Source organism: Longimicrobiales bacterium, from assembly GCA_029245345.1.
Taxonomy (GTDB): Bacteria; Gemmatimonadota; Gemmatimonadetes; order Longimicrobiales; family Gaopeijiaceae; genus CALFPJ01.
Window position 1 is genome coordinate 57672 of sequence record JAQWPM010000017.1, and the last position, 57213, is coordinate 114884.

The window sequence follows — 57213 nt, forward strand, 5'->3', positions numbered from 1 at the left end:
ATAAGGGAGTCTTGTATTGGGCGGTGACAACAGGCGGGGATGGAGAGAAATGATTGCGGAATCGCCTCAACGCGCTCGCATTCTCGTGGTCGACGACGAAGCGGACATTCGGCAGAGCCTTCAACGTCTCGTGACCCGCTTTGGCTATACCGCCAAGGGTGCGTCCTCGGCCGAGGAAGCAGATCGCTGGCTCACATCGGAGCGCTTTGACCTGCTTCTGTTGGACATCGAACTCCCTCGAATGAAGGGAGTGGAGTTCCTGTCCTGGGCGTTGTCGCGTGATCCTGAAATGGCTGTGATCATGCTCACCGGTCTCGACATCCCTGAAGTCGCGATCGAGTGCATGGATCAAGGAGCGAGGACCTACCTCGTGAAGCCCATTGAGGTCGATTTTCTGCGTCTTGCTCTTCGTGATGCGTTGGGCCTGCGAAGGGTGCTCGTGGAGCGAAATGACCTGGCAAGTAGGGCCTAGGAACGAACTGCACGAAGCCCCTGGCCGGTTTGTGCCAGGCACGTGATTCTGATGGTCCTTAGGCACCAAGCGCTCATTCGACTCTAGTCGTCGACCCGCAGGAGCAGGACCATGTTCGTGTTCTCCGATCGCCGTTTCTTCACGATTGCCACACTCACCGTCTTGGCGGCCGGCTGCGACTCCGGGCCCGCCGTCGAAGCGGCGGACCTTGTTTTGAGAGGCGGGAAGATCGTCACGGTGGACGATGAGACCCCCCAGGTGCAAGCTCTCGCTTCGCGAGATGGGCGCATCATCGCGATGGGCTCGGACGCTGAGATGTCCGGCTACATCGGGGACGGTACCCGAGTCGTCGAGCTCGACGGGCACACGGCGATCCCTGGCTTTATCGAGGGGCACGGTCACTACATGGGGGTGGGCCGCTCCACACTTCAGCTGAACCTCATGACGGTTGCCAACTGGGGTGAAGCTGTTGCGATGGTGGAGGCTGCGGTAGCAGACGCAGAGCCTGGGGAACTCATCACCGGCAGGGGCTGGCATCAGGAAAAGTGGGACGTTCGGCCCGAGCCGAATGTCGACGGACTCCCGTTCCACGCGTCGCTGAGTGCAGTATCTCCTGACAATCCCGTGATTCTGCGTCATGCGAGCGGGCACGCGACTTATGCGAATGCCAAGGCTATGGAGCTTTCAGGAATCGACGCGAGTACACCGGACCCCCGCGGCGGTGAGATCGTCAGGGACGCTTCGGGTAATCCGATCGGGGCCTTCCGCGAGACGGCGGGTGGCCTTCTGGGCCCAGCACAACGAGGTGCCGCATCTCCGGACCCGGCACGTGTCGCGCTCCTGGCTCAGGAAGAGTCGTTTTCCAAGGGTATTACGTCGTTCCAAGATGCGGGGTCGGGTTTTGGCTCCGTCGACCTCTGGAAAGACCTCGTGGACGACGGATCTCTCAAGATCCGTCTCTACGTGATGCTACGCGGGAGCAACGACAGCTTCCGCGAGAAGCTGGCCGACTACCGTATGATCGGGTACGGAGATCGACTGACTGTGCGGGCGATCAAACACTCGATTGACGGAGCGCTTGGCTCACATGGTGCGTGGCTGTTAGAGCCCTATGACGACCTGCCCACAAGCACCGGCCTCAACACGACGCCGGTCGAGGTGATCACCGAGACGGCCGCTCTCGCCATGGAGCATGGATACCAACTGAACGTCCACGCGATCGGGGATCGGGCGAATCGAGAGACACTCGACATCTTTGAAGCGGCATACGTTACCGCCGGTGGTGAGGACTACCGGTGGCGCGTTGAGCATGCGCAGCACCTGAACCCCGATGACATCGGGCGGTTTGGGGAGTTGGGTGTGATCGCCGCTATGCAGGGCGTACATGCGACGTCGGACGGTCCGTGGGTCGAACCGAAGTTGGGTGCGCAGCGGGCCGCGGAAGGCGCATACGTGTGGCAGAAGCTCATGGAGTCGGGGGCCGTGATCATGAACGGTACGGATGCTCCCGTCGAAGATGTCGATCCCATGGTCAGCTATTACTCGACGGTCTCCCGTGTCATGAACAACGGTGAGGTCTACTTCCCGAACCAACGGATGAGCCGGCTGGAAGCGCTCAAGTCTTACACGATCAACGCAGCGTACGGCGCCTTTGAGGACGACGTCAAAGGATCGTTGGTCGTTGGCAAGTTCGCGGACATTACGGTCTTATCGCAGGACATCATGACGATCGATGAGGCCGCGATTCCGGACACGGAAATCGTCTACACGATCGTGGGTGGCGAAGTCGTCTACGAGGGTGGTCGCTAACGTGGAGCCCGATACCAGAAGCTCCCAGGACGCTCCCTTCGGGAGCGCGCTCCTTGACATCTTGGCTGTGATCGAGAGCGCCAAGGCACGAGGGGGTATCGAGAGCCTGCGGCGCTTTGTGGCTAAGGCTCTCCCCGAGGCTGAGGAGTCCGAGGTTTTCGAAGTAGCGGACGTCGCTCTTGAGATCATCGAGTCGATACCGATCTTCTTGGCCCGAGCGCGCCAAGAAGCGGGTGAGCGCGGCCTGAACTCCGTGGTGTTCCCATTGCTGGAGCATGCAGAGAATTACTACCTGCAACCGTTGGACTTGATTCCCGAGATGACTCAGGGACTCCCTGGGTTGCTAGACGACTCCTATCTCATCATCCGCATCTTGGAGAACATGGAGAAGGGTCCTGACTCCTTCCTGGATTGGGACCTCGACCACCCTGCGCGCTTCTTGAAGCGTCTCGTTGGGCCCGCCATCGCGAAGCGACTCGACCTGATCGCCATTCAAGCGATGCAGGAAGTGTCCTCCCAACTGAACGATCTCTGGGCCAAGATGTCGCACTCGGCCTAGTCGGAGCCTCCACTCCACTCCGCTATCGTCGTCCGTTGCCGTCGCCTGTATCGGCCTTCTCTTCCGGCTCCGGTTTTGTCCAGAAGTCCTCTGTTCCGGCAGTCCCGCTGGCGAGCGCGCCGTGGTAGAATGCCGCGTTGAAGAGGATGCGGAACGTCCCGCGGGGTTGGCCTCTCCATTGGGGCTGGAAGCCGACCAGGATCACGTGCCCGTCTCCATACTTCACGTCTACAGCAGCCGCTTGGCCTTGAAGGTGCTCTTCACCCAGTAGGTAGCCGGACATAAGCGGTGAACCCGCGGGACCGTACGACGCGATCACGGACCCTTCAAAGCCTTCTTCGGTCGTGAACACGGGGCTCCGGTTGAAGAAGACCTTCGCGCGATCCGGCATACCGGCCATGACCGGGTGTCCCGTATCTGTGCGGACCTCGAGAATCGAACCGGAAGAGAAAAAGTCCCCCCGCCCGAGACCCCGAACCACGTTGCTGACCGGGAGGTGGAATTCGTCGATGCATAGGTCCGCCGAGGCACTCAGGCAGACCAGAGTACCACCGGCCTGAACGAAGTTGTCGAGCTCACGGATGCCTTCTGCTCCAATCCCTCCCACGTATTGGGGTGGAGCGGAGCCGTTTGCGAAGCCATTCATGAGGCTGCCGACACGCTCGGAAGGGAGCACGATGACATCGTAACGATCTGTGAGTTCGCCCGCGTGGATGTCGGCGTTCCGGACACTTGTGAACGAGAAGCCATGTTCTTCGAGGAGCCATCGGCTCCAGCCCTCGTCCATGCTGGGCGACCAGGGTCGGTACAGCCCAAGCCGTGCACGTGGCAGCGCTGTGCCGGACGAAGACCCACGGCTCGCCCTGAGGGCCAGTTCTGATACCAGGGTCTGCGCCGTGGAGTTGTTCAGGTCGGACACCACGTATTGGCCATTCGAGAATCCCACGTTGGCTCCCGCGTCCCAGGCTGCATTGAGTGCACGGAACGAGTTGTTCTGACCGGGATCCAAGAGTAGGGCACCACCCGAGCCGGTCACGCGCCCGGCTGCAGGCACGATCGCTGCGGCGACCGGGTTCGAATCGAATCCAACGCCAGGGACGGCATCGAAGCTGGCGGCATCGTCGACATCTGCATCCCACGCCGTGGCCTCCGCTTCCAGCGGAGCCATTGCCGCCCTGATCCCATCCGTCAGGGGCTGCGTGGCCTCGATGATCTGTACGTCCATCTGATAGCCGAGCGTCCACCCCGCGGCGTCATACGGCTGCTCAGGGGGGCCCTCCGGGTACTCACGGAGGTCAGGGTAACTCTGCACCTCCAAGACCTGGCGAGCGAGTTCGCCGAACTCCTGGTCGAGGGGCAATACCCACGTCCCAGCGGCGTGAGTCATCCCTTCGTGAGTGATCTCGGACTCGAGTTCGTACACCCTCAATCCATTGAAGGCGAGGCGTCGGAGAAGGTCCACCGGGGCAACGGGGTCCCGCTGTTCTTTTGGGATGAAGTACGCATAGGGGGGTGACGACTCATACTTCAGAATCTGATCACGCCCCGACTGGTACCGGTTGTAGAGGATGTCCTCTCGGTACTTCGCCGCGTAGTCGAGCACCGCGATGGATGCGACGCGCATGTAGTCGACGGCGTCGCCCAAACGCCACCAGCCGCCCTCCCACGGGGACGGATACAAAGATTCCGCCCGTAGGTCGCGACGGTCCGCAGGGAAGTCGTTCAGTGTGTAGAAGTGCGGTGTGGCATAACGCCACAGCGCCGTCTCGGTCCAAAATGCTGCCTGGTTCTGCATCATCGGCATGTAGTCGACGTAGCCGGGATACCATGCGTCGAAGCCAGTGCCCATATGGACCGATCCAGGCATGCCCCGTGACTCGAGCATCGAAGCGATCGTCATCCCAATCGTGTTCACCGTCCGCGCCATGATGGGGGGCGAGAACGTCGCGATGGGCTCAGCGAACGGAGGCAGCCAGATCCGCGTGGGGAAGGGGGAGCTCTGGTGATGCACGTAGATGATCTGTGGGTCCCACTCCTGCCATGTGCGGGCGAGTACCCGCGACTCGATCATGTTCAGCATGTAGGCATCGCGGTTGTTGTCGTGCCCGATGTACTTCTGGTAGAGCGTAGGAAGGCCGGACACCTCGTACTGGGTGCCGACGTTCGACATGTACCAGTCCGAGACCATCGTTTGCCCGTCCGGGTTCAGCGACGGCCACAGGACGGTGATGACGTTCTCGCGTATGTCACTGATGCGGGCCTCTTCACTGGACACCAACTCGTATGCCAACTGGATCGTGTGTTGGGCACCGGCGACTTCCGTCGCGTGCAGGCCACCATTCACGTCAACGATGGCCTTGCCTTCCAGGGCGAGTTCTCTCGCCATCGCGTCGGTCAGGTCGGCCGGGTGCGCGAGCGCGTCCGCGATGTCTCTGTAGTGCTCGACCTGGGCCAGATTGTCCGGCGACGAGATGAGAGCGATCCACCACTCTCTGCCTTCAGACGTGCGGCCTGTCGGCAGCATCATGATCCGATCTGAAGCCGCGTCCAATCGCTGGAAGTAGTCCACCGACTGCTCGTAGGTGGCGAGATGGAAGTCAGCGCCAGGTATGAAGCCCAAGACGGACTCGGGCGTCGGGATCTGAGCGGTGAGGGGGGCCGCTAAAACGGCGACTGCGACGAGGGTGAAGACGGTGCGCACGGCGAAAGACCTGTCTAAGTGGACGCGTTGCGGAAGGTGCCCGCATGTATGGGCTCCCGCCAGCCTCGTCGGTGCTTTTAGCTGCATCATGAAGCCCCCTTCATCTTAGCTTCACGGTGCGTTCACCCACGAGATCGCGTATTGATTAGGCGCGTCGTGCCCGGACCCAGCACGTACACATTATCCGTGGATACGAAAACCGGTGAGAATCCTCGTAGTCGAAGACGACAAGAAGGTGGCGAGCTTCCTCGAGAAGGGGCTGCGCGAAGAGGGCTATTCCGTCGACACGTCGAACGACGGGGACGACGGATTGCTTAAGGCCCGTGTGCACGAGTACGACCTCCTCTTGCTCGATGTGATGCTGCCTGGGAAGAGCGGCTTTGAAATAGTACGCGAGCTGAGGGCCGCTCAGTCTACCGTGCCCGTCTTGATGCTGACCGCGCGTGACGCCAAGGAGGACGTGGTACTGGGCCTCGACGCGGGCGCCGACGACTATCTGACGAAGCCGTTCGGGTTCGATGAACTCCTGGCGCGGGTCAGGGCGCTGCTTCGTCGCGGTGGGGCCTCGCGCCCGGATCGCCTCATCTACGACGACGTCGAACTCGATCGGGTGACCCATCGTGCGGATCGCCGGGGGGTAAAGCTCAACCTTACCCCCAAGGAGTTCCAGCTTCTGGAGTTCTTCATGCTCAGCCCTGAGCGTGTGGTCCGTCGCACCGAACTCTTGGAGAAGGTTTGGGACCTCCACTTCGACCCCATGAGCAATGTCGTCGACGTACATGTCGGTCATCTGCGGGGCAAGCTGAAGGAGGCCGGCGAGGGGCCCCTCGTGCATACGGTTCGAGGTGTGGGCTACGTGTTTCATCGCGACGAGCCTGAATGACACGTTCTTTCCGCTTTCAGCTTGCTGTACGCGCCTCGGTTGCGGCGGTCGTCGGGCTCGTCGCCTTGTCCGTCGTTTCGCTGATCACCCTGCGTGCGCTCCTGGATCAAGAACTCAATTCTTCGATCCTGAACGTCGCGTCCATCCAAGCTGCCTCCCTCGCGGATGGCCCCGACGGTGCGATGCACTTCCATGAATGGGACCTGACCGCGGACGAAGCGGCTTCGGTGAGGGATCTCATTCGGTACGCCCAGGTTTGGGACGCGGACGGACGCAGCTTGCTGCGAAGCCAGTATATGAATTCCGACCTGTCGCCGGATGCGGGAGCGCTGGCGGTGGCATCGGCAGGTGAATTGGTGTGGGCCGCGCAGGACTTCGAAGGCTCACCCGTACGTACGCTCTTCTACCCCCTCGAAAGACTCGGAGCCCAGCACGAAGCCCATGTGCTCCAGATAGCCGCACCGTTGTCCGGCCGCGACGATATGTTGGCGCGCGCGGGAGCGTTCCTTGCGGCCCTCACGGCGCTTTTGGGGGCGGCGACGTTCGCAGGGTCGTGGTGGCTGGCGAGTAGCGCGGTCCGGCCCATCCACGAAGTCATAGACCAGGCCGAAGAAATCGAGGCCCGCTCACTTGGTCGGGGCATCCAGGCGTACGCAGACACAGTCGAATACCGCCGTCTCGTCGAGGTGCTGAATACGATGCTCGCCAGGATCCAAGGGGCCTTCGAGACGCAAAGGCGGTTCGCTGCGGATGCGAGCCACGAGTTGAGGTCGCCACTCACCGCCATGCGCGGGGAACTCGAGCTCGCGTTGCGGCGCGATCGTGACTCCGAGGAATACGTGCGCGTGTTGGAAAGCACGCTCGAAGAGGTCCTCCGGCTCTCCACCATCACCGAGGACCTCCTCACGCTCGCTCGGTCGGACGCCGGTGCGATGCGACCTCGACTCGAGATCGCGGATGCTACGGAAGTAGTCTCGGGCGTCGTCGAGCGCCTGCGCGCCAAGGCTGACGAAAAAGAGATCGATCTCATCTTCACCGCCCAGCCTGGACTGACTGGGATGATCGACTCAGGGCTCCTTGGTCAGGCGGCGTGGAACTTCCTCGACAACGCACTGAAGTTCACACCACTGGGCGGGAACGTCGCCGTCGAGATGAGAGAGTCTGGCGCGTCTCTGATGCTCTCGGTCGAAGACAGCGGACCTGGTCTCGGCTCGGCGGACCCCAGCACCTTCTTCGAACGCTTCTACCGTGCGGATTCCGCGCGCACGCATGGTCCCGAGGGCGGTGGTACCGGTCTTGGCCTCGCGATCGTGAAGGCGGTAGCCGAAGCGCACGATGGCAGTGCGTCCGCTGAGAATCGCCTCCAAGGCGGTGCTCGTTTTGTTCTTTCCCTCCCTTCCACGCCGCCTGACCGGCGAGGAGATGACTCATGAAGACACGGCGGTGAGGATCGACGCAGCTCCTACGAGTGCGACGGCTCCGAACAGTCGAGTCAGGTGTCTTCGCATCATTTTTCCTCCTAGCAAGAACGCGCCGGACCGGAGTGGCCCGAAGCTTCGGTATTCATCAGTGGTCCATCGGTGACATGCGCACCAACAGTGCGGTAACGAGGAGCACGGCCTGAGCGACGAGCAGCTCGAAGGCCGCCGCTTTGCGCATCTGCTCGTTGCCCTGACGGGTCCCCAGTCGAGGTGTGAGCACCTTGTAGTTCAGCCCGCCCAACGCGAGCACGATCCCGACTAGCCCTAGCTTCAGCAGGAGTGTGCGTCCGTAGTTGGTCGAGAAGAGCGAGCCTATCGACGGCAGGTGGAGCCATGCCGCGAACGTTCCAGTCAGCGCGAGAGTGCCGACGCTGGCCATGGCCACGAGCGAAAAAACCGGCACGAGGGCTGGCAGTAGGGACGTCGCGTCCGGTGACTCTCGCCGCCACGTCCGATCCAGGTAGAAGACCACCGCCAATCCGCCCATCCAGCCGCCGGCTGCCCACACGTGCATCGCATCCGCGACTAGGGCGAGCGCCCTCAGATTCTCCTCCCCCGCCGCATGGCCCGTGAGGCCTGGGAACGCGCCCAGAGCGAACAGGATCGGAGTCGCCGCCCACCAACCTGCTTGTTTCCCGGCTCTCGCGGCGAAAAGTGCAATGACGGACAGGACCGAGCCTGCGGTCGCCCACATCCAAACACGTCCCCAAGCTGTGGCACCCAGCAGTAGCCGGGCGTCCTCGGTCCAGGGCGCAAAAGGATCTCTGAAGTCCTGAAGCTGCCGGACGAAGTAGAGGCCCATCGCGAGCGGGAGCAGAAGCGCGGCAGCAGACGCGAGCTGCGCCGTGTTGAGCCTGAGCCATTCGGGGGAGGGGTCCTCCCCCGAATGGACTCTGGGCAAAATGACCCAGCGCGCCAGAGTTGCTCCGGTCGTGAGGGCGAGCCCCGCGAACAGGACCCACCCCGTAAGCGCGCTGAAGGCTCCAGCCACTGTTTACTGGCCGGTCACCGTGAACGCGAAGGTCTCACGCACCACGTGCCCGTCGGCGCCCATGCCTCTCCATGCGACGGAGTAGCTCCCAGCCGGAAGGGCACCGTGCGTAGCGACGGAGAACACACGCTCGTCTTCGGCGTCCTGCTGGATGTCCATGGTGTGGATGGGCTCTTCGTCGGCATCGAGAAGCCTGATGGACGTCGTGCCTTCCGAGGGTGCTTCGGTGAACCACAGGCGGATCTCGGTGACGTTCTCTGCGCTCGCGTCGGCAACCGGCGCCGACTTGCTGAGCGCGAAGTGGATCTCGCTCTCGGAAACGGGACTCGTAGCGGCAGCGAGCCCGCCTACCAGGAGTGCTGTTGTCAGCAGGCCTTTGAATGTCTTCTTCATGTTGTCGATTCCTCGGATTGGTATGCCGGTGACCCGGCGGGCTAATAGATCAATCGTAGTCCTGCGCCTATTCGGAGGCCGTTCAACTCGATGCCTCCGGGCACGGGTGTCCTGAGGTCCTTCTCCCTGACCCAAGTGAGATCCACGTAGGGCGCGAATTTGCGGCGAATTTCGTAGCGAGTACGCAGGCCCAGTCCCAACGAAGCGATGCCGGCGGCCAGGTCCAATTCGTCGTCTGCAGTGAGCAACCAGTCGACCTCGCCTTCGAGTGTGAGCACGAGGCGCTGTGTCAGATAGAGATCGTTTTCAGCGTCCAGCCGGAGGCTCGGCTTGCCGCTGTCGCTCACGAACCCGAAGAGGCCGACCTCGAACCAGTAAGGAGCAAGGCCCATGAGCCCGACCGTCAGATACCCCTGGGATGTGGGCTTAAAATCGTGACGGTATCCTACGACGATGTCCCAAAAACGGCGGGCATAGTGGCCATAGAGGAGCATTGTCTCGAATTCGTCGAGTTCGCTCTCCGCGCCCTCGCCTGATGTGCTCCACCAGAGCCGGTCGAAGTCCGTCCCGATCCAGCCAGACGCATTCCACCGACCTACGGTTGATCCTGCGGAAGATGCGGCATCCACGTCCAGCATCGAGTGGTGGAAAATCGCGTTGCCCATTTCCTGCGCGGAGACGTGCTCCGGTGCGGTCAGGAATGATGCGACCATAAAGGCGCACAGAAACCCGGCCGCCACGCATCCACGCCTCATGACGGGTCCTCTGCGTTCTGGGCAGCGACTTCGACCCGGACGAACATTCCGGTCATCATGTGATAGAGCAGGTGGCAGTGAAAAGCCCACGCGCCCGGTTCGTCGAAGGTCAGGTGCGCCTCAACGGTTTCATTCGGCGGCACGCTGATGGTGTGCTTTCGAGGCGCGAAGGCTGCGGGGCTGCCGTTCTGAAGCTCCATAAACACACCATGAAGATGCATGGGGTGCTCCATCATCGTCTCGTTCGTCATGATGAGCCGGACGCGCTCCCCCACCGTCAAACGAATGGGGTCCGACTGAGACAGCTTCTTGTCGTTGAGCGTCCAGAAATATCGCTCCATGTCGCCTGTAAGTCTGAGCACGACGTCTCGCGTGGGCTCACGTACATCCCGGTTCGGTTCGAACGCGACCAGGTCCGAGTAAGCCAGCTTTTTGAGGTCCCCTTCCATGGTGTGACCCATGGCGGCGTGATCCATCTCAGACATGTCCCCGCTCATGTCCATGCCGGGCATATCCATGCCGGGCATGGACATCTCGGACATGTCCATGCCGGGCATCATCGCCATGGTGCGTAGCGGGCGCTCGTCCAAGGCGGGCACTTCTGCTTCGCCACCTTCAGCTTCGGCCAGGGTGCCGCGCGCAAAGCCTGAACGATCCATCGATTGGGCGAAGATCGTGTACGCAGTTCCTGTCTCAGGCCGGACGATGACGTCGTAGGTCTCGGCAACGGCAATGCGGAATTCATCCACTCGCACGGGCTCGACGTCCTGACCGTCCGCTTGCACTACGGTCATCTTGAGGCCGGGGATCTTCACGTCGAAGAACGACATCGCCGCTGCGTTGATGAAGCGGAGGCGGACCCGTTCACCGTCCTGAAATAGACCCGTCCAGTTGTCCGCCGGCACCTTGCCGTTGAGCAGGTAGCTATACGTGGCGCCGGTAACGTCAGCGATGTCCGTCGGATCCATACGCATGCCGCCCCAACTTGTCCGGTCGCGAACGGTCGCGCCGGCGTCGTCGAAGAGACCGCTCACGAAGCCCGGAAGCGTGCGCTTTCCGTAGTTGTAGTATGCGCCGTTGCCCTTGAGGTTGCGCAGGACGTCCATGGGGTCCTCGTCCGTCCAGTCCGAGAGGACGATGGTGTGCTCCCGGTCGTACCGAACGGGGTCGTCCTCTGCGGGGTCGATCACGAGGGGCGCGTACATTCCCTGCTGCTCCTGGCCACCGGAGTGGCTGTGGTACCAGTAGGTGCCCGCCTGTCGAACATCGAATCGATACGTGAACGTCTCGCCCGGCTTGATACCGTCGTAGCTGAATCCCGGCACACCATCCATGTCGGCTGGCACGAGGAGCCCATGCCAGTGGATCGACGTGTCTTCGTCGAGGTGGTTCGTGACGCGCAGGATCGCCTCCTGGCCTTCACGCAGCCGAAGCAGCGGGCCGGGGATCATCTCGTTGATCATGGGCGCCGTTCCGGTGCGGTCTCCGATCCGGACACCGCCCCGGTCGATCACCAGGTCGTATTCTACGGCGCGGGGAGCCGCTGCGTTTTTGGGCGCCACTGCTGCGAAAAGCGAACGTGGCGAGGCGCCGAGCGCGGTTGTCGCGGTGATTCCAGCGGCGATGCGGACGAAGTCGCGGCGCCCGAGAGGTAGCGATGAATCTGTCATCTCGGGGCACTTCGCCAGGCAGTGGACTGGGTCGCGCGCGCGACTGACTTCTGCGCGCGCCCGACATCGGCGGAACGTTGGACCAAGGGAGGATCTCCGGGCAGTAGAGCATTCTTGTTACGAAGAGAATCGTCACCGATACATGAAGGCTCTCTGAAGCCCGCATGAAGGCTTCTTCATGAAGGCTTCATCGCAGTTTCACCTCGCGGGTCGTAATCTCGGCGGACTCATACCACGAAACCGCTGCCCTTCTCATGAAGCCAACCTCCCAATTGCGCCCCTCGCGCACCCATCGTGCGCTCGGGATCGACACGATCCTCCTGCCCACGCCTGCAACTCGCGATTCTGACGATGGTCGTGACAGGTTGGATGATGGCGTTTCGAAATCGCACGAAGAAATTCGCCGAAGTGGAAGCGTAAGCTCCCTTCGCCAACTGTCCATTCTCAGGAGGTCCCAATGAAGTCCATCCTCGTCCGGCTCTTTGCAGTCGTCGCCATGCTCGCCGTCCCGGCCATCGGCCATGCCCAATCCGGTGAGGCTGGTGTCATTGCGGCCATCGACGCGTACCACTCGTCACTCGCTTCTGGGGACTCTGCGACGGCGCTATCCATGCTCGCGGAAGACGTCACGATCCTCGAGAGCGGCGGAGTCGAGAACAAAGAGCACTATCGCAGCGGCCACCTGTCTGGTGACATGCGTTTCGCTCAGGCTGTGCCCCGCGAGCGTGGGGACATCAACGTGACCATGATGGGTGACGTGGCGTGGGCGTGGTCAACGAGCATCACCGAAGGAACGATGGGCGAACGCGAAATCAACTCGCAGGGTGCGGAGTTGATGGTTCTCGCTCATGTCGACGGAGTGTGGAAGATCAAGGCGATCCACTGGTCGTCGCGCCAAAGGCGTTAGTCCCGTGTCCATGAAGATGACTTCATGGGCCGTTCATAATCACTGAATGCTCCCTCGTCGAACACTTTTACGCAGGGTTCAGCCGAAACGCCAAACAAGAACCTGTGCATGCGGCCGTAGTTGGAGTCCTTCTCGATGGTCTCGCAGATGGCTTCGAGGCCGCGACCCACGTCACGTCCTACGTTGATCGCGATCGGAGGAAAGTAGTTCCGAGCCGCGTGGTGCCAGAGCGTGAGCTTGCCGATGCGGCCGAGTCCGTTGATCCCGAGCGCTTCGCCATCGAGTACCGGTGCAATCTGATCTGTTCCTGCGGGAGGTTTCTAGCTCTTTCCAAGCATGAAACTGGATAGAATCGGCCCCGGTCGGAGCCTCGGGCGGAGCCGCCGCTCGGCGGCCCCGCCTTCGGTCAGCTGATGACTCTCGGCTTTGCGAAAATCCGCGGCGCGAAGTCGCGCAGATGTTGGTCCTTGTCCAAGAACGGCACACCGTCCGTCATCCATCCTGGAGCGGGCTCGCCCTTCAGGTGGTGGTTGTAGAACTGGCGGAGACGGTATTGGAAGTCGATCCGGTTCTGGAGCTTCCGGAGTCCATGCCCTTCCTCCGGATAGGAAAGCCAGATGATGGGCTTTTCTAGAAAGCGGAGCGCATTGTACCACTCGAGGCCCTGCTCCCAGTTTACCGTCGGGTCTTCTTCACCGTGCAAATAGAGGACTGGCGTATTCATGGTCTCCACACCGGAAATCGGAGACTCGGCCCAATAGGTATCAAAGTCCTCGTACGGGTTCGTCGCGTAGCGACCCTGCCCGTAGATGTCGTAGGAATGGTTGTTCTGCCCACTCCCAACGAAGAGCTGGTTGAACTCACTGATAAGGTTGATGGGCGCCGCGCCGTGTGCGACGGCGGAGAACATGTCCGAGCGGGTCGCGATGTATGCGCCGCCACCACCGCTGTAGGAATGTCCACTGAGACCCACGGACTCCGGGTCTGCGTAGCCCATCTCGATGACCTTCTGCACCGCTGCTTCCACTGACTCCAGCATGTCCGAGTGAGAGGACCCGATTCGGAAGTGCACGTCTGGCTGCATGACCAAGAAGCCGCTGCTCACGTAGCCGGCGAAGTTCGGTGAATGTCGGTACGTCGGGGTGGGGTAGAGGTGAAGGTCTTGGGAGTACTGCTCATAGAAGCGCACAATCATCGGCAGCTTCTGACCTTCCTCGTAGCCTTCGGGGATCGCGAGTGTGCCCTGGAGCGGGACACCATCGTCGTTCGTGTAGTCGAAGAGGATGCGTGAACCCCACAGGTATTCGTCCTGCTGCGGGTTCGCGGTCGTGACCCTGGTGCGGTCGGTGAAGTCGCCGTCACTGACCCACAGGTCCGGAAAGTCCTCGAACGTCTGCGCGGTGAAGATGTACCGGTCTGCGTCCGCGGCCTTTTGTGGGACGCTCAACCGTTGGGCCTCCCACGCGAGCGCCCCGAGATTGCCGTCGTCCAACTGGAAGTAGCCTTCGGACTTCGTCCATTCCCCATACCCGTCCAAAAGAACGGGCGCATTGAGGTCGATCGTTCGTGCGTCTGGATCGGTCGCTACGTAGCGCAGCCGAATCTCCTCGGCGTTGCCGTAACCGCCGGTCAGGTCCGTAGCGGCGCTCCCGTCGAGCGGCTGCAGCCAGACATCGTACTTGTGATAGAGCACGACCCCCTCGCCGTCCTCGGTCCATCCCGCCATGCCATAAGGGGGCTTCTCACCGAAGTAGTCGTACTCAGCGTTCGTGAAGTCGACCGGAGCACTTTCAGTGAGGTTCACATGCTCGTCGTCGGCTATGCGATAGTCCCAGACGTGCCCGTCCTTCCAGTACAGGTAGTGCTCGCTGTCAGGACTCAGCCCCAGTGCCCGCAGTTGGCCCTCAAGAGCCACCGTACGTTCACCTGTCTGGGTGTCGATTCGGTAGAAGTCCGCGACCTGAGGCTTCCAGTCGGACACGTAGTCACTGTCGTCACGTCCCATGCCCCACCGTCCGTTCCGCGTGACTTCGACGGTCCGCATGGTCTCGTCAGCTAACGGCACGATGTCACCGCCTCGCAGATGCGCTGCTGCGACGTAGGTCCGGTTCCGGTCGCGCGAAGCCGACTGCTGTTGCTCCGCCTGAATGCGATCGTCCTGCCAGTGCCAGATGTTGACGTCTGCCAACGGAAACTCGTCGTCCGCCCACTTTTTGAGCTTGTCGTCCTGCATCTTGGTGCCCACGAAGAGCGTCGTGGCGTCTGTATTCCACGCCAGGTTTCCGTCTTCGCTCAGGATCCAATCGTCCGCTAGACCGCTTCCGGATGTGAACGCGGTCAGTGTGACTTCCGCAGTTGAGACATCCGAGAACGCGAGAAGGGTGTTGTCCCGCTCGACCTTCCCCTCCGGTGTCTCACCCCGCAAGACGGCTAGGGCGTTTCCTTCTTCGGACCACGCCATTCGTGCGTATCGTTCCTTCGCGTTATCGAGGGCACGCCGGGCACCTGTGGCGAGGTCGACCATGTAGACGCCGTTTCCGTCCTTGTTGGCCGCATCTACGGTAAACGCGAGGTAGTTACCCGCGTCGTTGAAGGCCGCCTGGTCCACGCTCCCGATGAGTTCGTCGAAGCCCTCGTGGAGATTGCGTAGAATGAGGTCCGTCCCATCATGCTCGGCATCGTCGTCTGACTGCCGCTTTTTCACGAAGAAGTGGCTCGACGTCTCCGAGAAGCCGAAGTCCGATGCGTCGTCCCAGCTCCGCATCTCTCCCGTGGTGAGGTTCAGCAGGCCAGCCTGGTGCGTGACGTCCTCGTCGTCTCGCTCGAGTTTCTCGATTTCTGCGAATGGTTTACTGAGGTCGTATGCGATCCAGTTGCCATCCGATGAGAATTCAGCCCCGGAAGCGCGGGGCACAGTGTGGTCTCGACCGGAATCGAGTCCTTTGACGAAGAGTGTGTCGTCTCCGCGGACCCGCGTGTAGGTCCACGAAACCCACTGGCCGTCGTCGGAGATCTCCGCGCCCGAGATCGTGCGCCAGAGATGATAGTCCGAGATCTCCAGCGTGCGTTTCTCGTCGCCCGACTGCGCCTCGACAGGTGCGCCAGGGACGAGGATGGCTAGGACAAGAAGGGTTCGGACAGCCAGTGCCACCAACGGAGAGCAGTACATGCTTCGCCTCGAAGTATGGGAGTGATCCGAGGGGCAATCTCTGGGTGTTCACCCCCCTGGAGGAAAGCTGACCAACCCCGTGATGCCGGGCTAGTCCAAGCAAACGCCCCCTCCGCACCGCGGCTCGAGGCCACAGGCGGAGGGGGCGGTGTACTTCCTGGGGGGGCGGGCTCTTACACCCAGCCCTTCCGTCGGAAATCACGAAGGGCTTCGGCCCATCTGCCTTGCTCTTCCGGTAGCCCGAAGGAAATACGGTTCCATTCGACCATCGGAGGGAACTGTCGACCCACACGCACGCCGACCTCAGCCATGCGATTGATGTAGGTGCCGAGATCTCCGTTGATGCGGTGCATCATGAAGTTGGCTTGCGTGGGGAGATACTCGAGTCCGAGTTCGTCGCAGGTGTCCATGACGATCTTCTTCGAGGCATTGTTGACCTCGACGCTTCGGGCCATGAGCCCTTCGTCCGCGAGTGACGCCGTACCGGCTGCTGCAGCGAGCACGTTCGGGTTGTTCTGCATGACGAACTCGCGCATGCGTGCAGCGGTGTCCGGGTGGGCGATGCCGTACCCCAATCGCATACCTGCCATACCGAAGATCTTCGAGAAGGTGCGAACCACGATCACGTTCGGTTTGGTTTCGATCCACTTGAGCGCCGACCAGTACGACGGATCGTCGGCATACTCGAAGTACGCCTCGTCCATCAGGAACATGGTGGTCTCAGGGGCGTCGGCGATCCAGTTGTCGATCTCCCGTGAGTTCGTGATGGTCGCGGTCGGGTTGTTCGGATTGCAGAAGTAGACGACAGCCGGTCTTCGCGAACCCTCTGCGGCTTGGCGCATGCGCCCAATATCGTGAGCCAGGCCGGGCCCGGTCAGCGGAACCGTAACCAAGTTGTAGGCGAGCGGGCGCATGTAGCGGGGGACGTCCTCAAACGTCGGTTCCGCCGTGACCAGGGGAGTGTTCGGCCCTTGGTAGGCTTGGACGGCCATCTGGAGGATCTCGGTGGAGCCCGCACCCAGCACCAAATTCTCCTGCTTGACCCCAACAAAATCGGACAAAGCACTCATAAGAGGAGCGCGGAAGTCACTGGGATAACGATTGGCGTTCGGGATCGCTTCGATCACTGCCTGACGCGCCGCGGGTGACAGGCCCAGTGGGTTCTCGTTCGAGCTGAGCTTCACGGATCCGTCGGCCAGGGTCTTGCCGGGGCCCCATCCGGGCGTGTTCTCGAGCAGAGCTGCAATCGCACTGCCCGCGCTGGTGGCACCTACGAGTCCGGCTGCCATGCCGGTGGTCACAAAGCCTCGGCGATCCATCTGTCCTCCTGGGTTCGGATCTGCTGCACCCGGTAGCCAACCCGGCAACCGATGTGCGGGGTCAATGTGGGGTAGATACCGGGTGGATCGAAAGGGCAGAGGATCGGTAGCAGAGTCATCTCACACATTCGAAGAAAGCCAGACGATCATGCGACGTGCTACTGCTACGTGGTTTCTCATACTTTTTGTCGCGCTCACTCAGCCGCTCTCGGGGCAGGTGATCGAGGCTCCCGTGCGTTACGACACGGACTACCTGAGCGCCGAGTTTCACGCAGGCAGAAGAGCAGAGGTCATGGCCCGCCTTCCAGAGGGCTCGCTCGCGGTCCTCTTCGGAGCCCCCCTCCGCAATCGCACCGGTGACCAGACGTTCGAGTATAGGCAGTCGAGTGATTTTCTCTATCTCACAGGGAGCGAGGAGCCCGGTTCGGCGCTCATCCTTGCACCGGGTGGCATCGAGATCGATGGTGCCACGGTCCGTGAGGTTCTCGTGGTTCCGCCCCGCGACCCAAGTCGCGAAGTGTGGGACGGCCGACGATTCGGTACCGAACGTGCCATGTCCGAGCTCGGATTCGAGGAGGCGGTTGGGGCGGATCGGTTTGCCGATATCCTCACCCCGCTTCTTCAGAGCGGGCAGCATACCGTACATCACACGCCCTTCCCTGACGGGGTCCCGGCCGAGTCGGACCTTCGCACGCTCCTGACCGTCTTTGTGGAGAACGTCGACCGGCAGAATGTCAGTCAGGGTGGCAAGCGAGATGACGCGACACTGCGGGGGATCCTCGACGAGCTCCGTGCGGACAAGACCGAAGAAGAGATGGTCCTGCTTCAGCGGGCGATCGACATCACGGTGGAAGCGCACCGCGAAGCGATGCAGCAAGCGAAGGCGGGCTGGGCGGAGTACGAGATTGAGGCGTTGATCGAATACACATTCAAGAAGAACGGCTCGGAGCAGCCCGGCTTCAACAGCATTGTCGGAAGCGGTGAGAACTCGACGATTCTGCACTACATGACGAGTCGTCGCATCACCGAACCAGGTGACGTCATCGTGGTCGACATCGGCGCTGAGTACCACGGCTACTCCGCAGATGTGACGCGCACGATTCCCATCGACGGCACCTACTCGCCGGCGCAACGAGCGATCTATCAGCTGGTGTACGATGCCCAGGAAGCTGGGATCGCCGCGTCCAGGGATGGCGCCAGTTTCGGGGCGACCAACCAAGCTGCGGCACAAGTTCTAGCTGTGGGACTCGCTGAACTCGGCCTCATCGAGAGCGCCCAAGACACCCGCGGGCTGCGCCGCTTCTTCATGCACGGCACGAGCCACTACCTGGGGCTCGATGTCCACGACGTCGGCAGCTACGGAATTCTTTCTGCGGGTGAGGTAATCACCGTCGAGCCGGGAATTTACATCCCGGCCGCCGAGGACATCGACCCCAAGTGGTGGAACATCGGCGTCCGCATCGAAGATGACATTCTGATCACCCAAGGTGATCCGGTCATCTTGTCCGCAGGCGCACCGCGCCATCCCGACGCGGTGGAGGCCCTAATGCAGGGCCGACCGATTTCGTAACGGGTCTTAGTCCCGTGTGACCTTGAGTCCCGTGACGGTGGCTTCCGTGTTGTGGGCAAAGCGAATCCCGAACACACCATCGGTCGACGAGAGTCTGCCTGACGTCACGATATCCGACTTCGGATAGCTGCCAACCACTTCGCCGTTGATCGAGCAGTCGACGGTGGTCGCGGTTACCGAAACCGCGATTTCTTGCGTGACCGGCTCGTTCTTTCCAGCCGCCGTATCTACTGCGTCGTTCGCCTCACCTCGGCGGCCATTCACTTGGAATGCCTCCGGGCCGAAGCCCCGCACGATGAACGTGCCGCTGCCGTAGGCGGCGCAGTACAGATAGCTCTGCTGGTCCGTGCCCAGGTTGTTTCCGCCGATGACGATGCCGTAAGGGTGCGGATGGCTGTTCAGGTTCATGTACTGCGGTTCGTGGAATGTTGCTGAGACGGTGTACTCACCGCTCTCCATATTCGACGGGTTCCAGTACGTGACGGCGGGGCCGGTCGTCACATGTAATACACCGTCCATCTCTGATAGGCGGGAGTTTTCCAAAGCCTGTCCGGACTCGGCTTCACGGGCGTCGATCTTGCCCATCCAGCCGGCGACATTGATGCCGCCGTCTTCAACGGTGCGAGACACTTCGGACTGACTCATTGCGGGGCTGGCTATTAGAAATAGCGCGCCGGCGGCAGTGGCGAATGCTGCAAGATGTCTATGACGCATGATTCGATGTTCCGGTGCAGGAGGGTTCAAGAGGCTCACACCATACGTTCGCGCCGTCCCTACTGCTACAGTTTTCGGAGCGACAGGTCAGACGTTGAAGCGGATGTTCATGATGTCACCGTCCGCGACGAGGTAGTCCTTGCCCTCGACCTGGAGCTTGCCCGCGTCCCTAACAGCGACCTCGGAGCCGTGCTCCATGAAGACTGCGTAAGGGGTGACCTCCGCCCGGATGAAGCCGCGTTCTAAGTCCGAGTGAATCCGTCCCGCGGCCTTTCGGGCGTTGAAGCCACTTCGGATCGTCCAGGCTCGGACCTCGTCCGTCCCGACTGTGAAGTACGAGATCAGGTCGAGCAGCCCGTATGCCGTTCGGATGAACCGGGCCAACGCCGATTCGGTCAATCCGAGGTCGGATAGAAACTCGGCTTGATCTTCTGCCTCCATGCCGGAGATGTCGGATTCGATGCTGGCTGACAGCGTCAGACCCGCGGCTTGGAGTTCGTCGATTCGAGTGACCAGGGCTTCGGGCATAGGCTCGGCAGCCCGGTCCTCTCCGCGGTTTACGGCAACAAGTAGCGGGCGGTCCGAGAGAATGCCGAAGCCCTTAAGGTAGTCCCGGTCCAGGTCCGCCTCGGGGATGGTGCGTATGGCACGCTCTTCTTCGAGCACCGAATACATCAACTCGAATGCGGCGATCTCCTGCGCATCGCCTCGTTCTTTCTTCGCTCGCTCGAGTCTTTTCTCGACGATGTCGATGTCCGCGAAGATGCACTCCGTGTGAAATGCATCGAGGTCTCCAAGCGGATCCGGATCACCTTCGATGGCCGGGTTCTCAAAGTCTCGCAGCACGAGGCACAGGGCCTCCTGATCGCGGATCTGCTGGAGGCCACGTGGAGACAGGCCCTTCTTGTCTGAGCCGTGTTCGCCGGGCACGTCACAGAAGCTCATCTCTGCGTACGTCGTCTTCTTCGGCGAGAACATCTCCGAAAGCGTGTCGATGCGCTCGTCGGGCACCCGCACGGACCCAAGGCGGACTTCCCCGCCGAAGCCGACCGGCACATCCATTCCGGTCATGGCGTTGAATACCGTTGTTTTGCCCGAGCCGGCGAAGCCGACGAGTCCAATTTTCATATGGGTCAGATGAACGGGTTCTCTGCGCTAAAACAAGTCGGTGGGCCGGCTCGTGAGCTTCGCGAACAGTAGGCCAGTCACCAGAGCGAAGGCGATCAGGGCCCTGGGAGTGACTCCTTGTAACCTGACGAGCCAGGCACTCCCCACCGTGCCCAATATGGAGGTGGGTTGTGCCCACCCCGCCGAGCTGGTCCGCCACCATGGGCAGCGGGAGTACTCTGGGCATAAAAATCCCCGTCCTCTTGTTGAGGCCGGGGATCCGCTGGGAGGAGTGAAAACGAGGCCCCGGCGGAGTGATCCTCCGGGGCCTCGTTTTCACTCACAAGCCGCGCTCTGCAGCCGAGTCAAGCTACTGTCGCGCGGCTGGGTCAGGCTGGAAGAGCGACATCCTCTTTGAGCGACTCGCCCTCTGTGCGCGCGATAAAGGCCGAGCATGTGAGGTCGCCTGTCACGTTCACCGAGGTGCGGATCATGTCCAGGATTCGGTCAACACCAAGGATGAGCGCGATTCCCGCCTGGACGTGCTGCCCCATCCCTACCGAGTTGAGCACGATGATCAGGGTGATGATCCCTGCGGACGGCACGCCCGCCGCACCAACCGAAGCGAGGGTAGCGGTGAGCACAACGATGAGTTGGTCCGCCAAACTGAGGTCGATCCCGTAGATCTGGGCGATGAACATCACAGCCACCGCCTGATAGAGGGCCGTACCGTCCATGTTGATCGTCGCGCCCAGCGGCAGGACGAAACTCGCGACCTCATCCGAGACACCGAGCTCGTCCTTAGACGTCTCAATGGTGAGCGGGAGTGTCGCGTTCGACGAAGAGGTCGAGAATGCGAGAAGAGGTACGGCGGCGATCTTCTTGTAGAAACGCGATGGTCGGAGCTTCGCAAAGAACCTGAGAATGAGCCCGTACGTACCGAACGCATGCATCATGAGCCCGAGTACGACCACGAAGGTGTACACCAGAAGGCTCTGCAGCAGGTCGAACCCGAAGTTGGACACTACGGCCGCGATCAGAACGAAGACGGCGTATGGAGCCAGCTCCATAATCCAGTTGATCAGCGCCATCGAGGCGTCGTTGATGCCGTGGAAGAAGTTCAGCACGGCATCTCGACGCGCTGGCGCCACGACGGTGAGTGCTGCGCCGAAGGCCATCGTGAAGAAGATCAGCGAGAGCAGGTCCATTTCCGCGGCCGCCTGCACCGGGTTCCTGGGGATGATGCTCATGAGCGTCTCGACCCAGCCTGGGGCCTGATCCGCAAGATCCATCCGAGCCATGGCGTCCCCGCCATACCGTGCAGCGAGTTCGTCTCGCGTTGTTTCCGAGACACCTGCACCCGGCTTGATGATGTTCGCCAGTCCGAGACCAATGACCACTGCAACGGCGGTCGTGGTCATGTAGAAGGCGACGGTCTTTCCGCCGATGCGCCCCAGTTTGCGGAGGTCTCCCAGTGATGCAGTACCCACCAGAAGGCTTGCCACGACCAACGGAATGACGATCATCGTAATGAGGTTGATGAACGCCGTCCCGATGGGTTCGAGATTGCTGAACAAATTCTGGAGCCAGGTGATTTCACCGAGGTTTGCGATCGCGCCGGCACCCGCGCCGGCGAACAGCCCGATCAAGATCTTCGTGTAGAGCTGCATTCAGCTTCCTATGTCTTGGTCTTTGGTCATCAGGTAACCGGAATAGACGATTGGCTGGCTCGTCCGGCAACTATCGGTCCCATTACAGATCAGTTCTGGATACGAACTTCGGCTCGCGCAATGACGTCTCCCTCCACCACTTCGTCCACGACTTCGATGCCGTCGACGACGATGCCGTACACCGTATAGTCGTGGTCGAGGCGAACATTGTCCGTCAGGTTCACGAAAATCTGGCCGTCTCCCGTGTCGTGACCACGGGTCGAAAGGCCGACCGTGCCACGCCAATGCGGCAGCGAACCGACCTCGTCACGCGAAAACGCGGCGTCCCCTGAATACTCGTTGGCTCCGGGGCTTCCGCCCTGGATCACGAAGTTGGCTGCCCATCTGTGGAACGTCAGTCCGTCGAACCGTCCTTCACGGGCCAGCCGCACGAATCGATGCGCGTTCGTGAGCGCGAGGTAAGGCAGCGGCTGGACGTGGATCTGTCCGCCGCGTCGCATGTGCAGGACGACCACCGTGTTTTCCAGATCCTGCAACTCGCTCGACGTTGGTAGGGCCGCACGAGTCAGCGGTTGCGGGTCCGGCGTGTACGGCTGCCCGGTCCAACTCCGTAGCGTCCGAGCGACCTCTCCTGCGACTACCGCATCGTAGTCTTCAAGGTAGGGCTCGAGTCGCTCGATCAATGAGCGATCGCCCAACTCGGCGACACGAGTTAGGAGGGCCGATCTCGAATCTCTCCAGGTCTCCCTGTGCGCTCTGGAGATGCGTTCGAACGCCGAGAGGGAAGCGGAAGCTGCGACGATGCCGAGCCGTGAACCCGCCAGCATGCGCGAGGCCGTCATGAGGACCTGAGGGTCGTCGTCCGAGAGCTGAGCGATCAACATCTGATCTGACACGAGGTCCCGTGCTCCGAGCAACTGCAGCGCGATCGTACGGACGTTGGCGGAGGGATCAGTGGCCATCTCTCCGACTAGGTCGACATCTCCGAGCACGTCTGCCGCACGCACTCCGTAGCCGCGGACGAAAGGATTGTCATGGTTCACAAAGGCCGGGAGCACCCGCCGGGCCAACTCCGGCGACATGTGAGCCAGCGCGACCAGTGCGTGCGCCGGCACCTGCCAGTCATCCGCCGTTTCCGCTCCCAGTGTGGAGGCCGCACCCAACAGCGCCTGGACCTGCACGTCGGCGTTCCCGCACGGTTCCGCGAGGCCGTCCATCGCGAGCACTTGAGGGCCGCGGGCCATGTCTTGAGTCGCGACGGCGATCAGTCGGCTGCACGCGGTGGCGTCACGCTCGGATCGCACGAGTTGCCGCACGGCGTTGATGCGAACGCCCACGCTCGGATCCCCGAGCGCCCGGCGGATCAGTTCAGGCTGAGCCGTAACGGGCACCGTCCCTAGGTACCCAGAGGCAGCGATTCGCACGCGAGCTGAGGGATCCCGCAACGTCGGCTCGACCTGCCGAACCCCCATCGCTCCAGCACCTCCCAGGGCGGCCACTGCCATGGAGCGCACCCGTCCTGACTCCGGCTCCTGCCGGCCATCCAGGAGGTCGTATCCCAGCAGGTTCGTGAGCCGGCCCCGGGCCCGTTCCGTGAGGGGAGTCCCCGCACGAATCAAGGACTCGATGCCCAGTGCGACGCCGCCCATCTGACTTACCGGTGCGTCCTCATTGTCTACTTGGGTCAGATCGAGAAGTGCGGACAGGGTTTGTACTCGGTGTTCGTCGTCCAGTTGTAGTCTGCCGAGCGAGCGAGCCAGGACACCCCTGACTCCCATGGATGTCTCGGCGGCGAGGCGTTCCATGAGGAGGTCGTATGCAGCTTGACCGTCGGAGCCGTGTACCGCCTGGGCCACCGCGTCAGCAGCTTCGGCTCGAATTTCGGCCCGAGGATCTCCGAGGTGCCCCGAGATCTCATCGAGTAGGTCGGGATTTTGCAGTCGTCCGAGGGCGCGGATTGCGGTCTGCCTCAAGAAGACGTGCTCGAGCTGAGATGCACGGAGAAGGGTCTCGAGGTTCCGGCCTTCGGTGGGTCTCGCGTCCTCGGCGCCCGCAATCGCCAGATAGGTGGTGGCTCGAGGGTCGGGTCTGCCGGCGTCAGGGGCGGAGCAAGCCGACGCGACAACGAGGAGTGCGGCGATACCGCCGGGGCGAAAGAACGTCATGGGAGCCTTTGTTTGTTCTGGTGACGCGGAAGCTTAGGTAGGCCGCCCGACGGCGGGAAGGTCCCTCGCCTACTCTCGTTCTGGGGCCGTAGGTGCGACCGGCGCTTCTCCCAAGATCTCGTCCACATACGTATCTGCGGGTCCCTCTAGTAGATCGTGGAGCGTCTGGAAGAGGTGGTTGGCTTCATCTCCGTGCCAGCCGGCCGGGAGAAGGGACCGGGGCAGATACGGATCTTCCAGGGGGAATGTCCTGAATTCATGGATCAGGTCGAAGCGAAGCGTAAAACATTCTCCGGGGGGAACATCCCCTTTCGGCACTCCGGCGAGGCAGCGGCTCAACTCTGGGGCCCAGCGGCCAGCGAAGTCGATGTAGCGGGCGTTGATTGCCGGGAGGTCCCAGCACTTGGTGACCAGTTCTCGGATGTCGTTGTTGCCCAGGCGCTGTGCTTTGAAACACTCCAAGTGCTGGTCGATTCCGAGCAGGCCTGAGATTTCTAGCACCTCTGCCGCCACGTCATGCGGTGAGATCCATAACCCGTTGCCGAGCGATCCGAAGCCGAGCCATGCCAACCTGTCGCGAAGACGGTCGCGGAGTTGGCGCACGTCCTCGGGAATGGAGTAGGCCAGGAGAAACCACGTGCCGTCCCAGTCGGTGTCCCAGGAAGGATGGAAGATCTTCTGCTGGCCTTCCTCCAAGAGGTGCTTCCCCTGCGGTGTCAGCTCATAGAACGAGTTTCGGCCGAGTCTCTGCGCATCGAGCCATCCCTTTCGGGCCATCCGAGACAGCACCGTGCGCACGGCTCCCTCTGACAGGCCAAAAGGCTGAAGGAGCGAGATTAGGCTCCCGACCCACACAGGGTGCTCCCTGTTGAGGAGGTATTCACCGTAGAGAGTGAATACGAGATCCTGCGGTCGTTGGGCTGACAAAGGAAGGGTTACCTGTCGCTGATGGACGTTCCGCTGAAGCGTTCTCGGATCCAGCTGCTGACAATGTCGAGGGCTTCAGGGCTGAACGTCTGTTCGATGTTCTGATACTCGGATGGAGAGCCCGTTTCTGATTCCTGGAAGAGGTGATTCAACCCTGGGAGCATACGAACGGTCGCATCGTTGTGGCCCGAACGGCTGAAGGCTGCCTCAATCTCCGGCATGTTCTGCTGATACGGTACCTGGAGGTCGTTCCCACCGATCAATGAGAGGACTGGTGCGGTCATTGATTCCAGCGCAGGACGTGGGTCGTACTCGAAGAAAAAGCGGAACCACGGCGTGTTGAGTTGCTGGATGGTTTGGTCGATCACACCCTGGGAGAGCCCCTCGCCGGCTGCGGACTTGAGTTCCGGGCTCAGTCCGTCGAACTCCGCCTGCATGGCTGCCTTCATGAGCGGGGCCGCAACATCCGGGTCCGGTTCATTCTTCACGATCTCAGCTAGGACGTTTTGGATGCGCGTGTTCATCGCCGTGACCTCCGAAGACGCACCAGCTGCTTCGTTGATCAGGCGACCCTGTTCGGTAAGGATCTCCAGGCCTGTCACGCCTGGTCCGGCGAGCATGACCACGAAGCCGACCGAGCTGGACTGTGAAGCGGCCATGGGGCCTACGAGCCCGCCTTCCGAGTGCCCAATGATGCCCACTTCAGCTGCGGCGACGTTCGGCTGCGCGGCGAGCGCTTGAACGGCGGCGAGTGCGTCGGATGCGAAGTCTCGGGACGTTGCGGTGGCGAAGTCGCCTTCGGATTCAGCGATGCCCCGGTCGTCATAGCGGAGGGCTGCCACGCCTTGGCGGGCCAGGTGGTCCGCGAGGACCCAGAAGGGTTTGTGCCCGAGAAGTGTCTCGTCTCGATCCTGCGGCCCTGATCCGCTCACGAGAATCGCACCAGGGAACGGCCCCTCACCGTCCGGCATGGTGATTGTGCCGGCGAGAGTGATTCCTGCTTCGTCGTTCGCGAACGTGACTTCTTGAACCCCGTACGGGAACGGCCCTTTCGGTTCCTGCGGACGAAGAGGGGGCTCGGGGGCCCCCCCTTCAGTGCGTTCCAGTTTCATTGGGAACGACTGTCCGGCTTGAGTAAATGTGCCTTCCAGTGCGTCACCAGAGTCGTCTGTGGGACCCACGTATGTGCCGCCCCCGGGAACGGGGAACGTCATGGTGAGCATGGAGCCCTCAGCGGTGACGGTGGTAAGCGGCATACTGACACCCTGTACATCGAGGGTACCAGTCAGCGAGCCGTCCTCGGCCCGCGTCACATGGAATACCATGGGGATTTCCTGCGCCCCAGCCATCAGCGTACCGCCCCAACTGCTTACCGCCCACGCATCCGTGGCTTGTGCCTGGATGGCTACGGGTGTTGCGGTGCCCGCGGCGATGGCTAGGGCGAGGATACTTCGGCGAATGTCGAGTCTCACGAAACTCTCCTTGATTTGGAGTAAGGACTGGAAGAAGGGCGGCCCTGAACGACCGTCCCCGAACTCCCGACATACGAGCTGCGTGGAATGTCTCTTCACATCCCGCATCCCGCGACTCGCGGAGCCTCCTTTCGGTATTGCTGCTCGAATTTACGAAACGACCCCGCCAGCCGCACGGGCCGACAGGGTCATTGTTTTCGTGGCTTCCTGAGAAGCGGCAGGCCTTAGAAGGCCTCCAAGTTGTGGAAGACCTCGGTCCCGTTCTTGAACCAGTGTTCCCGGAACGGATACTCGCCGACGTCTCCCTGCAGGTGGTCAAGGGTCATCGCGTGAGGGAAGAGCGTCATCTCACCGCGCTCGTTCTCATGCACCGTGTAGTCGCCGCTAATCTGAAGCGTGGTGCGGAGCTTCTCGTCGCCGTTCATCATGAAGCCCTGAAGCAGGTGCGTCGTGGTCTCCCACTGACCCTGTGTCACGCTCATGTCGATGATGGGGTCACCGCCACCGAAGACGCGGATGCGCACCCGGTCGTCGGTCTCGATGAACTGCGCGTCGATGTCTTCCGGGTGATAGGGGAAGTGAAAGCGCTCCGACTTGATCCGCCGGGCCTCCGCGGAGCTCGTCGCCGCTAAAAACGGGAAGAAGCCAGCCTTGGCGTGCTGTCCCCACTGGGCCACCATGGGCGGTACGATCACTGAGAACATCAACTCCGTGTACGGCCCCACGACGCTGTCGTCGAAAAGGAAAGCCGTGACGGACAATATGCTCCTCTGATGCCGGACCTCGATCGGCTCGAGGTGCTCCGGCAAAAGGGCACGGGCGTCCGCCGTGGCCATCTCGAAGAACGCACTGACCCCAGTCTCGAAGCGGTAGCTCCCTACGGACATATGCCGTGCCTCCGCAGGACGCGGATGATCACCGCGGCGCCTTCCTCAAGTTCTTCCTTTGAATGTGCAGCCGAGATCGACATGCGGAAGCGCGACTTGTGCTTCCCGACCGCGGGGTACTGCACAGGGTTGATGAAGACACCTTCGCGGAAGATCTCCTCACCCATCTGGAAGATGCGCGCGTCGTCGCGGACCATGATCGGGATGACCTGAGAGGTCGAGTCACCAATCGGGACCTGAGCGTCTGCGAGCAACTTCTGCATGTACGCGACGTTTTCCCAGAGCTTCGTGCGCAGCTCTGGTTCGTTGGTTGCCAATTCGAGCGCCTTCCGCACACCGGCCACAACGACCGGAGAAAGAGCACACGAGAAGAAGCGCGAGCGCGAGAAGCCACGGAGGTAGTTGATGAGTTGCCTGGACCCAGCCGTGTAGCCTCCTTGCCCACCGAGGCTCTTCGAGAAGGTCCCGAGGTGGATGTCCACTTCAGCGTCGAAGCCCTGATCTTCAACCACGCCTCTACCCGTCTCGCCGTAGACGAAGGCCGAATGGGCTTCATCGATCATGAGACGAGCGCCGTGTCGGCGGCACACTTCCAGGATATCCCCGAGCGGCGGTACGTCGCCGTCCATGGAGTACACACCCTCGACGATGACGAGCTTCTTGCCGTTGAAGCCTTTAATCTTCCTCTCGAGGTCGTCGACCCGGTTGTGGCGGAAGAAGCGCGACTTCGCCTTGGACAGAATCATGCCATCTACGACACTGGCGTGTGCGTACTGGTCTGCAACGATCAGGTCGCCGGACCGCATGAGCCCGCCGATGGTTCCCACGTTGGCACTGTAGCCGCTCGGGAAGATCATCGCCGCTTCTTTGCCTTTGAACGCGGCCACTTCCTGAGCGAGCTCCTGGTGGATTTCCGTAGTTCCACTCAAGATGGGCGATCCTGAGGAGCCACCGCCGTAATGGTCGGCGGCGTCTTTGATCGCTTGGATTACCTCAGGGCGGTAAGACAGTCCGAGATAGTTGTACGACGCGAAGTTGACCAATCCCTTGCGAAGTTCGCCGGTCTTGGTGTCTTCGACGTCGATACGAGTTCCCGGCCTCGAATGGATCGGAAGCTCATAGAGGTAGTATCCGGAGGACCTTGCCTCCTGCCACCAGTCATCGAAGGGCTGGAGTAACGCGAAGGCGTCGTCTCCGGCTCCGAAGTAGAAGTTCGTATAGTCGTATTCCATCGCGCCGGGCGCGGTCGGGGGCGACTCTACCTGACGATCTTCCATGGAAATGCGACTCGACGATGGAGGAGTCTCTACGGAACCGGCGGTAGCGCTTCCGTTTTTTGGCTTCGACATATTCGTTACCGGTTGTAAGCACTGATCCAAGAAAGAATCTCCCGAAATATTCCCCAGGTATCAAGAGAATAAGCAAATGAAGGAATGGGCCGAGCGGCTGAACAAGTGGGCCCCACCGGAGGGTTGGCGGAGGTTGGTCACTGTTGATGCACACACGGCAGGAGAACCACTTCGTGTGATCCTCGCTGGATTCCCTGAATTACCTGGAGAGTCGATTCTGGATCAAAGGCGATTCGCCAAGGAATGGCATGAGGGGTTGAGGCGCGCATTGATGTGGGAGCCCCGCGGGCACGCGGACATGTATGGGTGCTTGGTGGTGCCTTCCACGAGCCCTCGGGGGGATATCGGGGTGCTCTTTATGCACAATGAGGGCTACAGCACGATGTGCGGTCACGGGATTATCGCCGTCACCACGGCGTTGCTCCAGACCGGGGTCTTGCCTGCCCGGGAGCCTGAATCACTCGTCCGGATCGACACACCGGCCGGTCTTGTGGAAGCTTGGGCGAAGGTGCGGGAGGGCCTCGTAGAAGAGGTCTCGTTCATCAACGTCCCCTCCTTCGTGGGCGGACTCGATCAAGAGATCGAGGTGCCGGGCTGCGGTACGGTGAAGTACGACCTCGCCTACGGCGGGGCGTTCTACGCCTACGTGGACGCGGAACAGTTCGGCCTGAAATTGCTGCCGGACGAAGCCGATAAGCTCATTCAGCTTGGGCGAACGATTAAGGACACCGTTCAGGTCAAGAATCCGCCAACCCACCCGCTCGATCCTGAATTGGCCTTTGTCTATGGGACGATCTTCGTTGGGCCCGCCCACGACGAGGACTCACATAGCCGTAACGTCTGCGTGTTCGCCAACGGGGAGATCGATCGCAGTCCTACGGGGACCGGTTTGGCCGGGCGTATGGCGATCCACTATGAGCGCGGTGAACTCCACCAGAAGGAGGAGATCGTGGTGGAGAGCATCTTGGGGACGACATTCAAGGGACGGGTGCTTGGCGAAGTTCCCGTCGGAGACCGAAACGCGATCAGCCCAGAGATCACAGGCCGCGCGTACGTGACGGGGCGGAACGAGTTGTTGATCGACCCGCGGGATCCACTGGCTGACGGCTTCATTTTCCGCTGATCGGTGCGCTCGTAGGGTGTCGTCCCCTGGAGCCGGCGGGCTTTTGGACTCTTGGGCGAAGCCTAGCCGATTGGCTCGAAGGACTTCTGCCAGCCTATCGTGAGCCCCCAGTTGGATCCGAGCTGTGGGCCGTGGAGGTCGTGATAGACAGGAATCGTCCATTCTGCGCCCAGCCGATGTCCTTTCAACTGCCCTCCATTGAAGAAGTAGTTGAAGCCCAGAGGGACATCGACTCTGGTGCCGCCGCGTAGATCCTCGCGGATCGCTGGGTTCATCATCGGATTCGTGAATGCGGTGTCGTGGCCCTCGTAGTCATCCCAGTTCCGGGCCATGACACGGGCCGACACGCTGAGCCGGTCCATCACTTTGAGCGCCAACCAAGCTGTGCCCTCGGTGACGTTTCCGGCCGTGTATTCTCGGTCCGTTTCGCCCATGCGCAGCGTGGCGCGACCCTGAACACCCCAGGACCATGACTCCGACATCCCGAGGATGGTGAGGCCGGGCATCAGGTCGACCGTTCCGGAACCGAGTTGCATCGGGTAGGGCATCTGAACGGCGTTGCCGTTGCTCGTCGGGTTCACTCCGGTCTCCTCGATCGAGCCCGTCGGGATGGAGATGCCCGCGTTGAGGTGCGCCCGAATGGAGCCACTCTGCTTCAATCCGATCAGAGCGCTCAACGAGGCATCGCCGAGGCCGGAGGACTCTGCCGTGAAGTTCGTGTTCGAGCGTGTCACATGGAGCATCGACTTGTCCACGTAATTCACCATGCCCATCAGTGTGACCCGGTCGCTCAGGGCGAACATGATCCCCGGCATGTGCATGGTGATGTCCGTGGAGGTTGGCGACACCAGGAAGCTGTTCAGCACGCTGGCCGTCGCGACCGTGTTCGTGCCTTGCCGGCTGTCCGCCATGGACATCTGCATAAAGCGGTACGAAAGCGTGAACTCCCCTTTGGAGTTCGTCTGCTCCCCCATGACTCCAATGGGGGCACTCCCATCCGGGCGGCCAGACGTCCACTGGTACTGCGCTTGGGCAGGAGTGGCAGAGGCCAGGATGGCGACCGCTAGGGCAATCCAAATCTTGTTTTCCATGAAGACTACACCGCTAGACATGGTCATGATTACGCGTGAGAGCCCGTCCCAGAGTTTGCTGCTCCTTTGCCGCGATCAGTTCCCGGGTCCCAGTAAAACCGCATTGATGAAGAGGAGTTGGGTGGCTTCCGCGTAAGCCCGGTAGTTGGGGTCCTCAGCGAACGAGATCAACTGTCCACGTCCCATTGGCTGATACATGAGGAATGCCTTGTTGGCGAGCTGGGGTTTCGCGTCGTTCCACACGATTCCACCCATGACGAGGTCGTCTACGTCCGCGTACCTCCCGACGTTTACACCACGGTCGAGCGTGATGGGTCGGAAAATCCGAGACCCCTCAACGAGAACACCGATCTCTCCGTCCGTACCGGAGGAGAGCCAGTGACCCCTGTCGAGGAGTGTGCGCACGATGGCGCCGGGCGTCTGCTCGGGCGCTTCGTCTCCTGGCGCGATAGCCTCCAAGTAATCGATCGGCTGGTCGGCGGTGTCTTTTCCGGGTATGGCGTCTCCGGTGGCCCGCCCCCCGCGTCGTTCCGAGGTCGTTGCGAGTAGCCCGGCACGCGATGCCCATTCCGTTGAGCCGGCCATCGTGATCATGGTCCCGCCGTCGCTCATCCAGCCACGTAGGCGAGTGAGCATCCCGTCGCTGACCACGGAGCCGTAGTTGCCGCTAGGGAAGACCATGACGTCGTAGTCCGAGAGGACGACCCGGCCCAGGCTGGTTGCCCGCACGGCCGTGGTCTTTTGCCCGTAGCGCTGTTCGAGCACATACCGCGCCCACCCGACCGAATAGGTCTGGCCCGGTTGGTCGTACACGAGAAGCACACGGGGCTCGACGAGATGGGAGACACGTCCTGACCCGAGCGACATCCCTTCCCGCACATACGAATCATCCACAGGGACCACCGGCGCGTGGTGCTTCAATGCGATCCGCGCGAGTCGTTGCCCCAAGCCCGGTCCGTTGTCCGAGTTGCGGATGATCGCGGTGCCCACTCCGAAGTCCCGTCCGTCGAGCGTGAACTCTCCACCCGCAGACCGAACGCGGATTCCTTCTCGGAGCAGTTCGGCCACAGCCGCTGCGGCGTTGGTGCCCCAAGGCATCAGGTAGCCGACCACCGTCTCGGGGAGCTGGGCCACGTCGGAGAGCTGGCGGGTGTTGTTCAGCGACACGGTCGCCGCACCAGTGGCGCGCTCGGACACGATCAGTTCGACGTCCCAAAGCGAAGGCATGCTCCACGCGGTCACGTCGTAGATCTGGTCGCGGAGCCGGTTCGCGCGCCGCTCGATCTGGCGCTCAACAAACACGGGATCCATAGGTGTGTGCGGATCGAGCAGGTTGCGAATGAGTCGATGTGCCGGTTGGTCCATCGGCACGATGTAGGTCCCTTCGGCAGCAAGCGTACGACCTCCCACGTTCACAGGTTCGAGGGCCTTCTCCACCTCGATGCCGTTCATCACGAGCGTGTTCGCCAGCCTGCCTGCCATGCCCGGGTCATGCTCCGACGTGAGGATGTATTCCCGGTTCCCCGATGCGCCGAGAGCCACTGCACTCGCACGGAAGTCCACGAAGCTCTGAAGGATGCGTTCACGGTGCTCGGCCGCCGTCGCCATAGTCTGGATGGCGGCGGTGAAGTGATGGAGCACTCCGTCGCCGTACGTCAGTTGGTCGCCGTCTGTCCGCATGAGTACGAGGCCGCGTGCGGACGCCTGCTCGTAGGTTGCGCCAATCGCACCCTGGGCCATGGGCCAGGAGACGCCGTAGCCGGGATAAAACGCGTCGTAGGTGTCGCGGTTGAAGTACGCGAAGCCGCGTTCGTCGAACTTAGAGGCGTTCGCGGCGCCGAAGATGTCATTCAGGGCGCGTTGCTCTTCCGTGGTCCACGTGTTCCCCGGAATGGCATTGGGCGGGAAGTAGTATGTGGAGTTGCCGCCCATTTCATGTAGGTCGACCACGACGTGGGGCATGAAATCCAGGAGGGCCTTCACGCGACCGCGCGTCTCCGGCTGGCTCTGCGCGAACCAATCGCGATTCAGGTCGAAGAGGTAGTGGTTGACCCTTCCGCCCGGCCACGGCTCGTCGTGTTCAGCGGAGGCAGGTTCGTCGTCTTCCCACCGTGCGCGGCCCATTGCGTTCTGCATGACGAAGCGGGCTCGCCCGTCCGGGTTCTGCATCGGGTCAATGAGGACCAGCGACTCGGACATGATAAGGTCGACCGTCGGGTCTCCTTGGGCGGCGAGGAGATGGTAGGCCTCCGCCATCGCGGCCCCGCTGGAGCTGATTTCGTTTCCGTGCACGCCGTGCACCATCGCCGAAACGACCGGAAGGCTGGCGATGAGCTGGGCGGCTTCGTCGTCAGTAAGGCCCCGCGGGTCAGCGATACGCTTGAGGTCCGCCTTGATCTCGTCCAAGCGGGCCATGCGCTCGACGGAGCCGAGCACGAGCATGACGGTCGGACGGCCTTCCCACGTCTCGCCCGTCCAGATCAGCTCTGCGCGGTCACTCGAGGCGGCTAACGCCTCCATGTATTCGACGACCTGTGCAGGCGGCGTGATCTCGGCTCGAAAGTCGTGTCCCGCTACGGCGGATAGCGTCGGGATCGACGGGTCGTAGCGAGTGTCGGGGGCGAGCTCCTGAGTCGGAGCGGGTACCTGGAAGAGCGCAACGAGCGCGAGGGCCTTCAACATGGATCGGTCTCCTCAATCCCACGGAATCGGTGTAGACGAGGAGTATAGCCACCACACCCAAGGGGGACGAGAAGACCGCCGCCCACCCCTTGGGGCGACCGGCGGCTCCGCTGATCTCAGCCCGCGTCTGGGTTCATGGGCGTGCGGTTACCCGCTGATCCAGCCCATAAGAGTGGTGATCCGCGGTCCGCCTTCTGCAAATGCGACCGCAATGTTGAGCGGGACGTAGAGGTCGCCGAATGGCGTCGTCGCGCCGCCGGCTACGACCATCGAGCTCGTGTGATTTCCTTCCTGGTTCAAGCCGACGTTGGGGCCCACGCCGAATTCGAGACCGCCTTCGGTGCGGAAGCCGGCGATCCAGGCGACGCCCATGATCCACTCATCCTGTTCGACTCCGCCGACCAGGACGATCCACTCCATGAGTGCGGTCGCGCGACTGCTCGTGGACATGATCTACGTTTCGAACTGCCAACCGAACTGACTCATGATATTGCTCACATCAGCAGCAGCGGCGCGCTGCTTGGCGAGGTCGTCTGTAAATGTTGTGAATCCGAAACGAGGCCCGGACAGGTGCTGCCGCGGAAGCCTTCGTGCGACTCGATCTGCGGGAACTTCAGGACGGCCCTGGGCCATTGCGAGCTGGACGGCTGCGACGGTCATCAGGGCTGCGATTGCGAAGTGGATGATCTTGCGTGACATGGTTCTATCTCCGTGATGCGGGGTGGTCCGTCTTGTTCACGGGGGAACGATGCCGATTTGGGCCGCGCAGCTCTGTACGTCGGTATCCCTAGATCACGGCTACGAATTCGTAGCGAATGACGTATACGTACGTAGTCCGGGGGAGTGGGGCGCATCGCGCCATCCCTGCCACGCTCGAAGACCCTTATGTTCAGCGGTCTTCTGTCCCCTGGCCCCACACGGTTTGCCCGCCTCAGACCCTCTTGTCGTCCTCCAAGACGTATTCGGATTCGACGAATTCCGCCCCGGCCAACGTGAAGTCGTAGATGCTGTCCTTGAAGGACGCGACTGCATTGCGGTCATGCCCACGGGCGCGGGAAAGTCGCTGACGTTCCAGCTCCCGGCGCGGATTCTGGACGGAACGGTGCTCGTCATCTCGCCCCTCATCAGTCTGATGAAAGACCAAGTCGATGCGCTACATGCCTTGGACTTCAAGGCCGTCGAGATCAACTCGACGCTGGATTGGGGCGAACGACAGTCCAGACTGGACGGCCTGCGTCGCGGGGACTACGAACTCGTCTACCTCGCGCCGGAAGCACTCGAGGGGCAGCTCCGTGAGTTGATTCAGGGATGCCCCATTTCGTTACTCGTTGTGGACGAGGCGCACTGTATTAGTCAGTGGGGACACGACTTCCGGCCATCGTACCGGAAATTGCAGCGCCTGAAGGAAGGACTGAACGTTCCAGTGTTGGCGCTGACCGCCACCGCGACACGTCGGGTGGCGAAGGACATCCTCAGGCAGCTCGGCATGCGTAAGCCGGCCGGCTACAAGGGATCGTTCTTTCGCCACAACCTAAACATCTCGATCCGGAAGAAGGGCACCGGCAATACACGGAACGAGATTCTCTCTCTGATCCGTCGCAAGGCTGGTGAGAGCGGGATCGTGTATTGCCTCAGCCGAAAGGCTGTCGAGCAGACCAGCGACTTCCTTAGGGAGCGTGGGGTGAAGGCGCTGCCCTATCATGCTGGGCTCCCAGCGGAGGAGCGCCAGCGAAACCAGGAAGCGTTCCAGCGCGACGATATCGACGTGATCGTGGCAACAGTGGCGTTCGGAATGGGCATCGATAAGTCGAACGTCCGCTTCGTGATCCATCGGGATATGCCGAAGGACGTAGAGTCTTGGTATCAAGAGATCGGGCGGTCAGGCCGCGACGGCCTCGAGAGCGATTGTGTGCTCTTCTATTCGTGGGCGGACGTAAAGATGCACGAGCGCTTTCTGAACGACATCGACGATCCGGACGTGTGGCATCAGAAGCACCAAGCGACCGTCGACCTTTTCAGGCTCGTGGAGTCCCGCCGGTGTCGGCACCAGCTCATTCTCGCCCACTTCGACGAGATCATGGCCCCGTGTGATGCCTCATGTGATGTCTGCACGGGTGTGACCGTGGAAGATTTGGCCGCCGAGCACATGCCGACGGGATCGAGTCGGACGCGCAAGTCGAAGCATGTCACGTCGACTGCTGGTCCGGTCGAGCCAGAGGAGGAAGCCCTATTCCAGCGGCTCCGCGATGTGCGCAAAGAAGTGGCGGATCGTCAGGGCGTGCCGGCGTACATCGTCTTCAGCGACAAGGTGCTCCGCGAACTCGCGGCGGTGAAGCCCAAGACCCCCCATGAAATGCTCGACGTTTCCGGAGTAGGCCCAGCAAAGCTGAGTCGCTACGGGGACACGTTCTTGGGTGTCATCAACAACTGGGGACCTTCGCGGGCGTCCCAGTCTCCATCTGTCCTTCGCAGAGTAGCTCCTGATGACTGACCCTGACCGGAACGAACTAGACGCGGTGCGGGCCGCCTTCAACGAGATCGCTGCGGACTATCTCGGACGTGTCGACGACCTGCCCGCGCTGAATTACGACGCTGCACGCGAAGCGCTGGTTGGATTCCAGCGAAGCCTTCCCAGCGAAGGCATTGGCGCGGAAGCCGCGTTGCGCGAGTTGTACGAGAACGGCTTGCCTGCGACGGGTACCACCTCGGGACCGCGCTTCTTTCATTGGGTGGTCGGAGGGTCCACGCCTGCTGCGATGGGGGCGGACTGGCTCACGAGCCTGCTCGACAACCCGTCCTACGCCTGGGTTGGTTCTCCCCTCACCGTCGAGCTCGAGATACTCTCGCTCGAGTGGCTGAAGGATCTCTTTGGGCTGCACGAAGACATGACTGGCGTCATGGTGACCGGCGCGAGCATGGCGAATTTCGTCGGGATGGCTGCGGCCCGTCAGTGGTGGGGTGAACGCCACGGCGTCGACGTGTCAGAGGACGGTCTCGTTGGTCTCCCCGCCATGCCCGTTCTGACCAGCGGATATGTGCACGCGAGTGCGGTGAAGGTTCTGTCACTCCTCGGGATCGGGCGATCGAGCGTCGAGCGCCACACGAGGGATGCCGTGGGTCGTGTGGACCTCGCTTCCATGGAGGCCTCGCTCCAGGCGCTCGACGGTGCGCCAGCCGTCCTCATGGCTGTGGCCGGCGAGGTGAATGCTGGGGACTTCGATCCGGTAGATGAAATGGCTGACCTCGCGGAGCGGTATGGCGCCTGGCTCCACGTAGATGGTGCGTTTGGCCTCTTCGCGGCCGTCTCGGACAGGACCGCTCATCTGGTGCGAGGAGTCGAGCGCGCAGACTCGGTGACGGTCGACGGCCACAAGTGGCTCAACGTGCCCTACGACAGCGGATACGCCTTCGTCCGCGACCGGGAGATCATGGCCAAGGCGTTTGCCTACACGGCCCGCTATCTGGCCGACCCCACGGATTCACGCCCTGTGCTAGGCGGGCTGGGTCCCGAGAGTTCACGTCGGGCCCGGGCACTCACGGTCTGGACGACGTTGCGAGCCTACGGTCGGGTGGGATATCAAAGGATGTTCGAGCGGCATCTTGAGCTCGCCGGTGAGATGGTCGAACTGATTGATGCGGCGCCGGAGTTAGAGCGCTTGGCAGACCCACTTCTGAGCGTGGTCTGCTTCCGTCTCAACCCGGGCGATTTGAGCGAAGAGGAGCTGAACGAGCTGAACCACCGCTGGAGCGTGCTGATCTTCGAGGACGGGCGAGTGGCGGCTGGGGCCACGGAGTACGGTGGTCAGATCGCCCTGCGGCCTACTGTTGTTAATTGGCGGACTCGCAGTGAGGACATCGTCGAATTCATTAGGGTGATTCGAGAATTGGCCGCCGGACTCAGATGACCTGACCCACGTCCGCGAACTCCCACCTACATCAGCACTGGACGCTCATGTCTCTTTCTTCGAGCGGAAGCACGGCAACGCGGCTGTCTCGGTCTGCCACCGCACGCATGATGTCGGCGACGAAACGGCCTACCTTCGCACCGTGTTCGTAGTCGATGTACCGCGGCTCGTCTGTGGCCTGGTGGTAGTCGACCGCGTACCCGAGTGAGAAGTACGTGACTGGAATTGCCTTGCGGAAGTAGTTCACCTGGTCGCTTCTGCAGAACCGGTTCAGGTGGTTGGTGCGGTCCCAGGAGTAGTCGATGGCCATGGGCTCGTCGCGCACCGCGTTGAGCGAGTCGATGACGTCGCCGAACTCGGTCGAGAGCCGTCGGGCACCCAGCATCTGGATCGATGAGGGGCCGCCGAACTTCACATCCGTGACGCGGCCTTTGCCGAGCATATCCATGTTGTGAGCCGCGACGATGTTCTCAAGCGGGACCGTCGGGTGGTCCACGAACCAACTCGAACCCAGCAGGCCTTTTTCTTCACCCGCCTGCGAGATGAAGATCAGCGAGCGCCTCGGCGCAGGGTTGGTCGCGAAGTACTCGGCGATCTCGAGCAATACAGAAGTACCGGAGCCGTTGTCGTCGGCGCCGTTCATGACGGAATCCATCATGGGAGGCCGAATCGAGCGGGCCCGGGTGAGAAGCGCGTCGATCTGCGCTTGCTGCTCGGCGGTCGGCGGCCCGGGGCGGTCGTTCGCTCCCTGCGGGCGCATGATGCGATTGAACGCACGGAGCGAGTCGTGATCGACCGGGCCGTTGTTGACCATACCGACGTGGTCATTGTGAGCGCCAACCAACACGTACTCGTCCCGCAGTGCCGGGTCGCTGCCCGGCAGGATCGCGATGACGTTGCGCGTGGGATACTCGGGCCGGCGGTACTCCTCGGACCAGGCACCGGAGACGGTCTTACCGGGTGCGCCGACCTGCACGCTCTGAAGCGGTGCGTCGAAGAGCGAGGCCGCAGCAGAGAGGCTGAGTACGGCACCTGCCGTGGAGGCGTCGTCGGGCCCCATCATGCTCGTGCGTCCGTCGAACGTGCTGGTCACGAGGGCCGCGGAAAGTTCCTCCGTCGCGATCATGACTAACGCTGCGCCGGCGTCCTGTGCCCGCGTGTCTGTGCGGTAGATGCTACGTCGCTGGGGCATCCCAGCGCCGGGGCCGGCGAGGAGCACGACCGCTTTTCCACGAACGGTGGCGGGAAGGGGTGACTTGTCTCCAAAAAGGCCTCCGAAGACCGTCTCCACATCCTCGCCCTGGAACGAGCCAGAAACCGCTGAGCGACTGTCCGCACCGGAGGGCACCCAGTCCGTCCCGGTCGTAAGGCCTCGGTCGTCGATCCGCAGAGCAGACGCAGCCCGATCGAAGGCGATCGGCCCGTACTCAAGCTCCTGGAAGTATCCGTCGTCACCCGCCGGCTGGAGCCCGAGCCGCTCGAACACCGCCGCGACGTAATCCGTCGTCATGGTGTTCTCGAGCGATATGGCATCGCGGCCCTTCATCGAGTCGTCGGCGATCTGGTACAGATGCGTCCGAAGATCGTTCGCCGCGATAGCAGATTCGGTCGGCCGAGGTGTCCAGGTCAGCGGCCCTTCGTCCGCCCAGACTATAGGGACTTGAGCGGCTAGCTCGGCCGTTCCAATGAAAGCAACGAGGGCGAAGGTGAGCAACGGAATGCGACGTAACATTGAAGGCTCCGCAGTGAGGAATCGTCGATACACCGTGTGACACCGGCGCATCCGCTGTTGTTGCCCGCGATGTGCCGGACACAAACGGTAACATTACTTGTTTTTGCTGCGTGAGCGTCGTATCTGCGGCGTCTGTTGGGGCTGACGATGACGTGTCATGGATTTTGAGGAGGACGACGATGAGTGGAGCGATGTTCGTGCCGGAGTGGGGCCACGAGATGGAGAGCACCTGGAAGATGCTCGACGCGATTCCGGAGGATCGACTCGACTTAGCTCCGACCGGAAGCTGACCCTTTCGCGGGTCAGTGCCACTGGGACGCTCCGACGTTCCGGGGGCATTTTTTTGACTTCAACGCGATCGTCCGCAGCTAGTTCCCCGCCGATGTATCAAACATCCAACCCATGATCCACCAGCGGTCCCCGTCGTGCCAAAGCGTGATGCTGTTCACGCCAGACGTGTACGGCTCCCCGTCTTCGGTTCGCGCGGACGCATAGCTGCTCCACACGTGCACCATGTTGCCTGAACGGCTCACGACCCTGTCCGTCTCCCACTCGTAGAAGCCCTGCGCTCGCGGTGCGTTGTCGCCGTGATAGCCCTCGACGTCGGTGACATTCACGACCGGCTGGCCCTCTGCGGACGCTCCAGCCAGGGCCACCCAGGCGTCGGGGTGATGCAGAGAGCGGTCTCGAGGGACATCTGCGGTTTCTCCGGCGGGGCCGGAAACGACCTCGTAGTAGGCCCGCAGGATGCCATCTATCGACCCCACATCTTCCGGGTTCGCTTCTTGAGCAGCGGCGGCGGTGCCCGTGGCTGCTAGCAGGAGGACGAACAAACGGAGTGTGTCGACGAGCTGCATTTTCATATCTCGTTTCCGAAGCGCTGGGGAATGAAGGAGCGCTCCATTCTAAGGCTCGTCTGCGTGTTGCCTAGGGCGCGCCGAAGTGTGTCTCGATTTCCACGCCGGCTGAGCGCAGGAAGTCCGTTGGCAGCTCTCCTCCAATGAACACGAACACGCCGTCCGCGCGCTCCTCTGTGCGAGCGCCCGCCTGGTCCTCTAAGACCACGTGATCTGACCCGATCTCAACCGGGGCTGTTTCCCAAAGCACCTCGATCGTTCCCTGCTTGAGCGCAGTCTCGATGCGTTCATGATTACCGGGTTACGTATTGGGGGACGCATTGTCGGGGTAGTCGTGCGGGGACCGGACCTCGCCCTTATCTTGGCCATCCTCGAATCGTCCCACGTAATCCCGAGTCGAACCATGTCCGTGAAGCGCATCGTACGTTGGTCGTCAGCATCACTACTGGTACTCATGATGTTGGTGTCCGCGACCCCCCGACTCTCTGCTCAAGACGTCACACTGAACGAGGAGCTCCTCGACAACTACGCTTGGCGGAACCTCGGTCCCGACCGGGGTGGTCGTTCAATTGGTGTGGCCGGAGTCATTGGCCAGCCCGACGTCGCCTACTTCGGTGCCGTGGGTGGTGGCTTGTGGAAGACGAGCAACGGCGGCGAGGACTGGAATTCGATCACGGACTTCAAGATCAATTCGTCTTCCGTGGGCGCGGTCGAAGTCAGCGAGACCAACCCGGATCTGATCTTCATTGGTACAGGCGAGACCTGTATTCGCGGAAACATCCTCCCGGGTGACGGCGTGTACCGCAGCCGGGACGCGGGTGAGACGTGGGAGCATGTCGGATTCAGCGACTCACACGGCATCTCTAAGATCCGTATTCACCCGACGAACCCGGACATTATCTGGGTCGCTTCGTTCGGGAAGTACTCGGCTGAGAGCGAAGAGCGCGGCGTCTTCAAGAGCACCGACGGTGGGGACACTTGGGAGCGCGTGCTTTTTGCGAATGGTTGGTCCGGTGCGATCGACATCGCCGTTGACCGCAACAACCCGGATGTGCTCTACGCCGCGCTTTGGCGCGCCTTCCGCAAGGAGTTCACCATGTCCTCCGGTGGTGAGGGCAGCGGGATGTACAAGAGCACTGATGGTGGTGACAACTGGACCGAGATCACTCGGAACCCGGGCATGCCCCAGGACGGACTCGTCGGCCGCATTGGACTTGCCGTCTCAAGCGCGAATTCAAACCGCGTCTACGCGCTCTTCGAGAACGACAACGGTGGACTCTTTCGTTCGGACGACGCGGGCGCGACCTGGGAGATGGTGAACGACAACCGCCAGATCCGGCAGCGGGCCTTCTACTACACCCACGTATACGCGGATCACCAAGACGAAGACGTCGTGTACCTGCAGAACACGGGTCTCTATAAATCGACGGATGGTGGCGAGACCTACGAGAGCATCAGCAACGGGACGCATGGTGATCACCATGCGTTCTGGATCGACCCGGATGACCCAGACCACCTGATCGACGGAAACGATGGTGGTGGAGCGGTCAGCTTCGATCCCGAAATCGTATGGAGTGACCAGGAGTTCTCGACGTCGCAGTTCTATCATGCGGTAACGACGAAGCACATCCCGTTCCACGTCTGTGGTTCGCAGCAGGACAACAGCACCCTGTGTCTTCCCTCCGACTGGAACGCCAGCCGGATGAGCTTCGGTGGCGGTGCCGGCGGTGACGAAGACCGCAGCATCACCGAGGGCTCAATGGATGTCCATTACCGCGTGGGTGGTGGTGAGCCGGGGTACATCGCGCCGGACCCGAAAGACTTGAACATCTTCTTCTCCGGCACGAACAACGGTCGTTACATCGACCGGTTCAATCGCACGCTCAACCAGGGCCGCGAGGTGAACCCTTACCCTTGGTTCTACTCGGGTGAGCCCGCGAACGACATGGTCGAGCGTTGGCAGTGGACCTTCCCGATCATCTTCTCTCCGCTCGACGACAACATGCTCTTCGTGTCGTCCAACCGTCTGTGGAGGACCACGAACAACGGCAACACGTGGGACCAGATGAGCCCCGATCTCACGCGAGCTGATCCGTCGACACTTGGACACTCGGGTGGACCGATCACGGGAGATATGAACGGTCCCGAGGTGTATGCGACGATCTTCGCGGTCGGGCCAAGCAAGGTCGACATCAATGTGATCTGGACGGGTTCGGACGACGGCCTCGTGCACGTCACGCGGGACGATGGCGCGACGTGGCAGAACGTGACGCCGCCCGATATGCCGGACTTCGGGCGCGTGAGCCGCATCGACGCTTCCGCGTTCGACGCGGGGCGAGCCTACGTCTCCGCCCGTCTCCCTCTCCTAGACGACTTCGCGCCGTACATCTGGAAGACGGACGACTACGGTCAGAACTGGACCAAGATCACTGGCGGGATCCGAGCGGACGCTTATGTCAACGCGGTCAGCGAAGATCCGAACCGTGAGGGTCTGCTCTACGCGGGTACGGCACACGGCGTCTACGTCTCCTACAACGACGGGATGTTGTGGCAGGAACTGAACCCGGGCTTCCCGGATATTCCTGTCGTCGACGTGATTCCAGAACACGACGAACTCGTGATCGGGACGCACGGCCGTGGTTTTTGGATCCTCGACAACGTCGGCCCCATCCGGCAGGCGACTGAGGGCATGACGGACGAGGCCATGACACTCTTCGCGCCGGCCGCAGCGTATCGCTCAGCGTCGGGGGCTCGCATCACATGGTGGTTCGACGAGCAGCCCGAAGAGGCCAAGCTCGAGATCTTAGACGCGTCTGGGGCGGTCCTCCGGACCATCATCCCAGCTGACACGACGCAGGAGCGGGACCGCTGGATGGGTGCCGCGTTGCCGCTCAAAGCCGGCCTGAGTCACCTGCAGTGGGATCTTCAGAGCGACCCGGCTCCGACGTTCCCGGGCATGATCCTCTGGGGAGTGCGCACGATGGCGCCCAAGGCGCCTCCGGGGACGTATACCGCCCGACTCACAGCGGACGGGCAGTCGCGGTCACAGAAGTTCGATATCCGCGCGAACCCGTGGATCACCGATATCACCGTGGCGGACATGGAAGCGCAGTACACATTCGGTCGGGAGATCCAGGCCAAGGTGAGTGAGGCCAACTCGGCGGTGATCGCGATCCGTCGGGTGAAGCAGCAGCTCGACGAGCGACTGGAAGAATCGGACGACCGCGACCTGGCTTCGGCCGGGGAGCGCCTGACGACGAGCACTTCTGAGGTGGAAGCGAACGTCTACCAGGTCCGGAACCGGTCTGGTCAGGATCCGCTCAACTTCCCAATCAAAGTGAACAACCGGCTCGCCAACCTTCTCTCGATGGTCGAGCGGGGAGACGGGGCACCGAACGATGGAATGAGGGACGTCTTCCGCATTATGGTCGATGAGTTGGACGGGTACAGCACGCGGCTCAACGAGATCTGGCAGACCGATCTCGCGGCAGTCAATGACGAACTGCGCAGGCTGGGTCTCGATCCGCTGGATCCGACGGATGAGAAGACGCGTCTGATTTCGGAGTAGCGGCGTGCGCGCCCCCAGACTGGCGCACGTAGGAGCCGTCGCGACCGTGGTGTTGATTGCGGTTTCGGCGGATCCTCCGTTTGCGGCTGGTCAGGTGCCGGATGGGCTGGCGACTTGGGTCGACAGCAACGTCCCGGACGTCCACGCCCTCCTAGAGCGGGTCGTGAACATCAACTCGGGCACAAGCAATCATGCGGGTGTCCGAGAGGTCGGCGATATTTTCGTTGGGCGGCTCGCAGCGATGGGGTTCGATGCCAATTGGGTCGATGTGAAGCCAGATGTGGACCGTGCCGGTCATGTGTGGGCGACCCGTGCGGGAAGCTCCGGAGCGACTGGCCGAAAACTCTTCCTCATTGGTCACATCGATACGGTCTTTGAGGAAGGCGACGCGTTCGACCGGTTCACGCGTGAAGGCTCGATCGCGCGCGGCCCCGGGATCGTGGACGACAAGGGCGGATCCGTTCTGCTCTTGAGCGCGCTCGAGGCTTTACACGCCGTCGATGGGCTCGACGGTGCTCAAATCACCATACTCCTGACCGGTGACGAAGAAAGTGTCGGCCGGCCCATCGAAGCTGCGCGTAGCCACATGATCGAAGGGGCACGCGCGTCAGATGTCGTGCTCAGCTTCGAGCGTGGTTTTCTGCTCGACGGGGAGCCGTATGGGACCGTCGCGCGACGTGGCTCGAGCGGTTGGACTCTGACCGTCGAGGGCAAACAGGCTCACTCGGGCCGTATCTTCTCCGAGGCTGACGGGGTCGGAGCGATCAATGAGCTGTCCCGCATCATCTATCAGTTCTACGACGAGCTGGCTGGGGAAGAGTTCCTCACCTTCAACGTAGGATCAATGGTTGGCGGCACCGAGGTCGAGTACGATCCCGTGACCCAGAGTGGGACGACGTTCGGACGAACCAATGTGATCGCGAACCGGGCGATCGCTCGAGGTGACCTGCGGACCATCTCACAGGAACAGTTGGCTCGCATCCGTTCTGGTATGAGTGACATCGTCGGTAGGAGTCTCCCGCATACTTCGGCCACGATCGAGTTTCGAGACGGCTACCCTGCGATGAGTCCCCGCGACGCCAACTACGCTCTACTCGAGGAGTACAGCGCAGTGAGTCAGGAGCTGGGGCTCGGCTCGGTCGGGGCGCTCGATCCGGGCCTACGTGGGGCGGGGGATATCGCCTTTGCATCCGACTACATCGCAGCGGCGCTGGACGGACTCGGACCGCAGGGTGGAGATACTCACGGTCCCAACGAGTGGGTCGATCTCGACTCTTTTGCCCCACAGATCAAGCGCGCCGCTGCTCTTATCCATCGACTGACGCACACTAGAGGGAACGACTGATGTCCTGTCTTCAACGCCTACTTCCGTTCGCATTATTTGCCGGAGTCGCGCTCACGTCCTGTACGTCGGGCAGAGAAAACGACTATCGCGTCGCAGTCATCAAATTCCAGCAGGAGACGTGCACGTTCTGTCCCGGTGGCGACGCCCCGACCGAAGACTGGACGCGCCTTGGACCTCTCCTTCTGGCTGACAAGGTCCTGACGGACGGCGGCGGCTACATCGACGGGTTCGTAAGTCAGGCGGAGGACTATCCCGATATGGAACTGATCGGGCTTACCTCGCCGGACAATATTTTTGGTGGGTCGTCGCGTTCGTGGAGCACGAAGGAGTCCTTCGACACCTTCGTTGGCGGCATGCTCGAGGAGCTTAGGGCGTCACTACCTGTGGACGGGATCTACCTCGCGCTCCACGGGGCCCTAGCTGTGCGCGACGTTCCGCGTCCTGAAGCCGAGATCGCTCGGCGCTTCCGTGAGGTGGTTGGTCCGGACGTCCCGATCGCCGGCACCTTCGATCTGCACGGGAACGAGGACGAACAGTTCCTCGAATCGGCGGACTTCGCGTTTGTGACCAAGCGCTTCCCCCACTATGACGATGGTCTCCAGGGCGCGAGGGCCGCACGGGCGCTCCACCGTGCGATGTCCGGCACGTACACATCGACCACCGCGACCCGTAAACCCGGCATCATCACGCCGACCGTTCTGCAGTGGACCGGAGCGGCGCCAGCTAGCGAGATCATGGAGCGTGCACGTCGATGGGAAGTTCGCGAGGAGGACGTGTTCGTGAGCGTCTTCTTCGGATTCCCTTGGTCCGACGTCCCGGACGTCGGGGCGACTGTTCATGTCATGACGAACAACGACCAGTCGCTTGCGGACGAGATCGCCGACGACATGAACGAGTACATGTGGCGTGTCCGGGAGCCGTTTGCGAACGGTGGCTTCCCGCGGCCCGATGTGGCGGCACCGATGGTCGTCGAGGCCATCGCGAACGGTCAGATCCCCGTAGCGATCGGGGACTATTCAGACCGTCCGGGTGATGCTACGCACATCACACGCGCATTCGACGCGGCTGGCATCTCGAAGGTTTTGTATGGAGCCATCAGTTCGCCGGAGACCTTGGATGCGCTTCAGGCTGCGGGTGCCGCAGTTGGAGACGCCTTCGATCACGAGATCGGAGGCTACACGGTATCAGGGGGCGATCCGTACCGGATCCAGGGGACGATCGCTTACGTCGGGCCCTGGGCAGGCTACGAATACACTGCAGCCGTGTCCTACGGCGACGGCAACATCGTGTTCATTGCTCCGGCCTACACGCAGATCATGTATCCCGAACGCTTCGCGGTCGGGGACATCGACCCGGCCGACTACGACGTCTTTGTCGTGAAGTCTCGGGCGCACTTCCGCAGAGGATTTGACGAGACGGGATTCGCCAAGACGATCATCATCGTTGAAGCGACTGGCCCGTTCATCGGGACCACGTTCCTTGATGCTCTGCCGTATGAAAACGTCGACCTGTCAAACCTCTACCCATACGGCACTCCGGACGGCCGATGAGCGATGTCGCGGACGAGCCCGGCTCTAGTAGTGGCCCGCCGAGCGAATCGGCGGGCGGAGTGTTGAGTGTCGAAGAAATCCGGACCGCGTTCCCCGCCCTTGAACGAGAGCACAGCGGGCATCCCGTTGCGTACTTCGACGGCCCTGGGGGGACACAGGTGCCGCGGGTGGTGGCCGATGCGATCACCGAGTCGTTGTTGCATCACAATGCGAACCGTCGATGGGCGTACCCGGCGAGCGCTGAAGTAGATGCGACGGTGCATGGTGTCCGTGACGCCATGGCAGACTTCTTTGGGTGCTCCGCAGACGATGTGGTGTTCGGGGGGAACATGACAACGCTGACCTATCACTTGAGCCGCACCCTCGGTGCGGACTGGGGTGAGGGTGACGAAATCGTGGTCACGCGTTTGGATCACTTCGCGAACATCTCGCCCTGGCGCGCACTCGAGGCGGAGCGGGGCGTTACGATCGTCGAGGTGCCGTTCGACCCCACGTCCGGGAGACTGGATCAAGACGCGCTACACGCTGCGATCACCGAGAAGACGGTTCTCGTCGCGGTTGGTGAAGCGTCCAACATCTTGGGCACCGTGACTGATCTCGCACCGGTGGTTGCCCGTGCCCGTGAGACCGGGGCGCTCCTTTTTGTTGATGCGGTTCATTCGGCGCCCCATATCCTCCCTGACGTTCTGCGACTCGGCTGCGATTTTCTCGCATGCTCACCGTACAAGTTCTACGGGCCTCACGCTGGGGTGCTGTATGCGCCTGCGGAACTGCTCGACTCACTCAGCGTTCCTCGTCTCCCGTGCGCCCCTCAGGTTGCGCCCGAACGGTTCGAAACCGGGACCCAGAGTCATGAGGCGATGGCAGGGACTACCGCCGCGGTGGACTTCCTCTCCTCGCTCAGTGGTGCGGGGGGCTCTCGCCGAGAGCACCTACAGAGGACCTTCAGTGTTCTTCATGAACGGGGCGAAGCTCTCGTGTCGCGAATGTGGGATGGGCTCACAGCCATCGACGGAGTGACGACCTACGGACCTCCTCCGGGAACACCTCGTACGCCCACAGTAGCGTTCTCAGTGAGGGGCCGGGACCCGCGTCTCGTCGCTTCGCACCTGTCCTCCCATCACGGGATATTCGCCTCTCACGGCCACTTCTACGCCGCCTACGTCACCGAAGACCTGGGTGTGGACGGGGTCGTGCGTGCGGGCTGCGCCTGCTACACGACCGCAGATGAGGTGGACCGACTTATTCGAGGCGTGGCAGAGTTGTAGCGACGGCCCATGCCGCTGAAATACGGCGGACAATCACCACAGTAGAGGTGGGAAGTATCCGACGGCGGTGGGTCCGCTGCGTGATGATCCTAGGTCAGGAAGTGTGTCACCTGCTTCAGGACCCCCCGTGTCTATGTTGACCTAGTAAATCAGCGCTCGCCTTCATGGCTTGAAGCGGCTCATCTGGAGTGAATTTCGTGGGGGCCGTGCAAAAGCAAGTCGAGTTGGTGCCCGACTCGGTAGTGGTGACGCTCTTCCCAGGCAGCAACAAGAAGTGCCTCTCCAGGGATCTACTGCATGAGGAACCCGGGAAGGAGAATCACATGGAGCCCGATGGCCAGCTGCAGCGCTTCACGAGTATTTACCGCTCGCGTGAAGCGCGAGTCGAGTTGGCACGAATGGCGGGAGCGGCCGGGTAAGCGAGCCCGGGCGTAAGTGGTGCGGTGCCTCGACCTCGCCGTGCAGGCGGGGTAGATCTGAGGGCTCGGTCATGAGGCGGCGGGTCGGCAAGATGAGCCATCGGTGGGTGGCTGCACTGGCGGTTCGTCCACGCACTTTGTTACCATCACGCGTCTGCCCCCCATCAGGAGGAGCCTCTCAGGCAACGCGATTCACCGAGGGAATGAAGGCCCAAGTGCTCGAGCGATCCGGCCGGCGTTGCGAGTGCGTACGTAAGGATTGCCGTCACCACCGAGGTCGGTCGAGATCCCCCAAGGGACTGCGGGGCAGTGAATGGACGATGTACTACCGGACGGAATCCCCTGGTGCCAACCTCTGAAATCTTGAGGCTTGGTGCCTGACTTCTTTTGAAAACAACTACGGCTGAGACACACGTGAATAATCCCTCCCAGAACTTCGACAACCACGCGAAGTTCGTCCCCGCGTTTCACTTCATCGCGTTCCCGTTGCTCTTTTTCCCGACGCTGTTCTTCCTGTACAGAGCTGTTACCGCCTTCAGTCTCGACAACCTGATGATGGCTTCGTTCGCAGTCGCCGCGTTGATCGTGATGTTCCTGGCCCGCCTCTTCCCGCTCGGAGTGCAGGATCGCGTGATCAAGCTCGAGGAGACGCTGCGCATGCAGGAACTCTTCCCGGATGACCTGAAGGCCCGCATTGGTGAGCTCTCGACCGCCCAATTCGTTGGGCTTCGTTTTGCCTCGGATGGAGAGCTGGTGGACCTCACGCGCAAGGTGCTAGACGGGGGTTTCGATGACAGGAAGTCTGTGAAGCAGGCCGTGAAGAACTGGCGCGCCGACAACGTGCGCATCTAGCGGCCTCTGGGCTGGGTTAGCTCGTGCGTTACCCGGTGATGTTGCACGGCTTCACGGGTTCTTCTGCCTCGTGGGGTGATCGGATCGTCGATGGCCTCGCGGCATCGGGTAATGCTCCGGTTCTCGTCGACCTTCCCGGACATGGACGTCTGGGGGGCGATCGGGAGCCGGGGCGTTTCTTGTTGAAATCAGCGATGGACCTCGTGGAACGAGCCGGAATTTGGCCGAGTGACCTCTGCGGGTACTCCATGGGCGGCAGGATTGCGCTGCACTATGCGCTGAGTCGCCCGGAGAGGGTTCGTCGGCTTGTGCTGGAGTCGTCGAGTCCGGGACTCGAAACGGAAGCGGAGCGGAGTTCGCGAAGGACCTCGGATAATGACCTCGCTGCCCGGATCGAAGAGGGTGGCATCGAGGCTTTTGTGGACGGATGGGAGAGGCTGCCGCTCTTCGAGTCTCAGGCCGGCTCGGATCCGCTGGCGCTGAGCCGCCAGCGTGAAATCAGGCTCGCGAATGATCCGGTGGGACTCGCTCAATCACTGAGGCATTCGGGAACCGGCGTTCTTCCGTCCTTGTGGGAGCGGTTGCCTGAGATCACTGTGCCGACGTTGATTGTGGTCGGTATATTAGATACGAAGTTCGTCGAAATCGGGGCCCGAATGTGCGCCCTGGTTCCCCACGCGCGCTTGGTAGTGGTGCCTGATGCCGGGCACTGTGTGCACTTTGAACGACCCCATGCATGGCTCGACGCGGTGGCAACATTTCTGTCGGAAAATTAATCATGAGAGGTTCGATGTTCAGTCGCTCACCGCAGTCTCTTCTGCCGCTCTTGGCGCTTCTCTTGTTCGCCGCATGCGAGGCTATCCCGGCTCCCGACACCGCTCGGTCCATCGCACCGGGCGACTGGCCACACTACGCCCGAGATCTGGCCGCTTCGAAGTACTCGCCGCTCGAGCAGATTCACTCAGGGAATGTGGACGACCTCGAGATCGTGTGGAACTGGGAGTCGGCCGACTACGACCTGCCCGCCCGTTTCCCGGGCACGAGCGTGAACAACAACTATCAGACGACGCCAATCAAGATTGGCGAGCGACTCTACACCTCAACGAACATGGGGCAGGCTGCGGCACTGGATCCGGCGACAGGGCAGGAGGTTTGGCTCTACGATCCCTACGCGGCGGGCCTTCGCGCCACGCCAGGCGGCCGCGCCAACCGTGGGGTCGCATACTGGGCCGACGGAGAGGACGAGAGAGTTTTCTTGGGGTCAGGCCAGTACCTCGTCGCACTCGACGCGAGTACCGGTGAGCCAATTCCGGGGTTCGGGTCTGACGGAGCCGTCGATTTGGCGGATGACCCCGATCCACGCGTGCTCACATATTCGTGGACGTCCGCGCCACTGGTCGTGCGAGATCTCGTCATCATGGGTACCACCGCGATGGTGCCCAGCAGGAGTTCGATGGTCGCCCCGCCTGGGTATGTGCGTGCGTATGACGCACGCACTGGTGAGCTTCGGTGGCGGTTCAGCCCGATTCCTCAGCCAGGCGACCCCGCGGTCGAGACGTGGGCCGATTCCTCATGGGCGTACTCCGGGAACGGGAACGTCTGGACGCTCATGAGTGCCGATGAAGATCTCGGTCTGGTTTACCTGCCGCTCAAGACGACGACCAACGATTGGTACGGCGGGCATCGACTGGGCGACAACCTCTATGGCGAGAGCTTGGCTGCGGTCGACATCGAGACCGGTGAGCTGCGTTGGCACTTTCAGATGGTTCACCACGGCCTCTGGGACTACGATCCGCCCGCGGCACCAAACCTCATCGATCTCACGATCGATGGTGAGCGCATACCCGCCGTGGCCCAGGTTACGAAACAGGCGTTCGTCTTCGCCTTCGACCGGAGAACGGGTGAGCCGTTGTGGCCGATTGAAGAGCGGGCGGTTCCTGCCTCTCCAGTGCCCGGAGAGGTCGCAGCAGCCACGCAGCCTTTTCCGACTCGGCCGGCCCCGTTCGACCTTCAGGGTCTGACAGTAGACGACCTGATCGACTTCACGCCTGAATTGCGCGCCGAAGCGGAGGAGATTCTACGCGATTTCGTTTACGGGCCGATGTTCACGACGCCCACAGTTCGGGACGACCGACCGGGTGGGACGTTGGGGACGATCCTGATGCCCGGTTGGGTTGGTGGGGCGAACTGGGGCGGGGCCGCGGTCGACTCTGAGACGGGGATGCTGTTCGTGCCTTCCGTGACGTCTCCGAACGTGACCGCGCTCGTCGAGCCGAACCCGGACAGTGCTGACTTTCGTTACATCCGGGGCCTCCCAAGAGAAGTTCCTATGCCTCAAGGGCTTCCGCTGCTCAAGCCGCCGTATGGGCGGATCACGGCGATCGACATGAATACAGGCGACCATGATTGGATGGTCGCGAATGGCCCAGGACCGTTGGATCACCCTGCCTTGGAGGGGCTTGATCTTCCATGGCTCGGGCAACGCGGACGACCCGCTCCCTTGCTGACGAAGTCTCTGCTCTTCTTGGGCGAGGGGTCAGAGGGAGCCTTGTCTATTTTGCCGATCGCCGGCGGAAAGGCGTTCCGGGCGTGGGACAAGGAGAGCGGTGAGGTAGTCTGGGAGATCGAATTGGACGCAGGTACTTCCGGAGCTCCAATGACGTATCTCGCGGACGGGCGTCAATACATCGTGGTCGCGATTGGAGATACGGAGACGCCTGGACGTTTGGTGGCGCTTGCGTTGAGGCAGTGATGTATTGCGGGCCGTTCGCCCGCCGTCACCGACTCAGAACAGCGTGACCTGGCGCGCGAATTTAATAATGAGGCCTCGGCTGATCGGTTCACCCCAGTTGCTCAGACGAGCAGCCCTTTGCGCTCCGTTGTACACCACGTAGAGCCCTGTTCCAGCCGTGCTGAGCCAGGCGAATCGTAGGTTCGCTGACCAGACAGCTGCCTGGTCGCTGTATTGAACGAGAGACTGCAGGAAGACGTTGGGAGTAAAGAAGTACCCCAGCCGCAGGCCTAGGAGAGTGGCGTCGAAGTCGCCTTCCGGAAGGCTCACGGTGTTGTGATCCAGGAGGAGCGACGTCGTGAACGTCTCACCCTGCCGCACCGTGAAGGTCACGTTGCCACCGTGTCGCACGCCCGTGAAAAAATTACCGAAGTCCGCACGCCCTAAGAGCGAGAACTTCTTGCTGGGATCGGTACCGTAGTCCCAGGAGTTCAAGAGCGTCGTGTACTCCCCGGCAGGAATCACCACCCCGGGGGAGATCTCGAAGGGCTCTTTGAGTCCCTCGGTGATCAGGTTGAGTTCCGGCCCGAAACGGCCACCACCCTCAAACTTTATCTCGGTATCGAGGTGCAGAAATCCGGACTCATGGAATCCGTTGAAGTCCCAGAAGCTGCGCCACGTGAGATGGGGGTTCGACTCGCGCCACCACGAGATGTTCGGGAAACGCACAACCCGCTCGACGAAGATCTCTATGTGGCGGTACCCCACTCGGTTTACGAAGCCGACCTCGGGGTTAAAGTCCTCGCCTACCTGCATGACTCGCAGGCGGCCTCTCCAGGTACGGCTCTCATATGTCGTGAGGAGGTGGTAGGCCTCTTCGCGCCCCGTCTCCAGGCCCGTCGTGGGTGAGGTTTCCGTCTTTGCAGCCCACGCGTCGAGCGTCCATGCCTCACCCAGTCCCATGCGGCCGTCTACGCCGTAGGTCCGGTTGAAGTCGGTCCCGTCGTGCGTACCCCGCCGCTGCACGAAGATTGCCCCAACCCGCGAACGGTTCGGGAGTTCACTCGACACACGCGCCACGGTGAATGCGTTCTCTGCTACATCGCCCACGACTTCGTCGGTGAATATCTGCATTAGGCCGACGTTCATGCCGGCGGCTTTGCCACTCACCCGGGCACCACCCCGGATTGGCACTGAGTTGCCGTTGGGACTGATCCCGATGCGGCGGCTGAAGAACAGGTCGGCGGCCTGGGGCGTTCCAGCCGAAAACAGCCCTGCGTTCTCTAGGAAGAACGGGCGTTTCTCAGGGAAGAAGAGCGGGAAGCGTGTGAGGTTCGTGCGCTGCTCGTCGACCTCGACTTGAGCGAAGTCGGTGTTGAGCGTCGCGTCCAGCGTAAGACTGCTGAACGTCATCTTCGCGTCGAGGCCGCCCTCTATAGAGTACTCGTTCTCAGAGCCGTCCAGCGAATAGTCCCGGTCGATTCCGCCTAGAACGTAGGGGGTCACCGTACCGGACCGCTGGAGAGGGACCTCGAGGCCGACCAAGTCGCCTGCCTGTGAAAGCCGCATGAAGTTGTACTGTCGCGGAACGGGCGCCCAAAGCGCTTCTTCGTTCTTGCGACGGATCTTCCGGACGAGGTTCATGCCCCAAGTCTGCTGGCTCGCACTTCCGTAACGTAGGGTAGAGAAGGGGATGCGCATTTCGGCGTACCAGCCGTCGCCGTCCCTCGAGGTCGCTACTTCCCAACTCGCGTCCCAGTTCACGTTCAGCCCGCCCATCGCGCCCGCTTGTTGGCGGGTTTGGCCACGTTGGAAGACTCCGCCTCCCTGGCCCTCTTTCACGACCTGAGCATCGTATTCAATGCCGGCCGGCGTGGTGGAGAAGATCAGCCCGTTTTGCCGATCTCGATACGTATCGAGAATGATGCCGAAGTAGTCACCACGCTCGAGGTCTGCGTCGCGGATGCGTTCACCGAGAGAGATTCCACTCGCGTCGTCGTCGAACAGCCAGGCTCCGACATAGAGAGCTTCGGCGTCCATGAGAATCCGAACCTCCGTACGTTCTGAAACCGGCTGTCCCTCTGTCGGTTCACGCTGTACGAAGTCCACGATGGGATTGGCTGCGTTCCACGCGTCATCGTCGAGTGACCCATCAATCACAATGGAGGACGGAGCGCGTTCTGCAGCGGCGACGGGTCGCGCGTCTTGGGCGGAGAGAACCGGCGTGAACGTTGCCGCCAACGCGAAGGCGAGCACAGGAACGAGTCGTCGCGGGGTCAATCGTGGTCCTAGGAATGCGTTGTATGGTGGTCGATGTGCTGATCGTATCAGCCGAATCGAACCTGACAAGAGCGATTTGGAGGCGTGCGTCGCCAAGGACTCGCGCCACGCCGGCCCCCGGGAGGAATCGCTGAACGAGTGCTACGATAGGGGTCCCGAAGCGGTGCCGAGAACAGAGTAGACATCGAGTGGCTCAACATCTGAACGCCTGAGTCTGTCCACTGGAGTAGATCACCTCCAGAATGGGGGCCTGTTCTGTCGCTTCACTGACCCCCGTTGAGACGTAACAACATGAGCGCAAAAACGCTTGCCGCGGCGGCATTGCTTTTGGCCCTCGCCGCCCCCGGCCTACAAGCCCAGCTGACTCAGCCGTTGGGCGACATGATGGACGACTTCCAATGGCGTAATATCGGGCCTACCAATATGGGTGGGCGTGTGACCGACATCGAAGCCATCCCCAGCCCATCGAAGACGTTCTTCGTCGCCGGTGCGGGCAGCGGCATTTGGAAGACCACGAACAACGGCACGACGTTCAAGCAGGTGTGGAGCGACGAGCGCGTCATCTCGATGGGCGACCTGGCCATTGCACCGTCCAACACCGACATCGTGTGGGCCGGGACGGGTGAACCGAACTCGCGCAATTCGATCTCAGCCGGAGGCGGGATCTTCAAGTCGACGGACGGGGGCGAGTCCTGGGAGCCCATGGGCTTGGTGGAGACGCAGGTCATTGCTCGCATTGTGATCCACCCCACGAATCCTGACATCGTGTACGTCGCGGCGCTCGGCCATATCTGGGACTCGAACCCGGAGCGTGGCCTTTACCGCACTCAGGACGGCGGTGAGAACTGGGAACTCGTGAAGTTCATCAGCGACAAGGCGGGTTTCGTCGACGTTGTGATGCACCCACACCATCCAGAGCAACTTTTCGCCTCCAGTTGGGAGCGCGAGCGTGGTCCGTACTACCTCCAGAGCGGAGGCCCGGGCTCAGGGCTGTGGAAGACGATGGACGGGGGGGACAGCTGGACTGAAGTGGTTGGTGACGGCTTCCCGACGTCCGAAAAGGGCCGTATTGGACTCGCCATGAGCCAGTCGAACCCTCACACCATGTATGCCTTGGTCGAGGCTCGGGGTGAAGGCGAAACCGAAGGCATCGCCGGGAACGGCCTCTACCGGTCTACAGATACCGGCGCGAATTGGGAGAAGATGAACGACGTGAACACGCGCCCGTTCTACTACTCCCAGGTTCGTGTCGATCCGCAGGACGAGAACCGAGTGTACTTCTCCTCCACCCCCGTCCAGTTCTCGGACGATGGCGGAGAGACGTACGGGACCACGACGAACCAGATCCACGTGGATCACCACGCCATGTGGATCGATCCGAACGATCCTGACCGCATCATCGTCGGGAACGACGGCGGCGTGGCCATCAGTTACGACAAGGGCGGCAACTGGTCTTACCTGAACCACATGACCATGGGGCAGTTCTACGACATCAGCGTCAACATGGATGTGCCGTACAACGTGTGTGGAGGGCTGCAGGACAACGGCACTTGGTGCGGCCCGAGTCGCCTGCCGAGCGGGCAACTCTCGGCGTACCACTGGGCGACCATCAGCGGCGGTGACGGATTCGTCACCGCGCAGGACCCCGAGGACCCGAGCATCGTTTGGTCCGAGTCCCAGGGCGGCAACATGGGTCGCTCGAATGTCGCCACCGGTGAGCGCGAGACGGTCCAGAAGCCGGACTGGCGTTCGGTTTGGCTGCCCAAGCAGGACTCGATCATCATGCTCATGGACGGCGGCATGGGCGAGAACGACGCGGCCCTTCGGGATCTTCGTGCTCGCGCGACAGCCGATTCCGCTGCGTATGCCGTGGAACGTTGGAACTGGAATACGCCATTCCTTCAGTCCACTCATGACCGCAGCTGGTTCTATGCCGCAGGCAACAAGGTCGTGAAGAGCACCGATTGGGGATCGACGCTGGTCCCGATCTCTCCGGATCTGTCGTACGCGGACGAGGAGAAGATCAAGATCTCCACCGAGACCACGGGTGGGATCACGCCCGATGCGACCGGCGCCGAGACGTATGCGACGATCACGGCGCTCGACGAGTCGCCGTTGGCCTCCGGGAAGCTCTACGCGGGTACGGATGATGGCCGGGTGTGGATGACCGAAAACGACGGCGACGACTGGTCCGAACTGACGGACAAGTTCGGCGGCGTGCCGGAGGGTACCTATGTCACCCGTGTGAAGGCATCGAACCACGACTCGAACCGAGTCTACGTGACGTTCGACGGTCACCGCACGAACGACTTCACGCCCTACGTCTATGTATCGGACGACAACGGTAACTCCTTCCAGTCTATCGTGTCCGACCTGCCATCCGGTTCCGTGGACTTCCTCCACGTGGTCGAAGAAGACCCGGTCAACCAGAATCTGCTCTTCGTGGGTTCTGATGTGGGCGCGTATGTGTCGACCAACCGAGGGGGGTCATGGGAGCGGTTCATGAACGGGCTCCCGGCGGTACCGGTGCACGACCTCGAAGTGCATCCGCGGGACAAAGAACTCGTAGCCGGCACACACGGTCGTTCGATCTGGATCGTGGACATCGCACCGCTCCAGGGGCTCACCAACGCCATCGTGGCAGACGGCGGCCTGTTCGCCCCGCGCCCGGGCTTCCAGTTCGGTCTCCCTGCACGGGGTGGTGAGTCGACGGGTCAGCAGTACTGGCAGAGGCCCACCCCAGGCGGTGACGCGGAGATCAGCTACTACCTGACCGAAGAGCAGGTCGCGGCAGTACGTGCGGCCGGTGGCGCTGGCGCGGAGGCCGGTGGCGGGCAGGC

43 protein-coding genes (1 of these 43 cut by a window edge) are annotated in these 57213 nt (G+C 61.8%); 20 read left to right on the plus strand and 23 right to left on the minus strand.

Features of this window, described 5'->3' with window-relative positions:
- From P8L30_09570 to P8L30_09585, 4 genes are all read left to right on the plus strand, one after another.
- Window positions 1–4 carry the 3' end of a hypothetical protein gene (locus P8L30_09570; protein ID MDG2240440.1) on the plus strand. Its footprint begins 389 nt before the window's first position, so only the last 4 of its 393 coding nucleotides appear in the window; its start codon lies off the left edge, out of view; its stop codon occupies window positions 2–4.
- A gap of 45 nt (window positions 5–49) precedes the next feature.
- Window positions 50–472, plus strand: a complete 423-nt coding sequence (locus P8L30_09575; GenBank protein ID MDG2240441.1) for a response regulator — start codon at window positions 50–52, stop codon at window positions 470–472.
- A gap of 111 nt (window positions 473–583) precedes the next feature.
- On the plus strand, window positions 584–2281 hold the full coding sequence (locus P8L30_09580) for an amidohydrolase (GenBank protein ID MDG2240442.1): 1698 nt from the start codon (window positions 584–586) through the stop codon (window positions 2279–2281).
- Between the two features lies 1 nt (window position 2282).
- Complete coding sequence (locus tag P8L30_09585) at window positions 2283–2840, plus strand: hypothetical protein (GenBank protein ID MDG2240443.1); 558 nt, start codon at window positions 2283–2285, stop codon at window positions 2838–2840.
- A gap of 22 nt (window positions 2841–2862) precedes the next feature.
- Here P8L30_09585 and P8L30_09590 read toward each other — a convergent pair whose 3' ends face one another.
- Window positions 2863–5541 (minus strand): M14 family zinc carboxypeptidase, encoded by a 2679-nt coding sequence (locus P8L30_09590; protein ID MDG2240444.1) that lies wholly within the window; start codon window positions 5539–5541, stop codon window positions 2863–2865.
- A 202-nt stretch (window positions 5542–5743) separates the two neighbouring features.
- Between P8L30_09590 and P8L30_09595 the strand changes: the two genes are divergently transcribed.
- Both P8L30_09595 and P8L30_09600 read left to right on the plus strand, forming a co-directional pair.
- The gene (locus P8L30_09595; GenBank protein ID MDG2240445.1) at window positions 5744–6424 is read left to right on the plus strand and encodes a response regulator transcription factor; all 681 of its coding nucleotides are present in this window, start codon (window positions 5744–5746) and stop codon (window positions 6422–6424) included.
- Window positions 6421–7857, plus strand: coding sequence for an ATP-binding protein (locus P8L30_09600; GenBank protein ID MDG2240446.1), 1437 nt, complete (start codon window positions 6421–6423; stop codon window positions 7855–7857). The genes P8L30_09595 and P8L30_09600 overlap by 4 nt, the downstream gene beginning before the upstream one ends.
- 133 nt (window positions 7858–7990) lie before the next feature.
- Here P8L30_09600 and P8L30_09605 read toward each other — a convergent pair whose 3' ends face one another.
- From P8L30_09605 to P8L30_09620, 4 genes are read right to left on the minus strand one after another with little or no spacing between them, the layout of a single operon-like run.
- A complete protein-coding gene (locus P8L30_09605; GenBank protein ID MDG2240447.1) occupies window positions 7991–8896 on the minus strand; it encodes a CopD family protein in 906 nt (301 codons plus the stop codon).
- 3 nt (window positions 8897–8899) lie between these two features.
- Entirely contained in the window at window positions 8900–9289 is a 390-nt protein-coding gene (locus P8L30_09610) for a copper resistance protein CopC (protein ID MDG2240448.1), read from the minus strand.
- A gap of 41 nt (window positions 9290–9330) precedes the next feature.
- Window positions 9331–10044, minus strand: a complete 714-nt coding sequence (locus P8L30_09615; protein ID MDG2240449.1) for a copper resistance protein B — start codon at window positions 10042–10044, stop codon at window positions 9331–9333.
- Window positions 10041–11714 carry a copper resistance system multicopper oxidase gene (locus P8L30_09620; GenBank protein MDG2240450.1) on the minus strand — a complete coding sequence of 558 codons (1674 nt, stop codon included), beginning with the start codon at window positions 11712–11714 and terminating at the stop codon, window positions 10041–10043. Before P8L30_09620 ends, P8L30_09615 begins: the two co-directional genes overlap by 4 nt.
- Before the next feature lie 457 nt (window positions 11715–12171).
- Between P8L30_09620 and P8L30_09625 the strand changes: the two genes are divergently transcribed.
- Window positions 12172–12621 carry a nuclear transport factor 2 family protein gene (locus tag P8L30_09625; GenBank protein MDG2240451.1) on the plus strand — a complete coding sequence of 150 codons (450 nt, stop codon included), beginning with the start codon at window positions 12172–12174 and terminating at the stop codon, window positions 12619–12621.
- Window positions 12622–13027: 406 nt separating this feature from the next.
- Here the strand turns inward: P8L30_09625 and P8L30_09630 are convergent, their stop codons facing one another.
- Both P8L30_09630 and P8L30_09635 read right to left on the minus strand, forming a co-directional pair.
- Entirely contained in the window at window positions 13028–15790 is a 2763-nt protein-coding gene (locus P8L30_09630) for a prolyl oligopeptidase family serine peptidase (GenBank protein MDG2240452.1), read from the minus strand.
- 173 nt (window positions 15791–15963) lie between these two features.
- On the minus strand, window positions 15964–17109 hold the full coding sequence (locus P8L30_09635) for an aminotransferase class I/II-fold pyridoxal phosphate-dependent enzyme (protein ID MDG2240453.1): 1146 nt from the start codon (window positions 17107–17109) through the stop codon (window positions 15964–15966).
- Window positions 17110–17257: 148 nt separating this feature from the next.
- On the opposite strand from P8L30_09635, the gene P8L30_09640 reads away from it, so the two are divergent.
- Entirely contained in the window at window positions 17258–18679 is a 1422-nt protein-coding gene (locus tag P8L30_09640; GenBank protein ID MDG2240454.1) for an aminopeptidase P N-terminal domain-containing protein, read from the plus strand.
- A gap of 6 nt (window positions 18680–18685) precedes the next feature.
- On the opposite strand, the gene P8L30_09645 is transcribed toward P8L30_09640, so the two are convergent.
- From P8L30_09645 to P8L30_09680, 8 genes are all read right to left on the minus strand, one after another.
- Window positions 18686–19393, minus strand: a complete 708-nt coding sequence (locus P8L30_09645) for a hypothetical protein (GenBank protein MDG2240455.1) — start codon at window positions 19391–19393, stop codon at window positions 18686–18688.
- A gap of 87 nt (window positions 19394–19480) precedes the next feature.
- A complete protein-coding gene (locus P8L30_09650) occupies window positions 19481–20521 on the minus strand; it encodes a DUF933 domain-containing protein (GenBank protein ID MDG2240456.1) in 1041 nt (346 codons plus the stop codon).
- Between the two features lie 368 nt (window positions 20522–20889).
- A complete protein-coding gene (locus tag P8L30_09655) occupies window positions 20890–22170 on the minus strand; it encodes a dicarboxylate/amino acid:cation symporter (protein ID MDG2240457.1) in 1281 nt (426 codons plus the stop codon).
- 89 nt (window positions 22171–22259) lie between these two features.
- Window positions 22260–24335, minus strand: coding sequence for a HEAT repeat domain-containing protein (locus P8L30_09660; GenBank protein MDG2240458.1), 2076 nt, complete (start codon window positions 24333–24335; stop codon window positions 22260–22262).
- A gap of 69 nt (window positions 24336–24404) precedes the next feature.
- Window positions 24405–25262, minus strand: coding sequence for a PaaX family transcriptional regulator C-terminal domain-containing protein (locus tag P8L30_09665; protein ID MDG2240459.1), 858 nt, complete (start codon window positions 25260–25262; stop codon window positions 24405–24407).
- An 8-nt stretch (window positions 25263–25270) separates the two neighbouring features.
- On the minus strand, window positions 25271–26734 hold the full coding sequence (locus P8L30_09670) for an alpha/beta fold hydrolase (GenBank protein MDG2240460.1): 1464 nt from the start codon (window positions 26732–26734) through the stop codon (window positions 25271–25273).
- 224 nt (window positions 26735–26958) lie between these two features.
- Complete coding sequence (locus P8L30_09675; protein MDG2240461.1) at window positions 26959–27621, minus strand: hypothetical protein; 663 nt, start codon at window positions 27619–27621, stop codon at window positions 26959–26961.
- Window positions 27612–28898, minus strand: coding sequence for an aminotransferase class I/II-fold pyridoxal phosphate-dependent enzyme (locus tag P8L30_09680; protein ID MDG2240462.1), 1287 nt, complete (start codon window positions 28896–28898; stop codon window positions 27612–27614). The genes P8L30_09675 and P8L30_09680 overlap by 10 nt, the downstream gene beginning before the upstream one ends.
- Before the next feature lie 148 nt (window positions 28899–29046).
- On the opposite strand from P8L30_09680, the gene P8L30_09685 reads away from it, so the two are divergent.
- Complete coding sequence (locus P8L30_09685; GenBank protein ID MDG2240463.1) at window positions 29047–30093, plus strand: proline racemase family protein; 1047 nt, start codon at window positions 29047–29049, stop codon at window positions 30091–30093.
- 62 nt (window positions 30094–30155) lie between these two features.
- On the opposite strand, the gene P8L30_09690 is transcribed toward P8L30_09685, so the two are convergent.
- The 4 genes from P8L30_09690 to P8L30_09705 form a co-directional block, all read right to left on the minus strand.
- A complete protein-coding gene (locus P8L30_09690) occupies window positions 30156–31184 on the minus strand; it encodes a hypothetical protein (protein MDG2240464.1) in 1029 nt (342 codons plus the stop codon).
- Between the two features lie 75 nt (window positions 31185–31259).
- Window positions 31260–33866 (minus strand): M14 family zinc carboxypeptidase, encoded by a 2607-nt coding sequence (locus tag P8L30_09695; GenBank protein ID MDG2240465.1) that lies wholly within the window; start codon window positions 33864–33866, stop codon window positions 31260–31262.
- A gap of 147 nt (window positions 33867–34013) precedes the next feature.
- Entirely contained in the window at window positions 34014–34316 is a 303-nt protein-coding gene (locus tag P8L30_09700; GenBank protein ID MDG2240466.1) for a hypothetical protein, read from the minus strand.
- 3 nt (window positions 34317–34319) lie between these two features.
- Window positions 34320–34565 (minus strand): hypothetical protein, encoded by a 246-nt coding sequence (locus P8L30_09705; GenBank protein ID MDG2240467.1) that lies wholly within the window; start codon window positions 34563–34565, stop codon window positions 34320–34322.
- Window positions 34566–34788: 223 nt separating this feature from the next.
- Between P8L30_09705 and P8L30_09710 the strand changes: the two genes are divergently transcribed.
- Both P8L30_09710 and P8L30_09715 read left to right on the plus strand, forming a co-directional pair.
- Window positions 34789–36357 (plus strand): ATP-dependent DNA helicase, encoded by a 1569-nt coding sequence (locus P8L30_09710; protein MDG2240468.1) that lies wholly within the window; start codon window positions 34789–34791, stop codon window positions 36355–36357.
- Complete coding sequence (locus tag P8L30_09715) at window positions 36350–37771, plus strand: pyridoxal-dependent decarboxylase (GenBank protein ID MDG2240469.1); 1422 nt, start codon at window positions 36350–36352, stop codon at window positions 37769–37771. The genes P8L30_09710 and P8L30_09715 overlap by 8 nt, the downstream gene beginning before the upstream one ends.
- 31 nt (window positions 37772–37802) lie before the next feature.
- Here P8L30_09715 and P8L30_09720 read toward each other — a convergent pair whose 3' ends face one another.
- The 3 genes from P8L30_09720 to P8L30_09730 form a co-directional block, all read right to left on the minus strand.
- The gene (locus P8L30_09720; protein ID MDG2240470.1) at window positions 37803–39503 is read right to left on the minus strand and encodes a M28 family peptidase; all 1701 of its coding nucleotides are present in this window, start codon (window positions 39501–39503) and stop codon (window positions 37803–37805) included.
- Between the two features lie 368 nt (window positions 39504–39871).
- Entirely contained in the window at window positions 39872–40366 is a 495-nt protein-coding gene (locus P8L30_09725) for a hypothetical protein (protein ID MDG2240471.1), read from the minus strand.
- Between the two features lie 64 nt (window positions 40367–40430).
- Complete coding sequence (locus P8L30_09730; protein ID MDG2240472.1) at window positions 40431–40610, minus strand: hypothetical protein; 180 nt, start codon at window positions 40608–40610, stop codon at window positions 40431–40433.
- 39 nt (window positions 40611–40649) lie between these two features.
- Here P8L30_09730 and P8L30_09735 point away from each other — a divergent pair, with 39 nt between their 5' ends.
- The 8 genes from P8L30_09735 to P8L30_09770 all read left to right on the plus strand — a co-directional run bounded on the left by P8L30_09735 (window position 40650) and on the right by P8L30_09770 (window position 52114).
- On the plus strand, window positions 40650–43928 hold the full coding sequence (locus tag P8L30_09735) for a hypothetical protein (GenBank protein MDG2240473.1): 3279 nt from the start codon (window positions 40650–40652) through the stop codon (window positions 43926–43928).
- 4 nt (window positions 43929–43932) lie between these two features.
- Window positions 43933–45273: a M20/M25/M40 family metallo-hydrolase gene (locus P8L30_09740; GenBank protein MDG2240474.1), complete on the plus strand. Its 1341-nt coding sequence runs from the start codon at window positions 43933–43935 to the stop codon at window positions 45271–45273.
- Window positions 45273–46823: a M81 family metallopeptidase gene (locus P8L30_09745; GenBank protein ID MDG2240475.1), complete on the plus strand. Its 1551-nt coding sequence runs from the start codon at window positions 45273–45275 to the stop codon at window positions 46821–46823. The genes P8L30_09740 and P8L30_09745 overlap by 1 nt, the downstream gene beginning before the upstream one ends.
- Window positions 46820–48091, plus strand: a complete 1272-nt coding sequence (locus P8L30_09750; GenBank protein ID MDG2240476.1) for a cysteine desulfurase-like protein — start codon at window positions 46820–46822, stop codon at window positions 48089–48091. The genes P8L30_09745 and P8L30_09750 overlap by 4 nt, the downstream gene beginning before the upstream one ends.
- Before the next feature lie 197 nt (window positions 48092–48288).
- Window positions 48289–48510: a hypothetical protein gene (locus P8L30_09755; GenBank protein MDG2240477.1), complete on the plus strand. Its 222-nt coding sequence runs from the start codon at window positions 48289–48291 to the stop codon at window positions 48508–48510.
- Between the two features lie 414 nt (window positions 48511–48924).
- Window positions 48925–49362 carry a DUF6526 family protein gene (locus tag P8L30_09760; GenBank protein ID MDG2240478.1) on the plus strand — a complete coding sequence of 146 codons (438 nt, stop codon included), beginning with the start codon at window positions 48925–48927 and terminating at the stop codon, window positions 49360–49362.
- Between the two features lie 23 nt (window positions 49363–49385).
- A complete protein-coding gene (gene menH, locus P8L30_09765) occupies window positions 49386–50138 on the plus strand; it encodes a 2-succinyl-6-hydroxy-2,4-cyclohexadiene-1-carboxylate synthase (GenBank protein ID MDG2240479.1) in 753 nt (250 codons plus the stop codon).
- 14 nt (window positions 50139–50152) lie between these two features.
- The gene (locus P8L30_09770) at window positions 50153–52114 is read left to right on the plus strand and encodes a pyrroloquinoline quinone-dependent dehydrogenase (GenBank protein ID MDG2240480.1); all 1962 of its coding nucleotides are present in this window, start codon (window positions 50153–50155) and stop codon (window positions 52112–52114) included.
- Between the two features lie 33 nt (window positions 52115–52147).
- Here the strand turns inward: P8L30_09770 and P8L30_09775 are convergent, their stop codons facing one another.
- Window positions 52148–54373, minus strand: a complete 2226-nt coding sequence (locus P8L30_09775; GenBank protein MDG2240481.1) for a DUF5916 domain-containing protein — start codon at window positions 54371–54373, stop codon at window positions 52148–52150.
- A gap of 291 nt (window positions 54374–54664) precedes the next feature.
- Here P8L30_09775 and P8L30_09780 point away from each other — a divergent pair.
- Window positions 54665–57213: hypothetical protein (locus tag P8L30_09780; GenBank protein ID MDG2240482.1), on the plus strand; the 2549-nt coding region annotated here is incomplete at its 3' end.

Excerpts from the sequence above, each read along its gene's own strand:
- P8L30_09575 (MDG2240441.1), top strand. The coding sequence starts at position 50 with ATGATTGCGGAATCGCCTCAACGCGCTCGCATTCTCGTGGTCGACGAC.
- P8L30_09580 (MDG2240442.1), top strand. The coding sequence starts at position 584 with ATGTTCGTGTTCTCCGATCGCCGTTTCTTCACGATTGCCACACTCACC.
- P8L30_09600 (MDG2240446.1), top strand. The coding sequence starts at position 6,421 with ATGACACGTTCTTTCCGCTTTCAGCTTGCTGTACGCGCCTCGGTTGCG.
- P8L30_09610 (MDG2240448.1), bottom strand. The coding sequence starts at position 9,289 with ATGAAGAAGACATTCAAAGGCCTGCTGACAACAGCACTCCTGGTAGGC.
- P8L30_09615 (MDG2240449.1), bottom strand. The coding sequence starts at position 10,044 with ATGAGGCGTGGATGCGTGGCGGCCGGGTTTCTGTGCGCCTTTATGGTC.
- P8L30_09620 (MDG2240450.1), bottom strand. The coding sequence starts at position 11,714 with ATGACAGATTCATCGCTACCTCTCGGGCGCCGCGACTTCGTCCGCATC.
- P8L30_09625 (MDG2240451.1), top strand. The coding sequence starts at position 12,172 with ATGAAGTCCATCCTCGTCCGGCTCTTTGCAGTCGTCGCCATGCTCGCC.
- P8L30_09630 (MDG2240452.1), bottom strand. The coding sequence starts at position 15,790 with ATGTACTGCTCTCCGTTGGTGGCACTGGCTGTCCGAACCCTTCTTGTC.
- P8L30_09635 (MDG2240453.1), bottom strand. The coding sequence starts at position 17,109 with ATGGATCGCCGAGGCTTTGTGACCACCGGCATGGCAGCCGGACTCGTA.
- P8L30_09640 (MDG2240454.1), top strand. The coding sequence starts at position 17,258 with ATGCGACGTGCTACTGCTACGTGGTTTCTCATACTTTTTGTCGCGCTC.
- P8L30_09645 (MDG2240455.1), bottom strand. The coding sequence starts at position 19,393 with ATGCGTCATAGACATCTTGCAGCATTCGCCACTGCCGCCGGCGCGCTA.
- P8L30_09650 (MDG2240456.1), bottom strand. The coding sequence starts at position 20,521 with ATGAAAATTGGACTCGTCGGCTTCGCCGGCTCGGGCAAAACAACGGTA.
- P8L30_09655 (MDG2240457.1), bottom strand. The coding sequence starts at position 22,170 with ATGCAGCTCTACACGAAGATCTTGATCGGGCTGTTCGCCGGCGCGGGT.
- P8L30_09660 (MDG2240458.1), bottom strand. The coding sequence starts at position 24,335 with ATGACGTTCTTTCGCCCCGGCGGTATCGCCGCACTCCTCGTTGTCGCG.
- P8L30_09675 (MDG2240461.1), bottom strand. The coding sequence starts at position 27,621 with ATGTCCGTAGGGAGCTACCGCTTCGAGACTGGGGTCAGTGCGTTCTTC.
- P8L30_09680 (MDG2240462.1), bottom strand. The coding sequence starts at position 28,898 with ATGGAAGATCGTCAGGTAGAGTCGCCCCCGACCGCGCCCGGCGCGATG.
- P8L30_09685 (MDG2240463.1), top strand. The coding sequence starts at position 29,047 with ATGAAGGAATGGGCCGAGCGGCTGAACAAGTGGGCCCCACCGGAGGGT.
- P8L30_09690 (MDG2240464.1), bottom strand. The coding sequence starts at position 31,184 with ATGGAAAACAAGATTTGGATTGCCCTAGCGGTCGCCATCCTGGCCTCT.
- P8L30_09695 (MDG2240465.1), bottom strand. The coding sequence starts at position 33,866 with ATGTTGAAGGCCCTCGCGCTCGTTGCGCTCTTCCAGGTACCCGCTCCG.
- P8L30_09700 (MDG2240466.1), bottom strand. The coding sequence starts at position 34,316 with ATGTCCACGAGCAGTCGCGCGACCGCACTCATGGAGTGGATCGTCCTG.
- P8L30_09705 (MDG2240467.1), bottom strand. The coding sequence starts at position 34,565 with ATGTCACGCAAGATCATCCACTTCGCAATCGCAGCCCTGATGACCGTC.
- P8L30_09715 (MDG2240469.1), top strand. The coding sequence starts at position 36,350 with ATGACTGACCCTGACCGGAACGAACTAGACGCGGTGCGGGCCGCCTTC.
- P8L30_09720 (MDG2240470.1), bottom strand. The coding sequence starts at position 39,503 with ATGTTACGTCGCATTCCGTTGCTCACCTTCGCCCTCGTTGCTTTCATT.
- P8L30_09725 (MDG2240471.1), bottom strand. The coding sequence starts at position 40,366 with ATGAAAATGCAGCTCGTCGACACACTCCGTTTGTTCGTCCTCCTGCTA.
- P8L30_09735 (MDG2240473.1), top strand. The coding sequence starts at position 40,650 with ATGATTACCGGGTTACGTATTGGGGGACGCATTGTCGGGGTAGTCGTG.
- P8L30_09745 (MDG2240475.1), top strand. The coding sequence starts at position 45,273 with ATGTCCTGTCTTCAACGCCTACTTCCGTTCGCATTATTTGCCGGAGTC.
- P8L30_09750 (MDG2240476.1), top strand. The coding sequence starts at position 46,820 with ATGAGCGATGTCGCGGACGAGCCCGGCTCTAGTAGTGGCCCGCCGAGC.
- P8L30_09770 (MDG2240480.1), top strand. The coding sequence starts at position 50,153 with ATGTTCAGTCGCTCACCGCAGTCTCTTCTGCCGCTCTTGGCGCTTCTC.